General features: G+C 57.0%; 52 protein-coding genes, 2 tRNA genes and 1 CRISPR repeat array. Of the genes, 17 read left to right on the top strand and 37 right to left on the bottom strand.

Annotated features, from left to right (window positions below; all coding sequences use genetic code 11):
* Positions 1-56: 56 nt before the first annotated feature.
* Positions 57-1,876: direct repeats of the CRISPR family, unit length 32 nt; unit sequence GTTTCAATCCACGCGCCCGCGAGGGGCGCGAC.
* A gap of 177 nt (positions 1,877-2,053) precedes the next feature.
* The 18 genes from cas2 to proC all read right to left on the bottom strand — a co-directional run bounded on the left by cas2 (position 2,054) and on the right by proC (position 22,828).
* Positions 2,054-2,347, bottom strand: coding sequence for a CRISPR-associated endonuclease Cas2 (cas2, locus tag AC13D2_RS01420; RefSeq protein WP_482938113.1), 294 nt, complete (start codon positions 2,345-2,347; stop codon positions 2,054-2,056).
* A 10-nt stretch (positions 2,348-2,357) separates the two neighbouring features.
* Entirely contained in the window at positions 2,358-3,377 is a 1,020-nt protein-coding gene (cas1c, locus tag AC13D2_RS01425) for a type I-C CRISPR-associated endonuclease Cas1c (RefSeq protein ID WP_482938114.1), read from the bottom strand.
* Entirely contained in the window at positions 3,374-4,000 is a 627-nt protein-coding gene (cas4, locus tag AC13D2_RS01430; RefSeq protein WP_482938115.1) for a CRISPR-associated protein Cas4, read from the bottom strand. The genes cas1c and cas4 overlap by 4 nt, the downstream gene beginning before the upstream one ends.
* A 42-nt stretch (positions 4,001-4,042) precedes the next feature.
* Positions 4,043-4,240, bottom strand: coding sequence for a type II toxin-antitoxin system MqsA family antitoxin (locus AC13D2_RS01435; protein WP_482938116.1), 198 nt, complete (start codon positions 4,238-4,240; stop codon positions 4,043-4,045).
* Positions 4,241-4,403: 163 nt separating this feature from the next.
* Positions 4,404-5,276 carry a type I-C CRISPR-associated protein Cas7/Csd2 gene (gene cas7c / locus AC13D2_RS01440; RefSeq protein ID WP_482938117.1) on the bottom strand — a complete coding sequence of 291 codons (873 nt, stop codon included), beginning with the start codon at positions 5,274-5,276 and terminating at the stop codon, positions 4,404-4,406.
* The gene (cas8c, locus tag AC13D2_RS01445) at positions 5,273-7,060 is read right to left on the bottom strand and encodes a type I-C CRISPR-associated protein Cas8c/Csd1 (protein WP_482938118.1); all 1,788 of its coding nucleotides are present in this window, start codon (positions 7,058-7,060) and stop codon (positions 5,273-5,275) included. The genes cas7c and cas8c overlap by 4 nt, the downstream gene beginning before the upstream one ends.
* Positions 7,057-7,716, bottom strand: coding sequence for a type I-C CRISPR-associated protein Cas5c (gene cas5c / locus AC13D2_RS01450; RefSeq protein ID WP_482938119.1), 660 nt, complete (start codon positions 7,714-7,716; stop codon positions 7,057-7,059). The genes cas8c and cas5c overlap by 4 nt, the downstream gene beginning before the upstream one ends.
* Positions 7,717-7,724: 8 nt before the next feature.
* Positions 7,725-10,013, bottom strand: a complete 2,289-nt coding sequence (cas3, locus tag AC13D2_RS01455) for a CRISPR-associated helicase Cas3' (RefSeq protein ID WP_482938120.1) — start codon at positions 10,011-10,013, stop codon at positions 7,725-7,727.
* A gap of 75 nt (positions 10,014-10,088) precedes the next feature.
* Positions 10,089-11,048 (bottom strand): helix-turn-helix transcriptional regulator, encoded by a 960-nt coding sequence (locus AC13D2_RS01460; RefSeq protein WP_482938121.1) that lies wholly within the window; start codon positions 11,046-11,048, stop codon positions 10,089-10,091.
* 98 nt (positions 11,049-11,146) lie between these two features.
* Positions 11,147-12,499, bottom strand: a complete 1,353-nt coding sequence (locus AC13D2_RS01465) for a sigma-54-dependent transcriptional regulator (RefSeq protein WP_482938122.1) — start codon at positions 12,497-12,499, stop codon at positions 11,147-11,149.
* A complete protein-coding gene (locus tag AC13D2_RS01470) occupies positions 12,496-14,310 on the bottom strand; it encodes a sensor histidine kinase (protein ID WP_482938123.1) in 1,815 nt (604 codons plus the stop codon). The genes AC13D2_RS01465 and AC13D2_RS01470 overlap by 4 nt, the downstream gene beginning before the upstream one ends.
* A gap of 112 nt (positions 14,311-14,422) precedes the next feature.
* Entirely contained in the window at positions 14,423-16,603 is a 2,181-nt protein-coding gene (locus AC13D2_RS01475) for a TRAP transporter permease (protein WP_300498477.1), read from the bottom strand.
* Between the two features lie 90 nt (positions 16,604-16,693).
* Entirely contained in the window at positions 16,694-17,674 is a 981-nt protein-coding gene (locus AC13D2_RS01480) for a TAXI family TRAP transporter solute-binding subunit (protein WP_292047948.1), read from the bottom strand.
* Positions 17,675-17,915: 241 nt separating this feature from the next.
* Complete coding sequence (gene lhpI, locus AC13D2_RS01485; protein ID WP_300498476.1) at positions 17,916-18,905, bottom strand: bifunctional Delta(1)-pyrroline-2-carboxylate/Delta(1)-piperideine-2-carboxylate reductase; 990 nt, start codon at positions 18,903-18,905, stop codon at positions 17,916-17,918.
* A 52-nt stretch (positions 18,906-18,957) separates the two neighbouring features.
* Complete coding sequence (locus tag AC13D2_RS01490; protein WP_420390666.1) at positions 18,958-20,283, bottom strand: TRAP transporter large permease; 1,326 nt, start codon at positions 20,281-20,283, stop codon at positions 18,958-18,960.
* Positions 20,280-20,804: a TRAP transporter small permease subunit gene (locus AC13D2_RS01495; protein ID WP_292047945.1), complete on the bottom strand. Its 525-nt coding sequence runs from the start codon at positions 20,802-20,804 to the stop codon at positions 20,280-20,282. The genes AC13D2_RS01490 and AC13D2_RS01495 overlap by 4 nt, the downstream gene beginning before the upstream one ends.
* Before the next feature lie 74 nt (positions 20,805-20,878).
* A complete protein-coding gene (gene dctP / locus AC13D2_RS01500) occupies positions 20,879-21,940 on the bottom strand; it encodes a TRAP transporter substrate-binding protein DctP (protein WP_292047944.1) in 1,062 nt (353 codons plus the stop codon).
* Between the two features lie 60 nt (positions 21,941-22,000).
* On the bottom strand, positions 22,001-22,828 hold the full coding sequence (gene proC / locus AC13D2_RS01505; protein ID WP_421910341.1) for a pyrroline-5-carboxylate reductase: 828 nt from the start codon (positions 22,826-22,828) through the stop codon (positions 22,001-22,003).
* Positions 22,829-23,097: 269 nt separating this feature from the next.
* Between proC and AC13D2_RS01510 the strand changes: the two genes are divergently transcribed.
* Complete coding sequence (locus AC13D2_RS01510) at positions 23,098-23,844, top strand: AraC family transcriptional regulator (protein WP_421910340.1); 747 nt, start codon at positions 23,098-23,100, stop codon at positions 23,842-23,844.
* Positions 23,845-23,874: 30 nt separating this feature from the next.
* Here AC13D2_RS01510 and AC13D2_RS01515 read toward each other — a convergent pair whose 3' ends face one another.
* From AC13D2_RS01515 to AC13D2_RS01540, 6 genes are all read right to left on the bottom strand, one after another.
* Positions 23,875-24,300, bottom strand: coding sequence for a secondary thiamine-phosphate synthase enzyme YjbQ (locus AC13D2_RS01515; protein WP_292047941.1), 426 nt, complete (start codon positions 24,298-24,300; stop codon positions 23,875-23,877).
* 14 nt (positions 24,301-24,314) lie between these two features.
* Positions 24,315-25,382, bottom strand: coding sequence for a succinylglutamate desuccinylase/aspartoacylase family protein (locus AC13D2_RS01520; RefSeq protein ID WP_292047940.1), 1,068 nt, complete (start codon positions 25,380-25,382; stop codon positions 24,315-24,317).
* Between the two features lies 1 nt (position 25,383).
* Positions 25,384-26,289, bottom strand: coding sequence for a 30S ribosomal protein S6--L-glutamate ligase (gene rimK, locus AC13D2_RS01525; RefSeq protein WP_292047939.1), 906 nt, complete (start codon positions 26,287-26,289; stop codon positions 25,384-25,386).
* On the bottom strand, positions 26,289-26,771 hold the full coding sequence (locus AC13D2_RS01530) for an ATP-dependent zinc protease family protein (protein ID WP_292048038.1): 483 nt from the start codon (positions 26,769-26,771) through the stop codon (positions 26,289-26,291). Before AC13D2_RS01530 ends, rimK begins: the two co-directional genes overlap by 1 nt.
* Entirely contained in the window at positions 26,764-27,624 is an 861-nt protein-coding gene (locus AC13D2_RS01535; RefSeq protein WP_292048037.1) for a mechanosensitive ion channel family protein, read from the bottom strand. Before AC13D2_RS01535 ends, AC13D2_RS01530 begins: the two co-directional genes overlap by 8 nt.
* A 75-nt stretch (positions 27,625-27,699) precedes the next feature.
* A complete protein-coding gene (locus AC13D2_RS01540; RefSeq protein ID WP_482938124.1) occupies positions 27,700-28,518 on the bottom strand; it encodes a hypothetical protein in 819 nt (272 codons plus the stop codon).
* Positions 28,519-28,624: 106 nt separating this feature from the next.
* On the opposite strand from AC13D2_RS01540, the gene phrB reads away from it, so the two are divergent.
* Complete coding sequence (phrB, locus tag AC13D2_RS01545; protein ID WP_292047938.1) at positions 28,625-30,025, top strand: deoxyribodipyrimidine photo-lyase; 1,401 nt, start codon at positions 28,625-28,627, stop codon at positions 30,023-30,025.
* Between the two features lie 122 nt (positions 30,026-30,147).
* On the opposite strand, the gene AC13D2_RS01550 is transcribed toward phrB, so the two are convergent.
* The 4 genes from AC13D2_RS01550 to hemA are packed head-to-tail and all read right to left on the bottom strand — an operon-like array spanning position 30,148 to position 34,099.
* Complete coding sequence (locus tag AC13D2_RS01550; protein WP_292047937.1) at positions 30,148-30,897, bottom strand: HesA/MoeB/ThiF family protein; 750 nt, start codon at positions 30,895-30,897, stop codon at positions 30,148-30,150.
* A complete protein-coding gene (gene prmC, locus AC13D2_RS01555; protein WP_292047936.1) occupies positions 30,884-31,735 on the bottom strand; it encodes a peptide chain release factor N(5)-glutamine methyltransferase in 852 nt (283 codons plus the stop codon). Before prmC ends, AC13D2_RS01550 begins: the two co-directional genes overlap by 14 nt.
* On the bottom strand, positions 31,728-32,813 hold the full coding sequence (gene prfA, locus AC13D2_RS01560) for a peptide chain release factor 1 (protein WP_292047935.1): 1,086 nt from the start codon (positions 32,811-32,813) through the stop codon (positions 31,728-31,730). Before prfA ends, prmC begins: the two co-directional genes overlap by 8 nt.
* Positions 32,810-34,099 (bottom strand): glutamyl-tRNA reductase, encoded by a 1,290-nt coding sequence (gene hemA, locus AC13D2_RS01565; protein ID WP_292047934.1) that lies wholly within the window; start codon positions 34,097-34,099, stop codon positions 32,810-32,812. Before hemA ends, prfA begins: the two co-directional genes overlap by 4 nt.
* A gap of 225 nt (positions 34,100-34,324) precedes the next feature.
* On the opposite strand from hemA, the gene AC13D2_RS01570 reads away from it, so the two are divergent.
* The 9 genes from AC13D2_RS01570 (at position 34,325) to AC13D2_RS01610 (ending at position 41,955) form a co-directional block, all read left to right on the top strand.
* The gene (locus AC13D2_RS01570; protein WP_292047933.1) at positions 34,325-36,073 is read left to right on the top strand and encodes a tetratricopeptide repeat protein; all 1,749 of its coding nucleotides are present in this window, start codon (positions 34,325-34,327) and stop codon (positions 36,071-36,073) included.
* Positions 36,070-36,708, top strand: coding sequence for a lipoprotein insertase outer membrane protein LolB (lolB, locus tag AC13D2_RS01575; protein ID WP_292047932.1), 639 nt, complete (start codon positions 36,070-36,072; stop codon positions 36,706-36,708). The genes AC13D2_RS01570 and lolB overlap by 4 nt, the downstream gene beginning before the upstream one ends.
* Entirely contained in the window at positions 36,705-37,562 is an 858-nt protein-coding gene (gene ispE / locus AC13D2_RS01580; RefSeq protein ID WP_300498468.1) for a 4-(cytidine 5'-diphospho)-2-C-methyl-D-erythritol kinase, read from the top strand. The genes lolB and ispE overlap by 4 nt, the downstream gene beginning before the upstream one ends.
* A gap of 19 nt (positions 37,563-37,581) precedes the next feature.
* Positions 37,582-37,656 (top strand) — tRNA-Gln (locus AC13D2_RS01585).
* A 52-nt stretch (positions 37,657-37,708) separates the two neighbouring features.
* Complete coding sequence (locus tag AC13D2_RS01590; RefSeq protein WP_292050075.1) at positions 37,709-38,659, top strand: ribose-phosphate diphosphokinase; 951 nt, start codon at positions 37,709-37,711, stop codon at positions 38,657-38,659.
* Positions 38,660-38,815: 156 nt separating this feature from the next.
* Entirely contained in the window at positions 38,816-39,469 is a 654-nt protein-coding gene (locus AC13D2_RS01595) for a 50S ribosomal protein L25/general stress protein Ctc (protein ID WP_292050052.1), read from the top strand.
* Between the two features lie 30 nt (positions 39,470-39,499).
* Positions 39,500-40,087 carry an aminoacyl-tRNA hydrolase gene (pth, locus tag AC13D2_RS01600; RefSeq protein WP_036204012.1) on the top strand — a complete coding sequence of 196 codons (588 nt, stop codon included), beginning with the start codon at positions 39,500-39,502 and terminating at the stop codon, positions 40,085-40,087.
* A gap of 36 nt (positions 40,088-40,123) precedes the next feature.
* Positions 40,124-41,215 carry a redox-regulated ATPase YchF gene (ychF, locus tag AC13D2_RS01605; protein ID WP_007155291.1) on the top strand — a complete coding sequence of 364 codons (1,092 nt, stop codon included), beginning with the start codon at positions 40,124-40,126 and terminating at the stop codon, positions 41,213-41,215.
* A gap of 20 nt (positions 41,216-41,235) precedes the next feature.
* Positions 41,236-41,955 (top strand): 4'-phosphopantetheinyl transferase family protein, encoded by a 720-nt coding sequence (locus AC13D2_RS01610; protein WP_292050053.1) that lies wholly within the window; start codon positions 41,236-41,238, stop codon positions 41,953-41,955.
* A gap of 23 nt (positions 41,956-41,978) precedes the next feature.
* On the opposite strand, the gene fhuF is transcribed toward AC13D2_RS01610, so the two are convergent.
* On the bottom strand, positions 41,979-42,749 hold the full coding sequence (gene fhuF / locus AC13D2_RS01615) for a siderophore-iron reductase FhuF (RefSeq protein WP_292050054.1): 771 nt from the start codon (positions 42,747-42,749) through the stop codon (positions 41,979-41,981).
* Between the two features lie 212 nt (positions 42,750-42,961).
* On the opposite strand from fhuF, the gene AC13D2_RS01620 reads away from it, so the two are divergent.
* Both AC13D2_RS01620 and AC13D2_RS01625 read left to right on the top strand, forming a co-directional pair.
* Positions 42,962-43,038 (top strand) — tRNA-Met (locus AC13D2_RS01620).
* Positions 43,039-43,150: 112 nt separating this feature from the next.
* Positions 43,151-43,576, top strand: coding sequence for a PACE efflux transporter (locus tag AC13D2_RS01625; RefSeq protein WP_292050055.1), 426 nt, complete (start codon positions 43,151-43,153; stop codon positions 43,574-43,576).
* Here the strand turns inward: AC13D2_RS01625 and AC13D2_RS01630 are convergent.
* Genes AC13D2_RS01630 through AC13D2_RS01655 form a run of 6 tightly spaced genes read right to left on the bottom strand, consistent with a single transcriptional unit; the run spans position 43,569 to position 49,920 of the window.
* Positions 43,569-44,273: a type 2 periplasmic-binding domain-containing protein gene (locus AC13D2_RS01630; RefSeq protein WP_292050056.1), complete on the bottom strand. Its 705-nt coding sequence runs from the start codon at positions 44,271-44,273 to the stop codon at positions 43,569-43,571. The genes AC13D2_RS01625 and AC13D2_RS01630 overlap by 8 nt on opposite strands.
* Positions 44,274-44,315: 42 nt before the next feature.
* Positions 44,316-45,326: an oligopeptide/dipeptide ABC transporter ATP-binding protein gene (locus AC13D2_RS01635; RefSeq protein WP_300499389.1), complete on the bottom strand. Its 1,011-nt coding sequence runs from the start codon at positions 45,324-45,326 to the stop codon at positions 44,316-44,318.
* Positions 45,326-46,291 carry an oligopeptide/dipeptide ABC transporter ATP-binding protein gene (locus AC13D2_RS01640; protein ID WP_420390651.1) on the bottom strand — a complete coding sequence of 322 codons (966 nt, stop codon included), beginning with the start codon at positions 46,289-46,291 and terminating at the stop codon, positions 45,326-45,328. Before AC13D2_RS01640 ends, AC13D2_RS01635 begins: the two co-directional genes overlap by 1 nt.
* 19 nt (positions 46,292-46,310) lie before the next feature.
* Complete coding sequence (oppC, locus tag AC13D2_RS01645) at positions 46,311-47,243, bottom strand: oligopeptide ABC transporter permease OppC (protein ID WP_421910332.1); 933 nt, start codon at positions 47,241-47,243, stop codon at positions 46,311-46,313.
* A complete protein-coding gene (oppB, locus tag AC13D2_RS01650) occupies positions 47,243-48,163 on the bottom strand; it encodes an oligopeptide ABC transporter permease OppB (protein ID WP_420390649.1) in 921 nt (306 codons plus the stop codon). The genes oppC and oppB overlap by 1 nt, the downstream gene beginning before the upstream one ends.
* Before the next feature lie 8 nt (positions 48,164-48,171).
* A complete protein-coding gene (locus AC13D2_RS01655; protein WP_482938126.1) occupies positions 48,172-49,920 on the bottom strand; it encodes a peptide ABC transporter substrate-binding protein in 1,749 nt (582 codons plus the stop codon).
* Between the two features lie 145 nt (positions 49,921-50,065).
* On the opposite strand from AC13D2_RS01655, the gene AC13D2_RS01660 reads away from it, so the two are divergent.
* From AC13D2_RS01660 to AC13D2_RS01670, 3 genes are all read left to right on the top strand, one after another.
* Positions 50,066-51,343 (top strand): O-acetylhomoserine aminocarboxypropyltransferase/cysteine synthase family protein, encoded by a 1,278-nt coding sequence (locus AC13D2_RS01660; protein ID WP_292050061.1) that lies wholly within the window; start codon positions 50,066-50,068, stop codon positions 51,341-51,343.
* Between the two features lie 140 nt (positions 51,344-51,483).
* Positions 51,484-52,530 (top strand): lipoyl synthase, encoded by a 1,047-nt coding sequence (lipA, locus tag AC13D2_RS01665; protein WP_292050062.1) that lies wholly within the window; start codon positions 51,484-51,486, stop codon positions 52,528-52,530.
* Positions 52,531-52,634: 104 nt separating this feature from the next.
* Positions 52,635-55,148 (top strand): efflux RND transporter permease subunit, encoded by a 2,514-nt coding sequence (locus AC13D2_RS01670; RefSeq protein ID WP_292050063.1) that lies wholly within the window; start codon positions 52,635-52,637, stop codon positions 55,146-55,148.
* A 133-nt stretch (positions 55,149-55,281) separates the two neighbouring features.
* On the opposite strand, the gene AC13D2_RS01675 is transcribed toward AC13D2_RS01670, so the two are convergent.
* The gene (locus AC13D2_RS01675) at positions 55,282-55,734 is read right to left on the bottom strand and encodes a Spy/CpxP family protein refolding chaperone (RefSeq protein WP_292050064.1); all 453 of its coding nucleotides are present in this window, start codon (positions 55,732-55,734) and stop codon (positions 55,282-55,284) included.
* A gap of 220 nt (positions 55,735-55,954) precedes the next feature.
* Between AC13D2_RS01675 and ylqF the strand changes: the two genes are divergently transcribed.
* Positions 55,955-56,842 carry a ribosome biogenesis GTPase YlqF gene (gene ylqF / locus AC13D2_RS01680; RefSeq protein ID WP_482938127.1) on the top strand — a complete coding sequence of 296 codons (888 nt, stop codon included), beginning with the start codon at positions 55,955-55,957 and terminating at the stop codon, positions 56,840-56,842.
* Here the strand turns inward: ylqF and AC13D2_RS01685 are convergent.
* Positions 56,815-57,624, bottom strand: coding sequence for a helix-turn-helix transcriptional regulator (locus AC13D2_RS01685; protein WP_482938128.1), 810 nt, complete (start codon positions 57,622-57,624; stop codon positions 56,815-56,817). The two genes, ylqF and AC13D2_RS01685, sit on opposite strands and share 28 nt — an antisense overlap.
* Between the last annotated feature and the right edge of the window lie 47 nt (positions 57,625-57,671).

A 57,671-nucleotide genomic window follows, 5' to 3' on the forward strand; every position in this document is an offset into this window, starting at 1 on the left:
ACGCGCCTGCGAGGGGCGCGACGGGTCCGACATGGCTTCGATATGGTCGCTGGCAAGTTTCAATCCACGCGCCCGCGAGGGGCGCGACAGAAAAGCGAGATACCTTCTATTGTACAGGACGGGTTTCAATCCACGCGCCCGCGAGGGGCGCGACGGAGACTTCGCAGGCGTCAATACCCTTACCGGGGTTTCAATCCACGCGCCCGCGAGGGGCGCGACGCAACGACTACGCCTATCAGCGTGTGATGGCGGAGTTTCAATCCACGCGCCCGCGAGGGGCGCGACTGTTCAGAGAGTCTTGGTGAAAGTTGCCATGTTGTTTCAATCCACGCGCCCGCGAGGGGCGCGACGTCAGAGACCATCCGACACCCTTCCCCGCTTAGATGTTTCAATCCACGCGCCCGCGAGGGGCGCGACGTCAATAACCAGTTCGAAAAACATTTCGTTGGCTTCGTTTCAATCCACGCGCCCGCGAGGGGCGCGACCGCTACCAAAGCGCGCATAATGCCCGTTATGTGTGTTTCAATCCACGCGCCCGCGAGGGGCGCGACCCGGGGGACCGACTTATATTCGGCGTATGACACGTTTCAATCCACGCGCCCGCGAGGGGCGCGACGCGGAGCCTCGGACAAGGCGGACAGGTAGTCCATGTTTCAATCCACGCGCCCGCGAGGGGCGCGACGGCAGCGTCTCGGAGAGTAACCCCGATGTCCTTCTTGTTTCAATCCACGCGCCCGCGAGGGGCGCGACGGCAGCGTCTCGGAGAGTAACCCCGATGTCCTTCGGTTTCAATCCACGCGCCCGCGAGGGGCGCGACCACCTGTACGGGTGAACTCGGAGCAACTGAAAAGAATAGTTTCAATCCACGCGCCCGCGAGGGGCGCGACCATGGGATCAGAACTCTTTTCCGCCATGCCCTTTGTTTCAATCCACGCGCCCGCGAGGGGCGCGACGGGTGCAACTGCCATCCTTGTGGCAAGTAATTGGTTTCAATCCACGCGCCCGCGAGGGGCGCGACGGCCTCCCCGCTTATGCTGGATCCGGTGAACGGGTTTCAATCCACGCGCCCGCGAGGGGCGCGACTAGTTGGCAACCCAGCCGAAAACAATGCGGTCTTGTTTCAATCCACGCGCCCGCGAGGGGCGCGACCGTTGACTGAGGTGATTGCAGGGCCAACTTCGTCGGGTTTCAATCCACGCGCCCGCGAGGGGCGCGACTCTGGCGAAGCGGGGTCAAACCCGTTCTTATGCGTTTCAATCCACGCGCCCGCGAGGGGCGCGACGCCGCAGTGGTGGTGCCCGCGCCTGCGGTGTTAGTGTTTCAATCCACGCGCCCGCGAGGGGCGCGACTCAACTGATCCGCGCGACTTTTCCGATAACTCTGAGTTTCAATCCACGCGCCCGCGAGGGGCGCGACATCTCATGGCAGAAATGGAGCGGCTAGGCTTCAAGTTTCAATCCACGCGCCCGCGAGGGGCGCGACCTGAACACGTATAGGGTGTGCCAGAGCCACTAAGGGTTTCAATCCACGCGCCCGCGAGGGGCGCGACTCAATATTACCTGTGAGGACACAGCACTACTCCGTTTCAATCCACGCGCCCGCGAGGGGCGCGACGTAGTCAACATCCCGTTTCCCCTTCAGATCATCGTTTCAATCCACGCGCCCGCGAGGGGCGCGACGGAAGAATGGCAAAAACGCCGGTCATATCCGGGGTTTCAATCCACGCGCCCGCGAGGGGCGCGACGTCAGAGCCGCAACCAAAACCATCAAACTTGTGTGTTTCAATCCACGCGCCCGCGAGGGGCGCGACATGGCTTTGAATGCCATGGCAACACCGATAATAAGTTTCAATCCACGCGCCCGCGAGGGGCGCGACCGCTCAATCCTAACTCATTGACAATAAAGCCGCCAAATAGCTATTTTCGCTATCTACCGATGGCCGATGGCTGCCGTAGCAGTTTCAGATAGCCCAAAACGAATAAAGCCAGAACCCATACAGGCTCTGGCAAATCGCTAACATACCGGGTTTTTAATGAGCACTACCGGTTAGCGTTCAGAGAATCATCGCATCCCGGAATATGTCAGGTGCTGGTTTCGCACCATGATGTTCAATTCGGTTCTTCCAGTTCTTGCCAAGTTTGTAAAACCGTAAGCTATCCGACTCCTCATTGTACAAACCCAGAAGTTTGTCTCTGAAGATCGTCCATTGTGCCGGGTCTACTTCACATTCGAAAACCGAATACTGCACACGAACCCCGTAGTCCAGACAGGCCTTTGCAACCCGCCTGAGCCTGCCTGGTCCTTCCGGGTCTTCCAATGAAATATCATATGTGACCAACACCATCATCGCACTATTCCTATCTCATTACGCAAGGCGGGTAACGCTCCAGATCTTTCCTCAAGTGGCGGGCGAGTAACATAGCCTGGATGTGAGGAATGATGCCTATAGGCACCTTTTCCTTGAGAAATGGATGCATTACTTCCTGCTGCTTTTTCTCCTGATAGGCCACCAACAACTGCTTGCGGGCACCATCAGACATCCTTACCGCACCGGACGACTCAGTAATAAAATCAGACGCTTTTAGTTGCCGCCGGTTAATCAAGCTTAAGACCAGACGGTCAGCCAACCAGGGACGAAATTCCTCCAGCAAATCCTGCGCGAGGCTGTCTCTTCCAGGCCGATCCGCATGTAAAAAACCGACTTGAGGGTCCAACCCTACGCCATTCAGAGCGGCACCAATATCCTGCCCGAGGATGGCGTAGACAAATGATAGCAACGCGTTGACTGGGTCTCTTGGCGGGCGGCGATTGCGGCCAGAGAACGAAAAGTCTTCTCTCCGATTTTCATTAATAAGCACTTCGAAGACGGAAAAGTACGTGGCAGCCGCGTCCCCCTCAATCCCCCGCAACGAATCCAGGTTATCAACGTATTTCGCCAAACGTATCGATGCCGCCAGGTGTTTGGCCGCATGTTCCACTGGCCCGGTGGTGCCATGATTGCGCTGATGCCGTAAAAGGAGGTTTCTGGAACCAACGAGCTTGGCGGCTACCACTGAGCGGGCGATTTCAAGAGAGGTTTTTTCGTCCGCATGGTATTGGGCCCGGCGAAGCAATACATTGCCCGACTTCTTGCCTTGAAGCCGACCGTAAAAACGACCGTACTCAGTGAAAAATGCAAGATTCACACCCTTTTCACCACAAAACCCCATCAACGCTGGCGAAACCAGAACATTCCCAAAGCAAAACAGTCCGGAAACAGAATGTATTGGCACTTGCATCAGTTTCTGGCGCTCGTGCTCGATTACGACAGTCTCACGCTCCTTGTGAACATAAGAGCCCTGCCGGGTGACATATAGACTGTTCTGGAGTTTTTTCACTCGGTGTCTCCCTCGTCGAACAGATCATCGACATAACGGGTACTTCGGTCTTTGCCCAAGAGCTTTGGATTACATAAATCAAACAATGAGCAAGCATCGCACTTCTTCTCATAAGCGGCCTTTGGAGTCTGCCCGCTAACCAGAAGCTGGCGAACATCGGCAATAACCTGCCGGGTTTCCTTGCGTAGATCTTCGGAGAAGGTTACGTCATCCCGGTGGCGGGTTTGCCAGTACCAAAGCGCCCCGCCCCGAACAGGCCGGCCTTGCATCTCTTCAAGACACAATCCCTGAGCGCAGAGCTGAATCCGATCCCAGTTATCCTTTTTCGGCTTGCCCCTCTTGTACTCCACCGGTTTCATGTCACCAGTGGACAGGTCGATTTCGACCAGGTCTAGTTTCCCAGTGATGCCAATAGATTCCGCACTGACCAGAACGCCACGCTCATACCGGATACCTTTGCGGGTTTCCGGCTCACCTCGGTCAACCCGTTGGTGAAGCACTTGCCCCTGGGCTGTCAGCCAGTTTTCCGCCCATACCTGCTCATTGTGTATGAGCGCACACTGCCTCGGACAAAAGGCGAAATGCTGCAGCGCTGAAAGTGGTATGAGCTTTTCGTCCTGCATAGGTTGGTGGCCTCTCAGGCGGCGAACTGAATCACCTCTACCTCATGATTCTGTTTGATAGCCTCCTCCACCATGCTCAGAATCTTTGCCGAGATAGCATCGTCGAGGTAATACTCGCCGCAGATTATCACAAATCTCAGCGGGCACATTTTTGACAACGATGGTTGCCTCTCCTCGTGTCATGGTGACAGTGGTAGTGCCGGGATGGGTTGCCCCGTTCCTACAACTTGCGCATTTCATTCAGTTTCTCCGGTTTGAATAGTGAATGTGACCTCTTCCGAAGACAATGACCTTTCGAGCATGCGCCTAAGCGCATGACCACTGAACCTGACTGCCGAACATTGTTTCATCCCTGGAGTACTCTCCTGACTATCTATACTGAATGGGGCAAGCGGTTCCCCCGCTAGTCCAGATACTTGATTAACTCTACACCATCCGGCAATTCGTCTGCGTTCACGACTAGCTCGTAGTCGCTGAAATCCCTGGCAGGCCCCTCAGACTTCCGTTTAACATCAACCAGTTCAAACAGTTTTCTGGCCGGCGCATTACCGAGCGCCGACTCGTGTTTGAACACCAGCAACGCGCAAGGTGACATTTCTCCCCGACCGGCAGAGCGATCATGGTCCAGCATGTTAACCAGCGCATCCCAGAACAATCTCAAATCCTCTTCACCAAAACCTGTCTGCTTGGCGAGATTTGCCGAGATAAATCCATGGCAGCGGTATAGGCCGTACGGGATTGTGAACTTCCGTCCCATCGTGCGGTTGTCACCACTCTGCGCCTCGGCCTCTTTTTCGGTGGTTACGGCCATCCTTGTAATACTGTGCTCGGCGCTTACAACCGGCTCAACACTTCGGGCGAAATTCATCTGAACAGGGCCGCGAACCTGACCGGTGTTTACATCTGTAGACATGACGGCTCCGAAGGTACGGATATCAAAGAAGTTCTGACACATCCACTGGGTTACTTGTCTGGCATCCTCTTCCTTTTTGGGCAGCTTCTTTGACTCGTGTTTCAATTCCAGTGCTTCGTATGCTCGCAAGTTGTTCTTGTTCAACACCGCCTTTTCTTTGATGTAGATCTCGAACGGAGGAGTTTCCTCTTTCACCATGCCAACGTAGTTACGTACTTTGCGCTTCAGGCACACATCGGTGACCAACCCTTGACCGGTTTCGGCATCCACCCGTGGCAGATTGCCTGCATCCGGGTCGCCGTTGGGGTTTCCATCTTTCACATCAAAGAGGTACACAAATTCGTAACGGTTATTCAGGCTCATGCTTCGACTCCTTCTGATTCATCACGGGCTTGTTCTTTAGACTGTTTAGTAAAAAGTGCTTGTCTCTGGTGGTAGTAACCGATGGCGAATAATCCCTGCTCTTCCAAGCTAAGGTGAGCGGGGAATTCGTTGATGTCTGCCATGATTTCTGCAATGCGCTTTTCCGCGACCACCCGCTGTCCCTGATGCGACAGTTTTTTAAGATGATGGGCGTGCAACCGCATCAAGGTTCCGAAAACAGATTTCGGACTACAACTAGCACTGCTGTAGTATCGATCCCGGATGGTTGCATTCAGCCCCGGATTGGCATCCGATTGCAGCTTTTCCAGCACGGCAAACAGGCTTCCCAGACGATAACCAATCCGCTTCTCTTGGGGGTTATAGGCCATGGTGATTTCCTTATTGGTGAGATTCTGATGACGATAAGAGCGGTTCAGGAAGGCTTTGATCAATCGCGCCCGATAGGGAGTAACCTCGCCCTGCTCAGCTTTGATGCGCTTGATTACACCTTGCATAAGACTTGCCGGTAGTGGTAACCCCATTAGAATGGCACGCACCGTTTCACCGACCAGATGAGGTGTCAGGTTTTCATCTTTTCCCAACAGTGCCGTTGAGCGTAGCAGTGGTTTCAAAGGTGGATAGTCGGCGTTCTTGCTGGCGATTTCGATATCGCGGAACCATTGGGCCAACTGCCCACTGAATTCCGCCACTGTGCCCACCTGCCAAAATCGGACAGCAATCCGGGCTGCGTTGGGGGAAAGGCCAAGAAGATAAAAGCGCGCCTTGCCATCGCCCTCCATGAATGCGCCGGTGTGTAGACTTTCAAAAAGCTGTCTGACCGCCCGGGCGCCACTGTCTGGGTCATCCTTGGGTGAATCGTTGAAGAACGACTGGAAACTGCTCTCGAGGAAGTTCTCGCTTGATGACCACCAGACAACGGATGTCTCATTAAGCTGCAATCGCTGTGCGCTGTTGGTTCGCAATAGCTGGTTCAGAGCCGTGGTGTACTTAAAGGCCGCTTCTTCACCGACTGGCGCATTGTTTCCCTTTTCTTTTCCCCAGGAATTGAAAGAGTCGATATTGAAGGACACGATATTTGCACCGGCCATCTGGGCACCCCAGACACCTTTTACGGCTGGGTGCAAACGCGCAATTTTGGTTCTTTCACCGGTTACCAGGCAGATGCCATCCTGATTCTCGTTGTCCAGCGGCCGCTCGCCGATCCATTGGCGCACACCCGGCGACTGGCAAACGAGGTTATTGTCAGTGCTTAACTGAAAGGTGAGATTGCATCCGGAAATTTTCAGGCATTCCTGAAACTCAGGTGTCCGCCGGATTTTCTCTTTCTCTGCTTCATCGTGCAGAAAGGCATGAACTGCCCGAACACCGCCATCTCCCGGCAAGTCGGCGCAAAGGCGACTCACCAGGTCGATAAAAGCCAGGTGCTGTTTGCCTGCCATTTCTACTTCCTTCGCGCTGGGCTCTGATCCTGGCTTGGCTACCTTCGGCTGATTCAACACATAGCCAAAATGGTCCCAGAGGCAGTAGGCTGTTTCGTAGGACTTGGCACCACTGCGCTTCATCCCCTGTGGCACAGTGAACGTCCTGGCTACGGGTTTGCCTTTTTCCTGAAACTCACGGGTATCCTTTAACTGAACAAACTCCCCTTCAGGACTGAGGACAATGACAAATGGAATCTCCTTCTCTTCAAACCCTACCGGTGGTAACGGGCTGCCCGCAGTCTTTTTTCGGTCGTAGTACTCACACAATGCCTGCAGAATCATCCCCTCACCTCCCCGCTGTCGCGGTCGGGCACATCCACTACACCGTTCTGTATTTTCGCCCTGAAGAACAAGGGGCGCGGCGCGGTCGGCTCGGAATAGTCCAGGTCATATAACATAAACCCGAGGTCCGACGACTCCTGGATTGGTTTAGGACCGCCACTGGCATCCGCCAGAGCAAAATCACAACTGAACTCGCGGCACCCCAGATAGGGCTGATTGAAGCACTGCCCTTTCTCTGCGCGGCGGCGAAACATATCAGCAAATTTGGCTGCTGAGTCCTGCGGACCGGCTTTGTCCGTCATGTGGAACTCACCGTGGAGTCGATATCGAACATCTTTCAGCAGCAGGCTGGCCCGTTGCTGTCTCTGTTCATCCACATAGATTCCAAGATGCCCTTCACCGCTAGTCATTGCTGACTTCGCAGAGCGTGCTGAAACGATGGATTCCACCTCATTGCGCCGCAGGTTCATCCACTTGATCGGATTGAGCACTTCTATTCGCGTGACCTGCCACTGAATCGCCGGCTTCCAAAGGATGGCCTCAAAAATAGCCCTGGCGGCAGACGGGGTAATCACGTCATAACTTACCCGCTCTACCTTCATCTCCGGCCTGGTGAAACAGGCGAACTCTCCACTGACTTCAAGGCAAAAACCCATAAGCCCTCCTATATAACGGTAGACTCGGCAGGAAGCAGGCTGTCCGGTGCCTGAACACCCCAGACCGAGTGGTAATGACTGGATTCAACAACAAATTTACCAGCACATTCGTAGATCGCCCCCACCCCGTACAACTGTTTAGCGAGTGCCTCCGGCAATGTAACGCTGTATCTCTGCAGTTTCCGGTGAACCCACTTCTGGGAGCCGTCCTGATCCAGCATGGCCAACCACTGATCGATAGGCGTTTCTCCACATCCTTTTGGGCAGAACGGGACAATCACACCAATGCCCTTTTCGTCGATCAAACGGAACTTCTCCGACGCTTCCCGAAACTGAATACCCAAAGGCGTATCGGGGGAATTCTCTGCCTTCAGAAGCCAGCAAATACCATGCTTGTCGCGGTCTCCCTGCGCGTTTAGGTCTGTGAAAAATGCTTGTATTGCCCGAGGGCTAAGCGGGTCGCTCAATTGCCCACTCCTGAGCAGCTTGATGGTCACTTGTGCGGCTTGCCTGAGATAACCCGGAGGAGGGAGTTGTTCTGGCTGGAACACTACAACCCGACCCGGCTCTGGCAATCGCCCCTCCCGATTACACCGACCGGCCGCCTGGGCGATGGAATCAAGCCCCGCCATGGCCCGGTAGACCACCGGAAAGTCAACATCCACGCCAGCCTCGATCAGTTGGGTACTGACTACCCGCAAAGGCTTTGCAGATTTGGTTTGCCGTTCGGAAAGCTTGTGGCGAATTTTCCGGAGGACTGCGGAGCGATGTTCGGCACACATATTGGCGGACAGGTGATAGGTATCACCCTCTTCCGGCAATAGCTCATAGAGCGTTCTCGCATCCTGACGCTTGTTAACCACGACCAGCACACATTCCTCTTCCGCCAGTTGACCTGCCAACGACTCCCAGGATGTTTTCTCGTCAGGGTCCAACGGCATCTCAACTTTCACCCGTTTCAGTTGATCAGCGAGCACGGCTGGCTCCGGAATAATTTCACGGATGTTGTCGAGGCCGGTGTGGAGAACACCGCCAAAGGGATCCACCTGTTTTCCGAGGTCCGGCTGAGTGGCTGTACAGAGCACCCAGGTCACACCAAAGTGATCACTCATCTGCTGCATTACACGTGTGATCGGTTCGTGAAAGTCACGGGGGATTTGCTGGGCTTCGTCCAGAATCACAATGCTGTTTACCAGATTGTGCAGTTTCCGACAGCGGCTGGTTCTACTGGCAAACAGGGATTCGAACAACTGAACGTTGGTGGTGACAATCAACGGGGCATCCCAGTTCTCTGCGGCTAGCCTCAATCCGGCGTTTTCGGCGCCCGGATCAACGTCCAGACTGCTGTGATGCTCCAGAACAGCTTCATCGCCCAGAAACTGCCGGAAAACTCCAGCATTCTGCTCAATAATGCTGGTGAACGGGATAGCATAGACAATTCGGGACTTACCGTGCAGCCGGGCATGTTCCAGCGCAAATCCCAGACTGGCAAGCGTCTTTCCGCCACCGGTAGGCACGGTCAGACTGAATAATCCGGGCGCTTCAGCCGCACCCTGCTGGCAGGCGTCGAATATCGCCTTACGAGTCCTGTTTAGTTCGGTATCAGCCGCAACGTGCAGAAGGTTCCGCATTCTCTCGAAATATATTGGGTGCAGGTCAAGCAGTTTCGGCGACCTTCCACGCTGATTAACCCGTTCCGGTGCCATGTAGCTTTCAGTGTCCAGAAAGTCGGCATCCACAAGGCACGAGAACAGTAATCGCATCCACAGACTGACTGAATGGGGATTCTGCGCCGGGCACGGAACACTGGGTTGATCAGCATTAAGCAGGTGTTCAGGAATCTCTGCGGCCATAGATTCCGAATACTCCTGTGCTGCCTCTCGCAAACGAAACTGTAACGAACCGCGGCCTCCAGACCAGTCAGGCAATCCTGCATGATGCCCCGCAATGAGATACGCAATGATGTAACCGGGCACAGATGGCCATTGGTGGGTTGCATGAACCGCGCCCGCCGTGGAATGCGTGACCCTTTGCGGACTCTCCACATGGGCATTCTCACGCTCATAACCTGATGCATCACGAATATACTTCTGAAAGGCCCCACGATACTTCCCAAAATCATGCCAAAGCCCGGCGGCAGTACCCCAACCAGCAGACTGAAATTCCGCTGCATTCGCACCACTGAATTCGGCCACTTTCTGAAGATGCTCCTCCAGACCATGAGGCTCCAGCCATTCTCCGGTGCGATTGTCCAGCTTCACGTGGGCAACATAATCGTGATTACACATACCGCTCATCAAGACCTTTCCTTGTTCATTCGATCCCAGCCTATTCCACCCACTGCCCCAAGCACCGCACCACTGATTAAATTATCAGTACATCCCCGCCATCTTCCGTATCCTCAGAATTACTTCCTCCCTGAGCTCCGGTGGCCCGAGCACTTCCACATCAGCCCCATACCGCAAAACCTCCATCGCAATTTCTCTCTCATCCGAGTACGGCACTTTCAGGTGGTAGCCGTCCTGCCGCCATTCCCCTACCTGCTCGGCGTGCCAGGTTTCATCCGCTACCCATTGGGCTGAATGGTCTGAAAACCTCAGATGCGCAGTGCCTTTGGGGGCACCGCCAAAGATGCCAAAGCTGGAGAATGAAAACGCGTCGAGTTCCTCAACCGCCAGCATCTGCGCATCGACATCGTTTATGTCGGGCTCGGCTATCCGATCCAGCGAGAACAGGCGAAGTTCGTTGGCCTGGCTGCATTGCGCCAGCAGATACCAGTTCGAGCGATAGTGCAGTAATTTCTGCGGATGAACGTTGCGGAGCTTGCTGCCGGTGCCACTACGGGCTGCGTAGCAAAAGGTCAGTTGCTTACCTGATAACGTGGCTTCGGCGACCGGATCAAAAATCTGATGGGCGGCGTGGCGTGCCTGGATCGGTTGGATCTGGATGCGCTCGCTGATTCGCTCCGCCCCATGGCCAGACTCCCCCAACAGGTGTCGGATACGCTCTTTGAGCGGTGCAAGGCGGTTACTGATCAGGCCCGGTTGTACGTTCTCCAGCAATTGCTCGCAGGCCAGTAGCGCATAAAGTTCGCTTGGATTCATCCAGAAACCGGGCAGTTCAAAAACCGGCGCCCGGGGGTCGTAACGGTGCCCGTTATGATCACGGCAATATTCGAGGGGCGCGCCCAGCGCGTCACGGAGGTATTCGAAGTCTCGGGTTATGGTGTTGCGGCTGGCTTCCAGTGCCTCCATGAAGGTTCGCATGGGGACCGGGTGCCGGGCGTTTCGCAATAGTTCGTGAATTCGATAAATACGATCAAAACGTGACACTCAGACTCCCTGTGCTCAAAAGACGGACTACTCAAACATTACAAAAGCCTAGCCGCGAGAAGCCGTAACCGCCACAGGGATTTTATCAGGTCGTCAGCTCAATCCCGGAACTGCGCCTTGTCCAGCCCGTACTTTTTCATCTTGTCGTACAGCGTCTTGCGGGCGATGCCCAACTGGACCATGGTGTCCTTGATGCTGCCATGACAGGTATTGAGCGCGCTGACGACGGCTGAACGTTCAAAGTCGTCCATCATCTCGGACAGCGTCTGGCGCCCGGACACATTGGCGGTGAAGGAGGAGTCGTTTTCGTCCAATGCGACCGGCCCCAGCAAAACGTAGCGTTCGGCCAGGTTTCTCAACTCCCGCACGTTCCCCGGCCAGCTATGTTGCATCAGACGCGCGGCCTGGCTGGCATCCAGGGGTATGCTCTCGCGGTCGTATCGGGCGGCCGCAATCAGCACGAAATGGTGGAACAGCACGGGAATGTCGTCCTTGCGCTCACGCAGTGGCGGAATATCCAGCTTCACCACATTCAGCCGATAGTACAGGTCGGCCCGGAACTCGCCCTCATCACTAAGCTGCTTCAGGTCGGCCTTGGTGGCAGCGATGATGCGTACATCCACATCCTGTACCTGGTTGCTGCCCAAGCGCTCTACACGTTGTTCTTCGAGCACTCTCAGCAACTTGACCTGCAGGGCCATGGGCATGCTTTCCAGTTCGTCCAGGAACAGGGTGCCCTTGTGAGCGTACTCGATTTTACCGATGCGGCGTTTGTCCGCACCGGTAAAGGCACCCGCTTCGTGGCCGAAAAGCTCGCTCTCGATCAGGTTCTCGGGTACCGCGCCGCAGTTAATGGCGACGAAATTGTGAGTGCTTCGGGGGCTGTTCTCATGGATATAGCGGGCCAAGGCATCCTTCCCCGAACCCGTCTCGCCGTGCAACAGAATATTGGCGGAGATATCCAGCACCGGATCGATGGTTGCCATCACTTTCTGCATACCGGCTGAATCCCCCAGAATCCTGGGACCCGGCCGGGCCAGGTGCTTCAGTTGGGCTTTCAGCCGTCGGTTTTCCAGTGCCAGGTGACGTTTTTCCAGGGCGTGGCGAAGCAGCTCCAGGAGTTCGTCGTGATCAAAAGGCTTTTCGATAAAATCGTAGGCGCCTTGCTGCATGGCGGTGACGGCCGTGCTGATATCGCCCTGCCCGGTCAGAATAATCACCGGGATGGTGTCATCCTTGGCGCGAATCCTGTCGAGCATTTCCAGGCCATCCATTCCCGGCATATTGTAGTCACATAGCACCACGCCCTCGTAGTCCTGTGTAATGTTTTCAAGGCCAGATCGTGCATCCTCGAAACAGGCAACGGATAGATCTTCTAACGTAAGGGTCTGCGCGATGGCCTTGCGGATATGCGGGTCATCGTCCACAAAAATTACCGACGCCTCTGTCATTCGGTGGCCTCCCGCTTTCTGAGTGTTAATACGAACTCCGCGCCCGGTCCGTCGCTCCGGTTACGCCCCGTCAGGCTGCCGCCCAGCGCATCCACGATCTGCCGGGATATTGAAAGGCCCAGACCCAGCCCCTGCTTCACCGATTTGGTGGTGAAAAAAGGTTCGAAAATCCGCTCCGTACTGCCCGGCAGGCCCGAACCATTATCCCGCACAAGGCAATACCAATGCCCGTCATCTTCTTCCACATCAATGGTGATCTTCGGCTGCTCTCTGCCTTCGACGGCCTGAATGGCGTTTGCCACCAGGTTTACCATGACCTGTTCGATCCGGATCAGGTCTCCATGGCACTGCACTGGCTGTTCCGGGCGGTGCCATTGAATGGAGATATCGGACCGGCTCTCCTGCGCCGCCATTATCTTCAGGGCGCCGTCAACCGATTGCCGCAAATCAACCAATGCCGGTGGCCCTTCCGATTTGCGGGCAAACACCTTGAACTGACGGGTAAGCTCCGCCATTTTGTCACACAGGGTGATGATCTCCGAAAGATTGGCATCCACCATCTCCGTCGTCCCCTTCTCGAGGAACCGGCGACTGTTGCGGGCATAGGTCTGAATCGCCGTCAGTGGCTGGTTGATTTCATGGTTCAGGCCCGCAGACATCTGGCCAAGCACCGCCAGCTTGGCCGCCTGGATTAACTCGTGCTGGGTTTCACGGAGTTCATCGCGGGTTTTCTCCCGCTCGCGGATTTCATCCAGAAGTTGCTGGTTGGAGCGCTCAAGCTCCGCCGTTCTGCTGGCGACACTGCGCTCGAGCTGCTCTCCCCGGTAGGCCAATTCCGCCTCCCGGCGGTAGCGCTCGCGCAAATACAACGACGCGAGCAAACCCACCACGAAGATCGCCACGCCCACCGCCGCAAACCCGAGCCGACTCCACACAACAGAGCGGGTACTGACCATGACTTGCAGCGTCCAGTCCAGGCGCGGCAGGGGTGTTCGCACTCTGAGATATTCGCGGCTCTCTCCATCGTTGTGAATACGCATGGTCCCTGCCTTGTCGGAAAGCCCCCAGGGTGATCCCAGGCTGTCGAAATCAATCGGCGAAAGCTCACGATCAGGGTAACGCTGGCGAGACAGTTCACTGGGAGCGCCTGCATTCTCACCAGTAAAGTTCCGGTACAGCCACTCGCTCTTGCTGGACAGGAAACTGATACCAGCGTCGTCCAACACCACCATTTCCGAATCCTTCAGTGAGGCGGGGCGCCGCCACTGGGACTCCAGTTCATGCACCAGAACTTTCATGGCGATAACACCCAGGATCTCGCCGCTGTCACCGCGAACAGGATGGGAGAAGTACAGGCCACGGACATCGGAGGTGATGCCCAGGGCAAAATAGATGGCGGAATCCCCGCTTGCCATGGCGTCCTGAAAATAGGGCCTGAAATCAAAGTTGCGGCCCACGAAGCTGTCCCTGCGCAGATAGTTGTTTGCCGCAATAGTCGTTCCGGAGGCATCCATAAGATAGACGTCCGAACTGCCGACGATGGTCGCCATTCGCTGCATCTGGTCGTTAGCTCGCAAGAGTGTCCCTGGGTCACCCGGTGATGCCAGAGCTTCGGCCAACAGCGGATGCTCGGCCATCAACTCGGGGATGGGTACATACCGGTTCAGCTCATTGGCGACGAGCTGGCGATAGCGAAACGACTCTTCCACGCTCTCCTGTTCAACCTGCCGGTAACCATACCAGCCACCCAAGATCCATGAGCAGGCCAGAGTCACCAGAAAAACAAGAAACGCGATAATGCGGTAGGACATACACTCCGGTTCCTGAAAAACCGTTGAAAGCCGCTAGAGTATAGCCCTGTCCAGGCCAGGGCAATCGAGTTTCACTCGGCCACCCTGCCCCGGACACTCCAGCCACTGTTGTTCAGGTACTGGCCGGGCGCAGCTTGCTCTGACGCTGCGCCAGGAACGCAACGACCGCCAGGGCAATACCACTCAAGTCCGTCCATAAACCGCCTTCGATCATCAGCAGCGCCGCACCAATCAGCAGAAGACGGGTGATCACACCAGCAGAGGCCCGGGCAAACCAGCCCAGCACACCACCGGACAGCATATACACCCCGAACAGGGCGGTGATCAGTGCACGGGCGATATCAAACCAGCCGGCATCCATCAGTAGCGCGCCATTGTAGAAAAACATGAAGGGCACGATGAACGCCGCAATACCAATGCGAAACGAGGCCACGGAGGTTTCCATCGCATTGGCGCCCGAGATTCCGGCAGCCGCGTAGGAGGCCAGGGCAACCGGCGGGGTAATGGCCGACACCACCGCAAAATAGAACACGAAGAAATGCGCCGTCAGCGGTTCAATGCCCAACTGTACCAGCCCCGGAGCGACCACCGACGCGGCAACCGCGTAGGCGGCGGTGGTGGGCATGCCCATACCCAACAGGATGGAAATGAACATGGCGAAGATCAGCGCCAGTAACTGACTGGCCTCGGCCACGTCCAGCAGCAACACGGAGAACCGCGCCCCGACACCGGTCAGGGAAATGACGCCCACGATCACACCGGCCGCCGCACACACCACGATAATCTGGATAGCCATGTAGGATGCGACTTCCAGCGCTTCAAGAATCTTCCGTATGCCCATCTTGTTGGGTGAGAACCAGCTGACAACAGCGGCAGATACCGTTGCGAGCGTACCGGCCCGGATCACCGAATAGCCCATAAACAGGGCCACAATCAGAATGATGATGGGCACAAACAGGTAGCACTGTTTCACCATGGTCTTGAGCTTGGGCAGCTCATCCTCGCGCATGCCACGCATGCCGGTCTTCGCCGCCTCAAAGTCCACCATGAAATAAACCGAAGCGAAATAAAGGATGGCCGGGATGATCGCCGCAATGGCAATTTCTGTGTAGGGAATACCGGTGATCTCAGCCATGATGAAGGCGCCCGCCCCCATAATCGGTGGCATGATCTGCCCACCGGTCGAGGCCGCCGCTTCCACGGCCCCTGCCGACCGTTTGCTGTAACCTACCTTTTTCATCAGCGGAATGGTCAGGGAACCGGTGGAGACCACGTTGCCGGCGCTGGTTCCGTTGATCATACCCATCAGACCGGAGGCAAAAATCGACACCTTGGCTGGGCCACCCCGGGTGCGGCCCGCCGCGGCAAAGGCGAAATTCACAAAATAATCGCCCACTTTTGACGCCTGCAGGAAGGCAGCAAAGATGATAAACAGGATGATATAGGTCGATGACACGGCGGTGGTTGGGCCGAGGATACCAGCGTCGGTATACACCTGACTGAAAAAGCGCTGGACCGACAGGCCCGGATACCCCAGGAAGCCAGGCAGATAGGGCCCAAGGAAGACATACACCAGGAAGACCAGCCCGATAACGACCAGAGCCAGACCTGCCACCCGCCGAGTCAACTCCATGATCAGGGCCGTGCCGGCAATGGCGGCGAATGAAATGCCGACCGGCGCAAACGAGGTGCCCGTGGACATGCGCATGGAGGTGTTATAAACCACCAGGAAATAGGCGGCGACCGCCACCGAACACACAATCAGCACCAGATCCGGCACACTGAAGCGGGAACGCTCACGCTGGTGAAACCAGCTCATCACGATACCAGTCGCACTGGCGACCAACAGCGGCCAGCCGAAGTGCCAGGTTTCGAGGTCAACAGGAATTCTTAGCGCGCCACCCAGAATCATCTGGTGGAACGAAAATGTCTGGTACAGCGCGTATACAGCCGGCACCATGGCCAAGGCGCCGATCCAGGTCGTCCAGCGATGGCGTGCGGGACCTTCTTCGGCGGAGACAAAACGGGCACCGGCAAACAGGATGAAGCCCAACACCAGCGCGCCCGCAATGTGCACAATCCGGAACGACCAGGTTTCCAGCGGTGCGATGTTCAAGCTGTAAAGATGAAACGACGAGTAGGCGATAGCCAGCAACGTCACAAATTTCAGCATGCCGCCTTTAAACAGCCGGCGATTGGCCTCGACCGGTTCTTCATCGACATCGTGGGCCAGGACGTGGTCATCGCCAATGTCATTCACCGGGTGTTCTTCGGGGTGTTGTTTGTCAGTCATGATAGACCCTGCTCACGGGAAAACGGGGCCGGCTGTTCGCCGGCTTTGCTCAGGAGAGCCACCGCAGTGGCTCTCCTGCACACACGATGGTTACTGATTGATCTTGCTGTCTTCGATCGTGTAGCCGTTTTCGTTGAACCAACGAGCTGCGCCGGGATGCCATTGCAGGACGTTGTTCTTCGTGTAGTTTTCCGGAACGGAGTTTTTGGCGGCCTTGTGGATGGACACCATCTTGTCGTTGTTCTCCATGGTCAGCTTGGTAATTTCATACACAAAGCTCTCCGGCATGTCGCAGTTGACCATGGCGAAGTTCCACATGGACACCACGCGGGACGGCTCATTCAGGGACTGGTAGGTGCTGGCTGGAATGGTGAATTCCGATACGGGGAAATTATCCGTCACCTTCTTCGCCTCTTCATCCGTCATGCCGATGATGGTCACATCGGTCTGTACTTCCAACTGGCTGACCGCCGGAATCGGAATGCCGGCTGCAAAGGCCACCACGTCAATCAGGCCATCCTGCAACTGCCCACCCAGATCGGACCAGCTACCGTTACGGCGCTCAAAATTGACGCCCAGGGTTTCCATGATGCGGGGGAAATAGGTATCGGATGTGGAGCCGGCCGGCCCGAATCCAATGGTGGCACCGTCGGGAATATCAGAGATGGACGTGATGCCGGAACTGGAAAGTGCGGTTACGGAAAACGGCGTTTCATACATGGGAAACATCGCGCACACATTGTCCATTTTCATGCCCGGTGCCAGTGGGCTGTTACCGTCGATGGACTCTTGCGCCGGCCCCATGGTGGTCAGGCCGAACTTCAGATCGCCAGTATGAACCAGCGCCATATTCTGCATCGGGCCACCGGTGATTTCGGCACCGCCGGACACGCCCAGATTCTCGGCCACAAAGTTTGCCCATCCGGACCCATACGCGAAGTAGGTCCCCCCCTGACTTGCGGTACCGACCGTGAAGTTATCCGGCCAATCAGACCGGTCCTGTGCAATGGCGGGACTGGTGACCGCCAACGTTGAGACAAATGCCATGGCAATGACGGATTGGGTTTTCATAGAGAATGCTCCCATTTCGTTGTGTTTGTTGGGTGCTAGAACGGAGCCCAGCAGGTTCCGGTTGGACACTTACAGCAACGAACAGGAGCAACTAGCAGGCCAAATAGGATAAATAATTGATTTTAATGGAATTTACAAAACAAGGACGGGGCAGACTGAGCGCTAGCGGGTAATATTCCACCCATTTCCAGGAGGGTAATGGGTGGACATCCACCCATTTTGCATGACACAAACCGTGTAATCAGGCTTTACCCTGCTTACTGGAACTCGAATAGTTCTCCCAAACCAGAATCGCCGCAGCCAGATCTTCAAGCGAAACACCCACGGATTTAAACAGAGTAATGGCATCATTACCGGCGCGCCCAGTACGGGCACCACTTGCCAGTTCAGACAGCTCCGCCTGAATCTGTTCCATGTCAAAAACGCCGTCGTTCACAGCAAAGTGCAGATCTCCTGCTTCGCCTTTAGCGCCTGCATAGGAGTCAACAAAGACATCAGAACGAGCAACGCATTCGCTGTCGGTCTCCCTCATATCCTTACGAAATGCCCCCACCAGATCCAGATGCGTTCCGGGTTTCAGCCATTCACCCTGAATCATGGGTTTGGTTGAGAGCGTCGCCGCACTGACGATATCTGCCTCTGGAACCACCGAGGCCAGGTTGTCAGTGGCGGTGACGGACTCAAACGCCGCCTGCCCTTTGTTGTAACCCGAGTACAACCGCGCCAGGTCCTCCGCTTTACTCAGATTGCGGCCGTACACCACAACCCGGCGAATCGGCCGTACCGACGCATGGGCTTCAATCAACATTGGCGCCAGCTTGCCAGTGCCCACGACGACCAATGTCTCAGCATCTTCACGGGCCAGATAGCGGGCTGCCAGAGCGGAGGCCGCGGCAGTGCGGCGGCGGGTCAGCTCACTGCCATCGATACAGGCCAGGGGCTGGCCCGTGGCGCCGTCGCTCAGGAGGTAGACGCCGCTGATCGCGGGCATGCCATGATTCGCATTCTGGGGGAAAACGTTCACCATCTTCACACCAAGATAGCCCGGCTGTTTGCCCTGATCCTCCCAGGCCGGCATCAGCAGCATCGTGGCCTCCCCGTCCTGACGTTCAACCGCATGATGGTGGCGAGGTGGTGTTACGATACCGCCAGCGAAAGCACGTTCCAACTGGTCGACAAGCGCATTCCAGGGCAGGTTTTCGGCGACGACTTCAGAGTCGAGTATTTGCATACGTTGAGTTCCCGTTCAGGGTGCCTGCAAGCAGACACCCGCAATGAATGGTTTACCAGGACGGCCCACCAGTTATGCCCGGCAACCACATGACAGCCGGCTCATAGAAAAGCACCACTGCCAGCACGATCAACTGGATCACAATGAAGGGAATGACCCCGAGGTACATGTGTTTCAGAGTGATCTCCGGCGGTGTTATGGCCCTCAAGTAGAATATCGACGGTGCCAAAGGTGGTGTCAGATAGCTTGTCTGCAGTACCACGAGGAAGGCCACGCAGAACCAGATGTCGTCGAAGCCCAGGGCGCGGACGACCGGCATGGCAACCGGAATCACGATCAGCACGACAGACATCATGTCTAGCACGAAGCCCGCAAGGAAGGCAATCAACAGAATCAAGCCAATGATGGCCCAGGGCTCCAGGCCAGTAGCCATCAGCATCGACTGCACCGTCGCCATACCGCCGGCAGCGAAGAACACCCCGGCAAACATGTGGCCACCTAACAGGATCAGCAGGATCATCGCGGTAATGTTGACCGTGCGGCCGCAGGAATCCCAGAACACCTTCAGGTTCAGATTTCGGTAGAACGCAGACAATGCCAGCGCGCCGGCAGCGCCACACGCGGCGGCTTCAGTCGGCGTGGCCAGCCCCATCAGAATGGTGCCCAGAACCGTGAATATCAGGGCGGCGGTGGGAAGCAAGGCGTAGACGGTAACCTTCATCTTCTGGCCCAGGGTGTAATGTACAGCCTCGTCATCAACCCGTGGCGCCATGGAGGGCTTGATATAGGCGATAGCAATGATATAGATGATAAATAACACAGCCATCAACAGGCCCGGGATCAACAGGCCACTGAACAGCGAACCAACGGACACGCTGGCCACTGGACCCAGTACAACGACGGTAATGGACGGGGGAATCGCAGTTCCCAGGGAACCCGATGAACAAATGACGCCAGACATCAGGCTCTTGTTGTAGTGATGTTTCATCATCACAGGGATGGCCAGCATCCCGATAACCGCCTCAGTGGCACCCACGACGCCAGACGAGGCAGCAAAGATGGTGCCCAATACGATGGCGCCTACACCCAGACCACCGGGCAAGCGCACGGTCCACATATGGACTGCCTTGAACAGACGCTCTGCAATGCCGGACTTTTCCAACATGGCGCCCATAAATATGAACAGTGGGACTGCGGCCAGAATCGCGTTGGAAGCGGTATCCTCGATCTTGGTCAAAAGCTGGTACGGGGCAGTCTGACCGAACAGCATCAAGCCGAACACAGCCGCTACCAGAATCATGGAGAAGGCAATCTGGAAGCCCGCGAAGATCAACAACATCAACAGCGGGAACATCAACAACGACAGATAATCACTCATACCAACTCCTCCCGGTGCTGAGCTTCGCTGTCACCCTTGATCAGGGTGCGAACGGATTTCATAAGCTCAGCCAGCAGTTGCAGGCACATCAGAGAAAAACCAACACACCAGATCAGATAAACCGGCCATACAACCGGGTTCCAGGCTGAACGTCCGGAACGCTCGCCACTTTCCCAGGCATCGTAGAAGTACTTGAAGACTTCCCAGGTCAACCAGATCATCAAAGGCAGGAAGAGCAGGTAGCAGAGAATACGGATGGCGGCGTTCACGCGCGGCGCCAGCTTGAGGGTAATCACGTCCACGCTGACGTGCTGACCAATGCGAAGAGCGTTGGCCATGCCCAGCATGAAGATGGCACCCATCATCATATAACTTGTTTCAAAGGCCCATAGTGTTGGAGCGTCCAGTACGTAACGGCTGAAAACCTCATAGGCCAAGGCGGCGACCAACGGCAGGATGAGGACGGCCGCCAAATGCCCGGCGTACCTCGTGAGCCTCTCTATTAATACAATCAGTGTCATGAGCATGATCCGGCGAATAAAAAAGCCGGAGCAAGGACCTTTCAGCCCCTGCTCCGGTAACTGGAAACAGAAAATTAAAGTTCAGATTTGCCGACGTTCAGACGGTACTGAGGCCAGCTATCCATATCCTTTTTGAACTGACGCTGAGACTCAAGAACCTTGGCGAACCATTCGTTGTCCTTGGCTTTCTCGTCTTCCCACGCAGCGGTTTCTTCATAAATCTTCTGAATGAATGACGGTTCCAGGCGAACGATTTCGTTCGGCCCTTCTTCCAGCTCACGGTAAGCCTCCAGATCCGAGTAGGACGCGGCCAGCCAGGAGTCGAATACGGTCAGCTTTGCGGCCTCACGCATGACATTCTTTTGCTGATCGTTCAGTTCTGCCCATGCATCCTTGTTGACCTGGCACTCCAGTACACCACCAGACTGGTGAACGCCGGGCACGATGACGTACTGAGCCACGTCCTGGAAGCCTGTTGGCTTGTTCATTTCAGGGCTGCCCCACTCGGCGGCATCAATTACGCCACGCTCCAGTGCCGTGTAGATATCGGAACCGGCCATAACCACGGTAGATGCGCCCAGACGCGAGGCAATTTCAGCCCAGGCACCCGAAGTACGAAGACGCAGTCCTTTAAAGTCTTCCAGAGTTTGCACTTTCTTGTTGGAGTGCAGGAAGATCTCGGTACCAAGAATGGTGCATGGGAACGCCACCACACCAAACTCTTCCATGCGGAACTCTTCGTACAGCTTGGCGCCACCGCCCTGGTACATCCACAGCATGAATTCTTCCGGCGTCAGGCCGCTTGAGTGGCCGGCCAGCAAAGCTGCGGTGGGGTCTTTGCCGTAGTCGTAGGCCAGATAGTTGTGACTGACCTGAGCCACGCCACTTTCAACCGTCTCCGTTACCTTCAGAGCGCTACCCAGCGTGCCGCCAGGGAACACCTGTAGTTCGATTTCCCCATCGCTTAGCGACGTAACATGATTAGCGAAATCCTGAGCATCACGTTCCAGCCAGGGCCCACCACTCCAGGGAGTGGCCATGCGCCAGGACTTGTCTTCGGCTTGAGCCGGAGTAACGCTGGCTGCAACGGCAGCGGCCAACAGCGCTGCGGACGCGAACTTATGCATCTGTTTCATAGTTGTGCCTTTCTTTGTTTTACGGTGGGTAGATCCTGCGAGTCGCACGTTGCGCGCTCGTCAGGAAGAGAACTCTGTCTGCATCTCATGCGCCCGATTGGCACAGGCGATCATTGCCCTTTCAAATATTTCAGCCAGGCCCGCTGCCTCAAAACTCATAACAGCCTGTTCGGTCGATCCATTTGGAGACATCACGTTTTTCTTCAGCTGCGCCGGTGATTCATCGCTCGCCAACGCCATGCTGGCAGCACCAAAGCCGGTTTGCAGGGCAAGACGGCGAGCCGTGTCGCGGGGTAGCCCCAGATTGACACCGGCTTCTTCCATGGCTTCAAAGATCTGGAAAAAGTAGGCCGGGCCACTGCCGGAAACGGCGGTGACCGCATCCATCAGCGATTCTCTCTCAATCCATTCCACGCGACCGACAGCGCCCAACAACTCGCCGGCGCTGGTGCGCTGATCATCAGACACACGGTCGTTGGCCCAAAGGACAGAAGCACCAGCACGAACCAGGGCGGGCGTATTGGGCATGCAACGAACGATGGGCAGGCCCCCGCCAAGCCACGTATCGATGTTTTCACCCAGGATCCCTGCAGCTACAGATATAATGAGCGGCGCTGATTCGCGCGCCTGGATGGCACCTTTGAGCGGCTCGCACACGGCCTTCAGGATCTGCGGTTTAACCGCCAGAACCAGAATGTCTGCGCTCTCGGCGGCCTTTTGATTGTCTGCATGAGAATGGATGCCATATTTCTCGCGAATCGCATCCTGCGCGGCGCTATCCGGAGACGTGGCCGTAATGTTGTCGGCAGCCATACCGCTTTCAATCAATCCACCAATGATAGCGCCGGCCATGTTGCCGGCGCCCAAGAAGGCGACTGTCTGGTTCATGGTGTTGCTCTCTTGTTGCATGCCGGGCCGCCATGGAAAGGCTAGGTGACCCTGTGAGTGATCGTTCAGATAACATGACTTGATTGTCGTAAGTAGAACCCGCAACGGTCTTGTTCAGATCTGCGGTTTTTTTGATCGAAACTAAGAAACTTGCAATAATCACTATTGAAGCGATAGACGCATATGAATTGCAGGGATTGTGGTTTGCTGTTTGCATAGGAACTTATTACCTATAAGCTACCGTCATCATCAGCGAATGATTTTCGAATATGAATAGCCGCATCCGAACGCTACCGCTGGCCAACAGCTGCCTTCATCACGACCACGCATACCACCAGTTTGTAATCGCAATGACAGGGCGGGCAGAGTTTGAGATTGCCGGCAAGGGTGGACAGATAGATGCTTCCCATGGCTGCCTGGTGCCAGGCGGGGAAGTACACTTCTATGAAGGGATCGGCGAGAACAACCACGTTGTGGTCGACCTGCCCGCGGAACACGTTGACCCGAAATTGGTGCGATTATTCGATGACCCGCGCTATTTCGAGGCGGATTCCAACCTGCGTTTGCTTTTATCGTATATTCAACGGGAAGCGCCCATCTGGCAGATATACCCGGAAGCGACCGAAGGTATGGCACAAAGCCTGTTGGCCGCCCTGCACCACCGTACGTTCTCCACTGGCCCTACGCCCAACCAACTGAGCAAGCTTGATCTGGCGGCGCTGGATACGTTCATCCAAAAACACCTTCACGAGCCGCTTCCGGTCTCCAGGCTGGCTGGTGCTGTGCACCGGAGTGTGGGTCACTTTCACGTACTGTTTCGCGATGCGACGGGTGTAACTCCGTACCGATACGTATGCGCCATGCGCCTGAGTCGCGCTCGCGAGTTGTTACTGGAAACATCCTTGCCACTGACAGAGGTTGCCAGTCAGGTGGGATTTTCCAGTCAAAGCGCACTTACTCACGCCTTTCGGCGGCAGTATGGAGAGCCTCCGGGGCGCCTCCGCCGTCTACACTGAGCAAGCTGTCCCGACACCCGCTCTCAACGTTTACCACCGCCCCTGTAGCGTAGCGACAATGCGGCGACTGTCGGCATTGTCCCGGTGTTCGCACAGATAGATGTCCTGCCAGGTGCCAAGCGCAAGGCGTCCATCGTTCACTGGAATGGTCAGTGACGGGCCGACCAGAACGCTTTTGATATGAGCCGGCATATCATCCGGGCCTTCCATGGTGTGCTCATAGTGGGGCGCGTTCTCGGGCACCATCACATTGAAATGGCGCTCCAGATCGCCGCGCACATCCGGGTCGGCGTTCTCGTTAATGGCCAGGGAGGCCGAGGTGTGTTGGATAAACAGATGCAAAAGCCCCACCTGGCAGTTTTGCAGGGCCGGCGCCTGGGCCAGGATTTCATTGGTCACCAGATGAAAGCCCCTGGACTGGGGCGTTAGGTCTATAAAAGTCTGATCCCAGATCATGTCCAACCTCGTTTCTATTTCTGCCGGTCGTCCCAGGGATGAACGGGCACTACATCGTCGCCCACATCTCCTTCATAGCTGCTGCGGAAATAGTCCATCGCCTTCTCCGCCTCGCTAAGCTCGTCGAATCGGGCAATGTGGTAAATAGCCTCGCCCTCGTTTACCAGCGGCAGGTTGTTTACACAGATGACGATACCGGAACAGGGTGATGTCACGGCGGTTTCAGACTCGCCGAATGGGTCGGCCACCATGGCCAGCTTCTGACCTTTACGAACTTTCTGGCCAAGACTGGCAACCGGGCGCATGATGCCATCAATATCGGTACGCACCCATTGCGAGTTCGCAGCCGTTTCCGAACGCTTCCTGGGGGCCTTGGGGCCTTTCTTCGCGGGAATCATCTCCAGTTCCCGCATCACCCGGATGACCCCTTTGACGCCGCTGGAAATCACCACATCGTCAAATCGGAGGGCTTCGCCGCCCTCGAATGTCACTACCGGAATATCCTGAGAGTCAGCATAGGCCCGAAGGCTGCCCTCCCTCAAGCTGGCGTTGATGATGATGGGCGCACCAAAGGCCTCAGCCATACGAATGGTTTCCGGGTTTTTGAGTTCCGCGCGAATCTGCGGCAAATTGAATCGGTGTATAGCGCCCGTGTGCAGGTCGATAATGTGGGAGACATTTTCCATGATCTGTGTGCGCAGCAGGTAGGCGATACGGCCGCCGAGGGAGCCGGTTTCACTACCCGGGAAACAGCGGTTCAGATCGCGGCGATCCGGGAGATAGCGGGTACGCTGAACAAACCCGAAAATGTTCACGATGGGAACTGCCACCAGCGTGCCCCGCAAATGCCGCAGAGCCGAGTTGGTCAGCACGCGGCGCACAATCTCGACGCCGTTGATTTCGTCCCCGTGTATCGCTCCGCAGACCATCAGTACAGGCCCACTCCGGCGGCCATGAACCACTTCAACGGGTATATGCAGAGGCGTGTGGGTGTATAGTTTGGCAACCGGAACTTCCACTGTTTGTCGCGTTCCCGCCTTGATTTCATGGCCGGCGATCACAAACGGCGCCCGAGAGGCCATATTAGCCTCTCCCCTTGGTGCGGGTTTTCCAGGGCTTCTGGTTTTTCTCGGTCCAGTTGATGATCATGCCAGCGACGTTTTTGTTGGTGGCATTTTCGATACCCTCCAGGCCCGGTGACGAGTTCACCTCCATGACCAGAGGCCCACGGCTGGAGCGCAGCAGATCCACACCGGCCACGTTCAGGCCCATGGATTTTGCCGCCGTGATCGCCGTTTTGCGTTCTTCGGGGGTTATCCTCACGAGCGAGGCTGTACCGCCCCGGTGCAGGTTGGAACGGAACTCGCCTTCCCCACCCTGGCGCTTCATCGCCGCGATCACCTTGTCACCAATCACGAAACAGCGGATATCGGCGCCACCGGCTTCCTTGATGAACTCCTGCACCAGGATGTCCGCTTTCAGGCCCATGAAGGCCTCAATGACGCTTTCCGCAGCTTTGCGGGTTTCGGCCAGCACCACGCCAATGCCCTGAGTACCCTGCAGCAATTTAATAACGACGGGAGCACCGCCCACCATCTGCAGCAGTTCCGGTACGTTGTCCGGCTTGTTGGCGAAGCCTGTCACCGGCATGCCAACGCCCTTACGGGCCAGCAACTGCAATGAACGCAGTTTGTCCCGTGAGCGGGTAATGGCTACGGACTCATTGACGGGGAAAACACCCATCATCTCGAACTGCCGCAACACGGCCGTCCCGTAGAAGGTCACAGACGCGCCAATACGGGGGACCACCACATCGAAATCTTCCAGCACCTCTTCATGATAATGAATCTTTGGATCGGCGGAGTTTATATTCATGGAGCAGTGAAGACAGTCGATCACCTTCACTTCATGGCCCCGGTTGATACCTTCCTCTACTAGCCGACGTGTTGAGTATAAATGACGGTTACGCGACAGAATCGCAATCTTCATTATTTTGTCCTTAGGGCCGGCTCACCGGCAAGGTAGGAACATTCAGGGAGAACAATGGCACGCCCGGCCATTGCGGTTCGACCAAGCAGCATACGGAAACGCATGGAGTCACGATTGGTCAATGTCATTTCGATGGGCCACTCGATGTCGCCAAGTACCAGCCGAGTCTCGATCACCAGGCGCAGTTCTTTATGGCCACCGGAGTCCGAGACATTGCGTTCATCCAACACCGCCGCGTCGCACTCGACCACATGATGTAAGTCATTCTGAACGGGGTGGACCCAGAAGCGGACCCGACGCTGGCCACTCTCTGTGTATGGTTCCGTTCGAAACGTGTGCAGGCATGAGGTGCGGGCACCAGTGTCCACTTTTGCCTTGATCCGGGAAATGTCGAACTCCGGCAAGGCAATCCACTCGCGCCAGCCCAATGCCAGCTTTCCGTCTGTGTCCGACACCGCGCCGGATTTTGAGGCATCATCCATTCTGGTCGGCATCCGGGCCTCCCTTGTTGGTTGTGGTTTCCGGCCGAAGCAGCTCCACCCGGAAGGGCTCGGAATGGCTTCCGGCATAAATACTCGTATGGGGAAAAGGTATTTCGACACCCTCCTCATCAAGCGTTTTCTTGATGGCCACCATCATCTGGCTGCGGCCCTCAAGCACTTTGTTGCTGGGTACCCAGAAAGAGAACTGCAGGTCCACTGAGGATGGACCAAATCCGGTGACCAGCACAAACGCCTTCGGCTCCTCCAGACTCACACTGTTCTGTCTCGCAAGTTCAAGAAGCAGCTTTTCAACCCGTTCCACATCCTCTGCATAGGCAATGCCCACCGTCAGGTCCATACGGCGGATGGGAAAGCGCGAGCGATTGACTACTCGGGTCTTAATCAGGGTTTCGTTCGGGATACGGACATACAGGTTGTCCGGTGTGCGCAACTTCACGCTCAGCATATCAATGGAAACCACCTCACCAATGGTATTTTCCACTTCAATAAAGTTACCGATTTCAAAGGGTTTTTCCACCAGCAGGAACAGCCCGCTGATCATGTTGGAGGCGGACGTCTGGGATGCGAAACCGATGGCAACCGTCAGTATACCGGCGGCGCCCAGCACCACATCGAGAGAGAAGCCAGCTTCGCGCAACGCGGCAACGAAGAATATGGCCAGTACAATGTAGAAAACCAGCCGTCTAAACATCACCGTGTGGTGCCGCGACGCACGGTCCTGCATGAAGCGGGTGACACCACGGGCCGCAAATGTGGCCAGCACAATACCGAGAATAATCAGGAACAGCGTGCTGATCCACTTGCCCCAGGCAATGGCCCCAAAAAACTGCATCAGGCTGTTTTCAAACTGCTCAATCAAGGAGGTAACTCCGTTTACGGGTTCAAAATCGGCAATTGGCCGATGACATCAGCCAAATATACGGTCGTAGGCTCGTACCAACCCACCACGGGCGGTTTGCTCCCGCGCCGGAGAAATAAGCTCGCACTGGCCAGCAGCGGCAATCAGCGACTGATCAATCTTAAGGCGTGCTGAATTCATATCGGTCTCGCAGGTCACCGTCACGCGCGGAGTCCAGAGCTGCCCCTTGTCATTGCGATGCAGAGACAGCAACGGAGTTGGCAGATTGAACCGCTCCAGCAGCAGCGGTTCCTGTCGTTCGTTGACAATTCGCACCGGTGTAATCGCCCGCCAGGGCCGTTTGGGCACGGCCTCGAGCACCAGGCGAGCAAACGTGGCGGCGGAATAGCACAGTTCACCTTCCATGGTGGTCCTGCCCACCCAGGTCAGCGACGGGTCCGCCAGCGGCAGTTCCATCAGGTGAGTGCCTTTGGTTCCAACCTGGATTCGCATCCACAGCAGGGTGCCAACATAAATGGTGCACTCACTCTCCGCGGGGATGGTGAGCGGCTGGTAGGGACGTATCACCGTGGCAAGGCTGGACATCGCCGGCAGGTAACAAACCTGGCAGCCATCGTCCGGCCGAACGAACCGCTGAACCTCCAGATCTGCATCGGGTAGCGTGTGGGTTACCCTTTGCTGCCAACGTTCCTGATTGTCGTCTTCGGGCATACGCTGGTAGCGAATCAGCCATTCCTGATCCAGCAGGGTTATCCAGATTCGGGTGTGGCTGAGCTCGAGGTATTGCGTCTGCCCGGGCTCCAATGTGTAGGGCGTTGCCCAGTGGCCATCCTGCATCGTTCGTTGCGTGTCCAGACTCGTCGTCATTCCGGCCCTTTATCCATGAATTCTTCCATTAACTATAATCCAATCAGCACGTTCCAGCGAATATCCATCCGTAACGGTCGATCCGCCATCAATCTCAGGAAGCTCAATGACTCAGCTCGTCTGGTTCCGAAATGACCTGCGCGTTGCCGACAACGCTGCCCTTACTGCAGCCTGCAAGCAACAACAACCGGTACAGGCCTGCTTTATCGTAACCCCGGCTCAGTGGCAGGAGCATGATTGGTCTCCTGCACGGGTTCGATTCGTGCTGGACCATGCCAATGCGCTGTCGAAAGAACTGGCGAAATTGGGTATTTCTCTCTCTTTCATGACCTCAGCCACCTTTGCCGACAGCATTGAAAAACTGGAGGAATTCTGCCGGCGCGAGAGTATCCGGCATGTTCATTTCAATGAGGAATACGGAGTTAACGAAAGGCGACGTGATAAAGCCGTAAAACACGCCCTTGATGATATCGGCGTGGCGGTGAATAAATACCGGGACCAGACAGTAGCGCCTGTGGGCACCATCCTCACTCAACAGGGTGAGCCCTATTCAGTGTTCACCCCGTTTTCCCGTCGGTGGCGAAGCTGGATTGATGAGGCGCAACCAGGCCTCTTTCCCATCCCCGAGCCTGTCGATGAAGCTGTTGATCCTCCTCATTATGATGGCCTGCCAAACAGCTTCGACAATCCGCCACCCCGGCTTGTTGAAACCGGCGAGGATGCCGCCCATCGGCAACTGGAACAATTCCTCGACGACCACGCCGGGGACTATAAGAATCTGCGCGACCTGCCTTCCGTAGACGGCACCAGCCTGCTCTCTCCTTACCTGGCCAACGGGGTGCTTTCCGGCAAACAGTGCCTGATTGCCGTCCGCCAGCACCAGGGTATGGGAGGTAATCAGGAAGGCCTGGCCACCTGGGCCAATGAAATCGCCTGGCGGGATTTCTACATCAATATCCTTTACCACTACCCAAGAGTGAGTATGCACCGGGCGTTCAAACCGGAGACCGAGGCCCTGCAATGGAATACACCCGGCGAAAAGTTTGAAGCCTGGAAGGGTGGCAGCACGGGCATCCCCATTGTCGACGCTGCAATGCGTCAGTTAAACCAGACCGGCTGGATGCACAATCGGCTGCGCATGATCACGGCCATGTTTTTGACCAAGAACCTGTTTATCGACTGGCGGCTGGGTGAGGCTTACTTCATGTCGAAACTGGTGGACGGCTTTCTGGCCTCCAATAATGGCGGCTGGCAGTGGAGCGCCTCCACCGGCACCGATGCTGCGCCCTATTTTCGGGTATTCAACCCTGCCACGCAGAGTGAACGTTTCGATCCCGACGGCGATTTCATTCGCCAGTATGTTCCGGAGATTGCAAAACTGGACAACAAGCGGATTCACCAACCCTGGCTCGGCGGTGTCATCCCCGGCGGGTATCCGCGACCTATTGTTGACCTGAAAGAAAGCAGAAAAGAGGCTATTTCAAGGTTTCAGGCCTTGAAGAACTAGGTGGAACCGGAGGGGAGGCTCTGCCAAAACCGTGCGGGGCCATGGATGGCGGAGCCGGGCGTACAGGGACGTATTTACAGCGTGTTTTGGCAGAGCCTGCCCCCCGGTTCCGACTCCCAGGCCTACCGACCTGAGCAGACAGGACAATCTGGATCTCTAGCGAGTTTCATTTCTCGCCATTCCATTTGCCAGGCATCCAGAATGAGCAGACGGCCTATCAACGGTTTGCCCACGCCGGTAATGACTTTTATGGCCTCCATCGCCTGGGAGGCGCCGATCATGCCAACGAGAGGGCCGATAACGCCGGCTTCGGAACAGGTAAGGTCTTCGTTGCCCTGCTCCGGGTAAAGACAGTGATAGCAGGGGCTGCTGTCATCACGGACATCATAAACCGACAACTGCCCCTCCCCACGAATGGCTGCGCCCGACACCAACGGAACGCGGGCAGACACGCAGGCACGGTTGAGGGCAAAACGGGTATTGAAGTTGTCGGTGCAGTCAACGACCAGGCTGGCGGACTCAACCTGGTGAGCGAGTTCGTCCCCTTCCAGTCGCTCGGTCAATGCCGTTACTGACACTTCCGGGTTGATACGCCGCACACGATCAGCCAATTGCTCAGCCTTGGACTCTCCGAGATCGGACTGCTCGAACGCGATCTGACGCTGCAGGTTGGCAACTTCTACACGGTCGTCGTCGACCAGAGTGAGGTGCCCAGTACCAGCGGCCCCGAGGTAGAGCGCAACTGGGCAACCCAAGCCGCCAGCACCGACCACCAGCACTCTTGCGGACTTGAGTTTGGCCTGGCCTGAGATATCAAACCGGGGCATCAGGATCTGGCGACTGTAGCGCAGCAGTTCCTCATCGTTCAGCATCTTGTTTTCTCCCAAGGGTGAAGCGGTCGCGCCGGCCATAGTCCTGGCGGGTTTCCACACAGGTCAATCCCGCATCGGTAAAAAGCTGCCGCACAGCCGCTCCCTGTTCATAACCGTGTTCCAGTATTAACCAGCCCCCCGGCGAGAGCCAAGCCGGGGCTTCGGCGGTTATCCGCCGGATATCGTCGAGCCCGTCATCGCCGGCCACCAGGGCCGACGCCGGTTCGAAACGCACGTCCCCCTCGCCCAGGTGAACATCGTTCCCTGCAACGTACGGTGGATTGGAAACAATGAGATCAAAAGCACCTGATGGTAAATCCTCAAACCAGTTGCTCTGTCGTACCGTCACCGGCAGCTCCAACCGAGCAGCGTTGTTGGTGGCGAGGTCCACAGCTTCCCGGACAGCGTCACAGGCGGAAACCCGCCAACCGGGTTGCTCGCTGGCCAGGGCCAGGGCGATGGCACCCGTCCCGGTACCAAGATCCAGCACATTGGCATTTTCCGGCAAATCCAGTGCCAGCGCTGCTTCCACCAGACATTCAGTATCCGGGCGGGGAATCAGTGTGGATGGGTTGACCTTCAGCGGGAGTGACCAGAATTCCTGTTCGCCCAGCAGGTGTGCGACCGGGTGGCCTTCACAGCGCCGTTCCACAAGGGTATTGAACCGGGCGACCAGGGTTACGTCCACCTCACGCTCAGGCCAGGCCCGGAAAGTGGTTCGGGACCACCCCGTCACATAACCCAGTAGTAGCTCGGCATCGAGGCGCGGAGAATCACCACCAATAAGCCCGGCAGCTTCTCTTAACAACGCCTCACAGGTAAGGGATTTGTCACTCATCAGCCAGAGAGGCCAACAGATCGGCCTGGTGCTCCTGCTGCAAAGGCATGATGACCGAATCGAGATCGCCGGAAATGACTTCGTCCAGCTTGTACAGTGTCAGGTTGATGCGGTGATCGGTCACCCGCCCCTGGGGGAAATTGTAGGTGCGGATTCGTTCTGAGCGGTCGCCGCTACCTACAAGGCTCTTACGGGTTGCCGCCATGGTTTTCTGCTGGCGTTCAATTTCCTCATTCTGGAGGCGCGATGCCAGGAAGCTCATCGCTTTGGCCCGATTCTTGTGCTGCGAGCGCTCTTCCTGACACTCCACCACAATGCCCGTGGGAATATGGGTAATACGAATCGCGGAATCGGTTTTGTTGACGTGCTGGCCGCCGGCGCCAGAGGCTCGGAAAGTGTCCACCCGCAGGTCGGACTTGTTGATTTCAACGGCCTCGGTTTCATCCGCTTCCGGCATCACCGCCACCGTGCAGGCGGAGGTGTGAATTCGGCCCTGGGATTCGGTCTCCGGCACCCGCTGCACCCGGTGGGCACCGGATTCAAACTTCAGTGCTCCATAGACCGCACTACCAGCAATGCGGGCAATGATTTCCTTGTAGCCGCCATGCTCACCATCATTGGCGCTAATGACCTCAACCTGCCAGCGCTGGCGTTCGGCATAACGCATGTACATCTTGAACAGGTCACCGGCGAAAATCGCAGCCTCATCGCCCCCGGTGCCGGCACGCACCTCAAGGAATACGTTCTTGCCATCGTTGGGATCCTTGGGCAGCATCAGGCGCTGGAGCTCTTCATCCAGCTCTTCACTCTTCTGTTCTGCCAGGCCCAACTCCTCTTCCGCCATGGCTCGCATGTCGGCATCACCGTCGCGTGCCAGTTCAGAGGCTTCCTTAACATCGTCACGGGATTTCTGCCAGGCCTGGAAGCAGTGAACGATGGGTTCAATCTCGGCAAATTCCCGGGACAGGTCGCGGAATTTATCCTGGTTGGCAATAGTACCCTGATCGCTCAGCAACGCGCTGACTTCCTCGAAGCGGTCAACAAGCTGTTCGAGGCGGGACTGGATCGATGACTTCATAGTTTTTCCGGAGTGATGGGCGCGTCGGCATCCACTACATCAAGCTGATGCAGTTCTCTGAGCCATTGGGTGACTTCGGTTCTGCCTTCCGTGGTGGCCTTACGGACCTGGATGGACGGCTCGTGCAGTAGTTTGTTGGTCAACCCTCGGGCCATGCTTCGCATCACGGTTTCGGGGTCTGCGCCATTACGCAGGGCGCGGATGGCCTTTTCAGTTTCCGCATCCCTAAGGCTTTCCGCCCGCTGGCGAAACTGTTTGAGAGTGGAGACCGCATCCAGGGCCCGAAGCTGGCTCAGGAACTGCTGAACTCCGTCGGTTACCAGGTTTTCGGCCTCCCGGGCAGCGCCCTCCCGGGAACGGACATTCTCTTCAATAACATGCCTCAAATCGTCGACCGTATAAAGGTAAACGTCTGCCAGGGAGCCGACTTCGGGTTCAATATCCCTGGGAACGGCTATATCCACCATGAAATACGGGCGGTGCTTGCGCTTCTTCAGGGCCCGCTCTACGGCGCCCTTGCCAAGGATGGGCAAAGGGCTGGCCGTGGAAGAGATGATAATGTCCACGTCCGCCAGATGATCGGGAATATCAGACAGCAGGATACCCTGACCGCCACGGGATTCCGCCAACGACTGGGCACGCTCCAGAGTCCGGTTGGCGACCAGAAAATTTTTCACACCGGCGTCGGCCAGATGCCTTGCGACCAGTTCAATGGTTTTGCCTGCGCCGACCAACAAGGCCCGATTGCGGGACATATCTGCAAAAATGTGATGCGCCATGCTGACCGCGGCGTACGCCACCGACACCGGATTTTCACCAATAGCAGTCTGTGTACGCACGCGCTTGGCGACGGAGAACGTATGCTCGAACAGGCGGGACAGGAACCCGCCGCTCGCTTCGTGCTCTCGGGCCAGGGCGTAGGCGTCCTTGAGCTGGCCGAGGATTTGCGGCTCACCGAGTACCATGGAGTCCAGCCCCGCCGCGACCCGCATGATGTGGCGCACGGCGTCTGAGTCCCGGTGTACGTAGAGCACGTCTTCCAGGTCTGCCGCCTCCATGTCATGAAACCCCGCCAACCACCGCAATACCGCCGGGGCACAGTCGTCATCACCAGCCAGGTAAAGTTCGGTTCGGTTGCAGGTGGACAGGATAGCCGCCTCGCTGGCGCCGGAAGTGGCGCGCAACTCGGAAAACGCCTCGGCCATGCGCTCGGGCGTGAACGCAACGCGCTCGCGCAACTCGATCGGTGCGGTACGATGATTGATTCCGAGGGTGACCAGTGCCATATCTGGGTAAGACTGCCTTATGTCTGACGACGGGACGGTTTGTTACCGCCATTTTAACGAGCGGGAGCGAGTGTCGCCACCCATAACCACCACGATAGCGGCAACTGCTGACAGGTTGGGCAATATCAGGCGCTTGTGCCATCATAGAGCCTTGTCGCATTACGCCACACCTGAGGATCCACTCCGGCCGCTCAGGTGCATCGTACACAGATCATGGGATGTTGCATGCATAAGTCTGCATTACTGTTTGGTACCTGCCTACTCGGGCTTTCCCTGTCCGGCTGCGCTTTTCTTCAGGACAACCAGGAATCGCAATCCACTTCGTCGCCTGATGACGTCACTGCATCATCCGCGGAACCGTCACCGGACATCCGTTATGCCGATTTTGAACCGGAAGAACTGTACCTGCTGCTCTCCGGCGAGATAGCCGCCCAGCGGGGTCGATTTGACGTCACGCTTGTCAATTACATGAAGGCGGCACAGCAATCCCGCGACCTGGGCGTGATTGAGCGGACCATGCGCATTGCCCAGTCGCTGAACGCCGATAACGCACAGCAAAAGCTTGCAGAGCTGTGGCTGGATGTGGACCCCGACAATATACAGGCTCACCGTATCTCCGCCATCCAGGCGGTAAAGAAGAACGAACTGGAAACCGCTCTGGGTCACATGGAGCAAATCATGGACCAGGGCGGCGATGCGGATTTCGACAGCCTTGCCGCCATGGCCGGCAACCTGCCGCTGGAACAGCAGCAGGAACTATTAGACCTTTACCAGCAACTGGAGCAGCGCCATCCTCAAAATCCGGAGCTGCAGTACAGCATTGCCTTGCTGATGAAGGTGACGGGCGCCCCTCTGCAGGCCCTCGCGGAACTGGAGCCACTGCTGGACCGCAAACCGGACTTCCAGCCGGCACTGATACTTAAAGGCGATCTGCTCTACCAGACCGACCAGAAACAACAGGCCCTTGATCACCTGAGGGCAAATACACGGCAATTCCCTGGCAATCGCCAGATGGGAACACTCTATGGCCGCATGCTGATTGGCGAAGGCGAGCTGCAAGCCGCCCAGAACGAATTCCGACGGCTGGTCAAACGCTTCCCCGACGTTCCAGGATTGCGACTCTCCCACGCCCTGGTCGCACTTGAAAACGATCAGATCGCACTGGCCGAGGAAGAACTGACACGCCTGATCGAGCAAGGCCACCATAGTGATGAGGCCCATTACTACCTGGGACGGATTGCTGACGAGGAAAACGAAAACGAGCAGGCCATCGGCTACTACAGGAATGTCGAGAAAGGTAACTATTATTTCCCGGCCCTGGCCCGTGCCAGTGAACTCATGGCAGAACAGGGAAAGCTGGACGAGGCCCTGGCCGACATTCGCAACATCCGCAGGAACAACCCCGACCAGGACGAGAACTTCCGCCTGTTGGAAATCAACCTTCTGCTGGATCGGGACCATGACGAGCAAGCGCTGCAGGCAGCCAACGAAGCACTGGAGTCTTTCCCTGGCAATGTCCGCATTCGCTACGCCCGTGCCATGCTGCTGGATTCGATGGAAAAACCAGAGCAGGCCGAGGCTGACCTGAGAAGGATCATCGAGGAGCAACCCGACAACGCCGTGGCGCTCAACGCGTTGGGTTATATCCTCACTACCCGAACGGATCGACTGGACGAAGCCAGAGACTATATTGAGAGAGCTCTGGCCATCGACCCGGAAAACCCGGCCATACTCGACAGCATGGGCTGGGTACTGTACCTGCAGGGCAACACCAACGAAGCGCTGGACTACCTCTCACGGGCATGGGAAGCCTACGCCGACCCGGAGGTAGCCGCTCACTACGGCGAGGCGCTCTGGCAAACCGGCAAGCGGGAACAGGCCCGAACGATCTGGAAAGAAGGGCTCGAGCAGGACCCGGACCACCCGATACTGACCGAAACCGTTGAGAGGCTGACCGGGGAGCCGTCCCTGTGAAATTATCAGTTATCGCGCTGACGTTCGCCGCCCTGACCCTGAGCGGCTGTAGCTCACTGACGGTTGATCCACTCCCCGAAGGCCTGACCGAACAGCCACCGGTCAACTGGAGCAAGACCAGCGCCCGGCGTGACCAGCTTCAACACTGGGAACTGACCGGCAAGCTAGCCGTTCGCCAGCCCTCAGACAGCGGCACCGCCGTCATCAACTACTGGAAACAAGACCGGGAAACCTACGAACTGGCGCTGTCATCATCGTTCCTCGGTATGGGCCGCACCACCCTTGAAGGCGTTCCCGGCTTCATCGAACTCACACTGCCCAACGGCGAGCGCTACCAGTCCGGCGACCCGGAATCTCTCGTCAACGCCGCCACCGGCTGGCTGCTTCCCGTTGACAGCCTGGCCTGGTGGATACGGGGCCTGCCCGGCCCTGACGGGGATTACCGGTTGTTCTTCGATGACAAAGGCCAGCTCGCCGTCATACGCCAACTAGGCTGGGAGATCCGCTACGACCGCTGGCAGGCGTTCATCGAGGGCTACCCCCCACTACCCTCCCGCATCACGGCGGTCAAGGGCGAGAAGCGCGTGAGAGTCGTGGTAACCAGCTGGAACGAAACCGACGGAGACAGCCGGTGAACAGCCTGGTGCTGCCCTCTCCGGCAAAGCTGAACCTCTTCCTGCATATTCTCGGGCGCCGACCGGATGGATACCATGAACTGCAGACCCTGTTTCAGTTCCTGGATTATGGTGACACCCTGACCCTGACGCCACGCACCGACGGCAGAATCGTCCTTGAACACTCCCTGCCCGGGGTGCCCGACGAGGATAACCTGATTGTCCATGCCGCGCGGCAACTGGCTGCGACCGCAGGCCATGCAACTCCCGGTGTCAGCATTGCGGTCGACAAACAGTTGCCCATGGGCGGTGGCCTGGGGGGCGGCAGTTCCAACGCCGCAACGACGCTGATGGGGCTGAATCAGCTGTGGGGCCTAAACCAATCCCCGGATGAACTGGCTGAACTGGGCCTGTCCCTGGGCGCCGATGTGCCCGTATTTGTGCGCGGACACGCGGCCTGGGGCGAAGGAGTGGGCGAACGACTCACCAACGCCAATCCACCAGAAGACTGGTTTCTGGTTATAAAACCACCATGTGATATAAGCACCAAAGAGATTTTTTCCGAGCAAGGGTTGACAAGGGATACCCCCGGAATCAAAATAGCGCCCGCTTTTGAGGGAGACGCCTCGAGGTACCGAAACGACTGTGAGGATGTAGTTCGAAGACTGTATCCTGAGGTTCATCAAAGCCTGGAGTGGCTTGCACAATTCGGACCTGCAAGATTAACCGGAACCGGGGCTTGCATATTTGGACGTTTCCCGACAGAATCCGCAGCCCGGATCATCTGGGAAAGCAAACCCTCCGGCATCACGGGGTTCGTAGCTCAAGGGGTGAACATTTCACCACTTCACAAAAAGCTGACAGAGCTGAAATGATGCCAAAAAAGCACGATACTGGGGTGTCGCCAAGTGGTAAGGCAACGGGTTTTGATCCCGTCATGCGCAGGTTCGAATCCTGCCACCCCAGCCACCTTTCTCCCGCTTCTTCTGAATCAAACGCCGATACCGAGAAGGATGCCGTCGTGTCCAAACTGATGATTTTTACTGGCAACGCCAACCCGGAGCTTGCCAAGGCCATCGCCCAGAAACTCCACATCCCCATGGGCCAGGCCACCGTTGGAACCTTCAGCGATGGTGAAACCACCGTTGAAATCAACGAAAATGTTCGCGGGCATGATGTCTTCATCATCCAGCCCACCTGCAACCCCACCAACGATAACCTGATGGAACTGATCGTGATGGCCGACGCACTGCGCCGTGCATCCGCCACCCGGGTTACCGCGGTTATCCCCTACTATGGCTACGCCCGCCAGGATCGCCGTGTTCGCTCCACCCGCGTTGCCATCAGTGCCAAAGTGGTTGCAGACATGATTTCCAGCATTGGCGTTGACCGGGTCCTGACTGTTGACCTGCACGCCGACCAGATTCAGGGCTTTTTTGACGTCCCGGTGGACAACATCTACGCCACCCCTGTCATGCTCGAAGACATTGAAAAGCAGCGTTTTGAAAATTTCATCGTCGTCTCCCCGGACGTCGGCGGCGTTGTTCGCGCTCGCGCTGTGGCAAAACGCCTTGATGACGCCGACCTGGCCATCATCGACAAACGCCGCCCCAAGGCCAATGTGTCGCAGGTTATGCACATCATCGGCGATGTAAAAGACAAGACCTGCATCCTGGTGGACGACATCATCGACACCGCCGGTACTCTCTGCAAGGCTGCCAACGCGCTCAAGGAGCATGGCGCCTCCCGGGTTGTTGCCTACATCACACACCCTGTCCTGTCCGGGCCGGCGGTCGACAATTTGAATGCGTCTGAACTGGACGAGCTGATTGTCTGCGACACCATCCCACTGGGTGACAAAGCGCGTAATTGTGATAAGATCCGCATCCTCACTATGGCTGGGCTGCTTGCGGAATCCATTCGTCGCGTCAGTAACGAAGAGTCCATCAGCGCGATGTTTGAGAACGCCTGATCAGCTAACCGCCTGATTTAGTGAAAAGAATCCAGACCGGGAGCCCAGTGGGCTCCCGGTCTGTTTAGTCCGCCGGAAAAACATCCGGCATATCGAAAATGTCACCGGTTCAGGACCTGGTCGCGGGCCGCTCTGGTGAAAATTGAGGTTATAACCATGTCTCAGGAATTTCTTATCGAAGCATTTCCTCGTGGCGATCAGGGGAGAGGTGCGAGCCGCCGCCTGCGTCGTGAGGAGCGTAAAATTCCGGCCATCATTTATGGCGGGAAGAAAGAAGCCACTGCGATTTCCATCTGGCACAACGAGCTGAAAAAAGCTCTGGAAAACGAAGCCTTCTTCTCACACATTCTGACCATCGAACTGGAAGGCAAGAAAGAAAGCGTGATCCTGAAGGATCTGCAGCGTCACCCTTACAAGCCGCTGCTGACCCACGCTGACTTCCTGCGCGTTGACAAGGATCACGAGATCCACGTTAACGTACCGCTGCACTTCCTGAATGAAGAATCTGCACCGGCCATCAAGCTCCAGGGCGGCGTTGCCAACCACCAGATCAACGAAGTGGAAGTGATCTGTCTGCCGCAAAATCTGCCTGAGTTCCTCGAAGTCGACATGACTGCCGTGGAGATGGACCAGGTTGTTCACCTGAGCGACCTCAAACTGCCGAAAGGCGTTCGTATTGCGGCTCTGCTGCAGGGTGAAGACCATGACCTGCCAGTCGTTGCAATCCACAAGCCGCGCGCTGCCAAGACAGAAGATACTGACGAAGGCGAAGACGGCGAAGCGGGTGAAGAAGGCGAAGACAAGGAGTAATCGCTCCTGTACGAATGAGGGCAATGGCAGATGGCACAGGATATCCTCATGGTGGTGGGACTGGGTAACCCCGGCCCCGACTATGCGAATACCCGCCACAATGCCGGCGCCCTGTTCGTCGAAGCACTGGCCCGTGAAACGGGCCAGTCGCTCCGCCCCGAAAAGAAATACCATGGGCTCTACGCCCGAATTCAGCTTCAGGGTCTCGACCTGCATCTGCTGAACCCTTCCACGTATATGAACCGCAGCGGCCTCTCCATCAAGGCACTGGCGGACTTCTTCAAGATTCAGCCCCAACAGATTCTGGTTGCACACGACGAGCTGGACATTCCCCCCGGTACCGCCAGGTTCAAGAAAAGCGGCGGACACGGCGGACACAACGGCCTGCGGGACACCATTGCCCACCTGGGCACCAACGAGTTCCAGAGACTTCGTATCGGCATAGGTCACCCCGGCGACAGCCGCAGGGTTACCGGTTACGTCCTCGGACGCCTGGGCAAGCAGGAAACCGAAGAGCTGAATGCGGTGATCGACGAGATCATTCGGGTGCTTCCTGACGCCGCCAGCGGCAAACTTCCCGCGGCAATGAATCGCTTGCACAGCTTCAAACCGGTATAATCCGGCCAAATTTTTCATACCCAGCAGAGGCATTCCATGGGATTTAACTGCGGCATCGTAGGCCTGCCCAACGTGGGCAAATCCACCCTGTTCAACGCGCTGACCAAATCCGGCATCGGTGCGGAAAACTTCCCCTTCTGCACCATTGAGCCTAACGCCGGCGTCGTGGCCATGCCCGACCCCCGCCTGAACAAGCTCGCCGAAATCGTGAAGCCGGAAAAGGTGGTGGCAACCACGATGGAATTCGTGGATATCGCCGGCCTGGTAGAAGGCGCGTCGAAGGGTGAAGGCCTGGGCAACCAGTTCCTGGCCAACATCCGCCAGACCGACGCCATTGCCCATGTGGTACGCTGCTTTGAGGACGACAACGTCATTCACGTTGCCAACAAGATCGACCCGGCCTCGGATATCGAAATCATCAACACAGAACTGGCCCTGGCTGATCTGGAAACCGTGGAGAAAGCCATCAAACGGGTCCAGCGCGTCGCAAAAAGTGGCGACAAAGAAGCCAAAGCCCAGCTTGAAGTCTTCGACACCCTGCTTCCTGTGCTGAACGAAGGCAAACCGGTTCGCAGCATGAATCTCGACAAAGAGAAGATGGCACTGATCCGCGAACTCTGCCTGCTCACGGTAAAGCCAACCATGTACATTGCCAACGTCAGCGAAGACGGGTTCGAGAACAACCCTCACTTGGACACCGTGAAAAAGATTGCGGAATCCGAGAACGCGGTTGTGGTGCCTATCTGCAACAAGATAGAAGCCGAAATCTCGGAGCTGGAAGACGACGAAAAATCCATGTTTCTGGAAGAAATGGGCATGGACGAACCCGGCCTGGACCGGGTGATCCGTGGCGGCTACAGCCTGCTCGACCTGCAAACCTACTTCACCGCAGGGGTAAAGGAAGTGCGCGCCTGGACCGTGCGCGTCGGCGCCACCGCACCACAGGCGGCTGGCGTAATCCATACCGATTTCGAACGCGGCTTCATCCGCGCCGAAGTGGTGAGCTACGATGACTTTGTCCAGTACAACGGCGAAGCCGGAGCCAAAGACGCCGGCAAGTGGCGCCTTGAGGGCAAGGAATACATCGTCCAGGACGGCGACGTTATCCACTTCCGGTTCAATGTCTGATCACCTCGGAGCGTCCAGCAGTGAGCCTCCTGCCAGCATGCTGCAGTACCCCGGATGACCGGTGGCCCTGGCCCCAGTCGTTTCCGGGGCTTCAGCTGATCAGTCTGGACTTTGATCCCGGCAATCTAAAACCGGACGATTTCACGATCAGCGATATTGCACCGCCACCGTCTGTGGCAAGAGCCGTTGCCAAACGCCAGGCGGAATACCTCGCTGGCCGGGTCTGCGCCCGTGAAGGGTTGATGCGCGCAACAGGTCAACCGGTGGTTCCGGTGCTCGGTGATGATCGGGCGCCGGTATGGCCCACAGGCTGCGTAGGCTCAATCACCCACACCCAGGGTTGGGCTGCTGCGGTTATTGGCCAGCAACAGGACTACGCCGGGCTTGGCCTTGATGCAGAAACCATCATGCCCGATGAACGTGCCCTGCCACTTTGCCGGCAAATTCTGACATCTTCAGAGCAGGAGCGATTCAGTGCCGAGCTGGCCAGTCAGGCGGGGTTTTTTATTACCCTGGCATTCTGCCTCAAGGAAACGCTCTTCAAAGCACTTTACCCCCTGGTTCAGAGGCGATTTTACTTTGAACACGCAGAACTGCTGTCCTGGCAACCCGACGGCCGCGCCCGATTGCGCTTGCTCGAAACCCTGTCACCTGAATGGGTATCGCACACTGAACTGGATGCATGGTTTATTCGGGAAGACCATCGGCTTGTCAGCCTGATAGTGGTTCCAACCTGCTGATATCCTGCTTTTCAAGCGTAACGTCAGACGTTAACGGCAAGACTTTCAGGTAGCTTTGCCCCTTTGGGCGGGCGATCAATATGGGGGCAGTTCTCACACAACTCCAACCCTGGCAAGCGGTAGCGTATGCAGCACTGTCGACGCTGCCGCAACGGAGAAGGGCCCACGTTACGCGGAATATATCGCACGGGACGGTACATTGGATTTCGCTGTCCGTCTGGCCGGTACTCGGCTTCTATCAGCCGCCGCCCATCTTCCAGTCGATTCGACGGCACGCCCATTTGCGCCAGGGCACCCACCAACCACTCAATGTAATTCGCAGCATTGTTCCAGAGCACCTTGCGAGACAATTTAACCTGGCGACTCCACCCCACGACTAACGGCTCGAAATTACTCTCCAGAAGCTCCCTAAAGCGCTCAAACGGACTCGCTGGCACTCCCTCAAAGGGGCGGCCTTCATCGGGAATACGAAAAGCTTCGGGAAGACCATCACAGCCCATAATAATCTCAAGTGTGTCGAGACCGACCGGCAATTCCCGATCTAACACGAGGTTGGCCGTTATCGTCGGAATAACGAGCTTTGCAAAATAGGTACGTGACCATTGGGAGAGCAATGCCCGATCATCGTCACCGGGTTGAGAAAGACGATAACGCTCCAACAACCGCGACAAGCCATCCTCCGTAGCCAAATCCCGCGCCGGAGTAGCCGGGCGCGTATCATCGGGCAACACCAGGATCGACCGGTAGTACTCAAAGTCGCCAACAAACAGCGGCGCAAGCGCAGGAATGGTCATCGATGAAACTACACCATTGTTAAGTGGCCGAAAAGTTAATGCGAGCATATCATTAATGATAATAATTATCATTAATGAATTATCAAGGCCCGAAGAAGGGCCGACTTTCGTTATCTGTAAAATCCGGAAACACAAATCCGAAAAGAGGGTTGACAGTACCGGGTAAAATCCAGAAAATACGCGCCTCGTTTGGAGCTCATCCAGACGAATTCGGCAAGGTAGCTCAGTTGGTTAGAGCACGGCACTCATAATGCCGGGGTCGGCGGTTCGACTCCGCCCCTTGCTACCAGAATTTAAAAGGTTGCGACTTGGGTCGTGACCTTTTTTTCGTTTCGGGGACGCCCCCGCCCTTCCCGGGAATTGAACGCGGGACGACCCGCCTCCATTGTTCCTGAATAGCCATGAGAACCACCAAAGACAGAATCCGTCAGGCCGTCTCGTTCGAGGTCATTGGCCTGCTTATCGCCATCCCATTAGCCGCACTTGTATTTGGCTTCGAGCTCGACAAAACCAGTGTCCTGGCTGCCATCGGTGCAACCATGGCAACCGGCTGGAATTACCTCTTCAACCTCATGTTCGATCATGGGCTGAAACGGCTTACCGGCTCTACTCGTAAGTCCTTGAAGATGCGTTTATTTCATGCCCTCAGCTTTGAACTGGGGCTGATGATAACCTTCCTTCCAGTCATCGCCTGGTGGATGGGTATTGGTCTGGTTGAGGCGCTGGTCGTCGACATCGCCTTCGTGGTCTTTTATCTGGTCTATGCGTTCGTTTTCACCTGGTGCTACGACACTGTGTTCCCTGACAACGACGCCAGACTCAGTTGAGATCGTTTCGATACCGGCACCATCGAATGGCCTGCCGCAGCTTTTCCGTCAGCAGGCCATTCCCATGCTCATGGGAAACGTAAAGGGACAGGTCTACCCAAGCCGCCCTGCGCACAAAGTAATCGCCCTCAAAACCGGCCATAAACTTGTCAACGAGTACCCAGGGAATAACCACAACATCTGCCCGCCCCAACTTGAGCAAGTAGACTGCCTGGCGCCATTCGGATACGTGTAGAATCTTTGCGTTTTCGCCTTGAACCAACTGATCCCCAACGAACTTCCTGACGAACGCGTAGGTGAGGCCAGCCGTCTGGTTGAGGGGAGGCATCTCTTTCAAAAACAGGTACACGTACTCTGTCTGGAAGAGTCGCCCACCGAAATCAGCGTAGCGGTCCCGTTCAGAGGTCTGAACCAGTGGAAAACCCACTGCAACACCGCCCTTTCGCAGTTGGTACAGCAGTTGCGCCAAAGGCATTTCAACAAACTGAAAATTCCCGGGGACCCGCTCGAACACGCATCGATAGAACGCGGAATAGCGCCCCTCCAACGCTCCCTCCGAGACCGTTATTTCCCGCTCTATTCCAGCAACAATCCCGACGCGAACCGGTGGTTCCTGGGCGCGTAAAAGATTCAAGGACATCATGATCGCGAGAAGGGCGATAAGTAGGGGCTGATAGCGCGCAGACTTCCTGTCCATAAGAGTGACCCGCCAACACGGAGATCCATTCACACTACAAGCTTAGTTCAGTTTTTCCTCTCGCTCCACGTAGTGACACGCCACCCAATGCCCTGCCCCGGTCTTGTCTTCCAGCACTGGTATCTCTTTACCACAATATTCAGTGGCCAGCGGGCATCGCGTGCGGAACACGCAGCCGCTTGGGGGATTCATGGGTGAAGGCAGGTCGCCCTCCAGTTCCACCGGGGGCTTGGCCCGCTCCCTCTCCGGATCGGGAATCGGCACCGCGGCCATCAGGGCCTGAGTGTAGGGATGCCGGGGGTTGGCGAACAGTTCAGCTCGAGTGGCGTTCTCGGCCACATTGCCAAGGTACAGCACCATCACACGGTCGCTGATGTGCTTGACCACGCTCAGGTCGTGAGCAATGAAGATCAATGACAGCCCCATGTCTCGCTGCAGATTTTTGAGCAGATTGATCACCTGAGCCTGTACCGACACATCCAGGGCGGAGACAGGCTCGTCGCAGATGATCAGTTTCGGCTCCAGGATCAACGCCCGGGCAATGCCCACCCGCTGGCACTGGCCGCCTGAGAATTCGTGGGGGTAGCGGTTTTTCTGGTGCGGGTGCAGGCCGACGCGGTCCATGATAGCGTCAACTTTTTCCCGCAGTTCGGCACCCTTGATGTCCGGGTAGTGGGTACGCAAAGGTTCAGCGATGATATCGCCGACCGTCATGCGGGGCGACAGGGAGGCAAGTGGGTCCTGGAAAACCATCTGCAGGCGCTGGCGACGTTTACGCAGTTGTTTCAGGCTGAGCCCCCGCAGGTTCTCTCCCAACCACACCACCTTTCCCGCCTGGCTGGGCACCATACCCATGATGGCCCTTGCCAGGGTGGACTTGCCGCAGCCGGATTCCCCCACAATGCCAAGGGTTTCGCCCTCGTTGAGGGTGAAGCTGACGTTGTTCACCGCTTTTAGTGGCTGCGGCCGGGTCCAGGGCCAGGCATTGCGAGGCATGATGTCGAAAGTGACCTGCAGGTTTTCCACCGCCAGCAGGCGTTGCTGTTCACTCATCAAATTGCCTCCCTTGGCAGATTGCATACACGAATGTGCTCTGCCCCGAATCGCTCAGGCGGGTCGAGTTCGTGATAGCAGCGCGGCTCCGCCACGGGGCAACGGTCGCAGAACGGACATCCCGGCGGCAGGTTCATCAGGTTGGGCGGATTGCCGGGGATGGTAACCAGTTCCTCCATCTGCTCATCAATACGCGGAATGGCGCCCATCAGGCCTTTGGTATAGGGATGGGCGGGCTCACGAAACAGGTCCCGGGTGGAGGCAAACTCCATCATCTGGCCGCCGTACATCACTAACGTCTGGTCGCAGCTTCCAGCCACTACGCCCAGGTCGTGGGTGATCAGGATAATCGCGGTGTTGAATTCCTGTTGCAGCTCCCGCAGCAGGTCCATCACCTGAGCCTGTACCGTGACATCCAGGGCGGTGGTGGGTTCGTCCGCAATCAACAGGCGCGGCCGGCACAGCAGGGACATGGCGATCATTACCCGTTGACGCATGCCCCCGGAGAATTCGTGGGGGTAACAATGAATACGGTTGCGGGCCTCGGGGATACGCACCGCGTCCAACATCTGCAGGGATTCCTGCAGGGCCTGCTTGCGGCTGATGCCTTTGTGTTGCACCAGCACTTCGATGAGCTGGTCGCTGACTTTCATGAACGGGTTAAGGGACGTCATCGGGTCCTGGAAAATCATGCCGATGCGGGCCGCACGAATCTGATTCATGCGCTTTTCCGGCAAGTTGAGCAGTGACTCGCCTTCAAACATCACCTCGCCACTGACCCGGGCGTTGTCGGGCAGCAAGCCCATGAGGGCAAACACTCCCTGGCTTTTACCGGCACCTGATTCCCCCACGATGCCCAGAGTCCGCCCGGCCTCCAACTGGTAGCTGAGGCCCCTCACGGCCTGTAAGGCGCCATCCGGTGTATCGAAGGCCACTTCAAGATTGCTGACTTCCAACATTGCCATAGATCGGGTTCCTGCCGGCTCAGCGGTCTTTGGGGTCGAGAGCATCCCGCAGCCCGTCGCCAAGAAAATTGAAACAGAACAGAGTGAGCACCAGCATCAGCATGGGAAAAATCAGGGTCCAGGGGGCGGTCCACATGGCGTCAGCCCCTTCGGAAATCAATGCACCCCATGACGTGTAAGGTTCCGACACCCCCAGCCCGAGAAACGAAATGAACGATTCGAACAGGATCATTTCCGGCACCAGCAGGGTTGCATAAACAATCACCACACCCAGCACATTGGGTACGATGTGGCGAAGAACAATCAGCAAGGGATGCACACCGACGGACATGGCGGCCTCAATGTACTCCTTGCGTTTCAGGCTCAGGGTCTGACCCCGCACAATCCGGGCCATATTCAGCCAGCTCACCGCGCCGATGGCCACGAAAATGAGCAGCACATTGCGCCCGAACACCGCCATCAGCACGATCACCAGGAACATAAAGGGAAAGGCGCTGAGCACTTCGAGCGTTCGCATCATGATGGCGTCGGTTCGGCCGCCCACATAGCCGGATATGGCACCGTAGAGGGTACCGATAACCACGGCCGTCAGGGCTCCGAGAACGCCCACCATGAGGGAAATGCGGCTGCCCTGCACGGTGCGTTGATAGAGGTCCCGACCGATGGGGTCAAGGCCAAAATAGTGCTGACTGGCCAGGCTGGGCACGCCGTCTTCGTCGAGGTTCGGCAGACTTGCCCAGTCAATGGACTCGTTGTCCCAGGGGGACAGGAACTGGCCGAAAGCGGAAAACAACAGCAACAGGACCAGCACCACAAGGCTCGCCACCGCGGCCCGGTGACCCATGAAGCGCCGTCGCGCGTCTCGCCACAGGCTACGGCCTTCGGTGTAGGCGTCTTCCGCAAGGGTATCCGCCAGTTCGCCCATGCCCGCATGTTTGTCGGAGAAAAACATCAGTAACGCACCCTCGGGTCCAGCCAGGTATAGAGAATATCCACCGCGGCGTTAAAGACGATGGTCAGCACGCCCACCAGAATGGTAACCCCGAGAATCAGCGAGTAATCCCGGTTGATGGCACCATTGACGAAGTGCTGGCCAATGCCGCCCGTGGAAAATACCTGATCAATAATCACCGAACCGGTGATGATGCCCACGAAAGCCGGCCCAAGGTACGACACCACCGGAATCAACGCGGGCTTGAGGGCATGGCGCAATACGATCTTGTGGCGGGGAATGCCCTTGGCCCGTGCTGTGCGGATGAACGGACTACGCAGGGTCTCGATCATGCTGCTACGGGTAATCCGCGCCACCTGCGCAATATAGGATGTCGCCATGGCGATGATGGGCAGCACGATGTATTCCACCTGCCCGCCTTCCCAACCGCCGGCAGGCAACCAGCGCAACGTGACGGCAAACAGCAGCACCAGCAACGGCGCCATCACGAAATTGGGGAACACCACCCCGGTCATGGCGGCGGTCATCACCGTGTAGTCCGGCCAACGGTTCTGTTTCAGGGCCGCAATCACCCCCAGCCCTACCCCGAACACCACCACGAACAGGAAGGACCAGGCGCCGATGTAGGCGGACCGGGGAAAGCTGGACTCGATCAGCTCATTGACCGTGAAGTCCTTATAACGGAACGAGGGACCCAGGTCGCCCTGGGCGACGTTGCCCACGTAGATGAGGTACTGCTGCCACAGGGGTTTGTCCAGGTTGTATTTGGCCTCGATGTTTTCCATCACCGCTTCGGGCACATTACGCTCGTTGGTGAACGGGCCGCCAGGGGCCGCGTGCATCAGCACGAACGAGACAGTGATCAACGCCAGTATGGTTGGTACCGCTACAGCCAGACGCCTGATGATAAAACTGAACATGGCTTCCCTCAGTCTGCCGTGATGTACATATCCTTGCTGTAAACAATGTTACGGGGGTTCTTCTCCGGATAACCCTTCAGGGATGGGCTCACCAGCGCCACCGTGGTGTTGAAGTACACCGGCACCACCGGAAACTCTTGCCACAGAATCTCCTCGGCCCTGACATAATAGGGATTGGGATCGTCGCTGGAACGGGCATCCAGCAGCAACTGGTCGTATGTTTCATTGCTCCAGCCGCCGTCGTTATTACCACTGTCGCGGGTTAGCAGGGTCAGAAAGGTGGAGGCTTCGTTGTAATCCCCTTTCCAGCCAAACCGGGCGATACCATAGTTGCCAGCCTGCTTCTCGGAGAGGAAGGTCTTCCACTCCAGATTGCTGATGGTGACCTTCGCCCCCAGTTTCTCTTTCCACATCTGACTGACCACGATCGCCAGCGCTTTGTGGCTTTCATCAGTGTTGTAGAGCAGCTCAAATTCCAGTGGGTTATCTTCATTGTAGCCGGCTTCCTCAAGGGCTTCGCGCGCCTCTTCATCGCGGCGGGTCTGTGGCCAGGTAGCGTACTCCGGCTGCCGGAAGTCGAAACCGCTGACGTAGGGAGGTGTCAGCGTGAATGCCGGCATCTGGTTGCCCCGGGTGATGTAGCTGACGATGATATTGCGGTCAATGGCGTAGGTCAGCGCCCGCCGCACTCTCACGTCGTCAAAGGGCGGCCTGTTGACGTTGAAGGCATACATGTACGTGGCCATGCTGGGCACCATCACCAACTCTTTGGGCCGCACTTTTTTCAACCGGGCCATCTGGGACACCGGCACCGTGGAGGTCATGTGCAACTCGCCACTGGCGTAGCGCTGAAGCTCGGCGGACGAAGACTCGATCGGCAGGTAGACCACCCGGTCGATGATGGTTCTGCCATCCCCCCAGTAATGGGGATTGCGAGCCGCCACCAGCTTCTCTCCGATATGCCAGGCCCGCAGCGTATAAGCGCCATTAGAGACCATCTTGCCAGGCCTGGTCCAGTCCTCACCGTGGGCCTTGATGGCCTGGCTAGGGGCGGGAAACATGGTGTAGTGAACGGTCATGTCCGGCAGGTAGGTGATCGGCTCGTCCAGGGTTACCTCGAAGGTGAAATCGTCGACGGCACGCACACCCAGCGTATCCGGTGCCTTGTCCCCAGCGATGATCTCGCCGGCATTGGCCACCCCGGCGGACTCGATGTAATACGCATAGTTTGAGCCTACCTCCGGGTCCACCGCCCTGCGCCAGCCGTACACGAAATCCTGGGCGGTAACGGTGCTGCCATCGCTCCAGCGGCCGTCTTCACGGAGCTGGAATGTCCAGGTCAGGTTGTTGTTCGAGGAGGCCCAGGACGTCGCCATCGCAGGCTCGGTATCCCCTCTGGGGCCGCTGCGGGTCAACCCTTCGAACAGGTCAACCACGATGGCGCCACCCACGCTGTCCTGCACCAGCTGGGGGTCCAGCGAAGCCGGTTCGCTCGCGTTGCCCCGAACAAGTATCTGTCTTCGTGCCAGCTTCTCTCCAGTAGTCGGGTTTTCCTTCAGGCGGGTCTCCGGTGCATCAATACCCGCAGCATCCAGCGCCCGCTCACCACCTTTTGCGTGATTATCGTCGCTATCGCTACAGGCAACGAACATCAATGGGGTCAGGCAGACCAATAGTGCACGGGACAGCCAGCGCCCGCTGCCTTCCTCCATCCGGTTTGCTTTACTCGCTATTGTTTGCAGGTTGTAGACAGTCATATCTGTTCGAACCTAGCGCGGAAACACGGAAGTCACAAGCTGATGCGAGCCTACATGAAACAATGCTCACATTCTCATGCCTGTGGCATACTCACTCGGGATGTTCGAACTCGACAAAAACGCATGACAAAAGGGATGCTCAACCATGAAACCGGAAACCCTCGCCCTTCACGCTGGCTTCGACGGCGACCCAACGACCAACGCCGCAACCACGCCCATCTATCAGACTACGTCCTACACGTTCGACGACACTCAGCACGGTGCGGACCTGTTTGACCTGAAGGTACAGGGCAACATCTATACGCGCATCATGAACCCCACCAATGCCGTATTGGAGGAGCGTATGGCGCAGCTTGAAGGTGGTGTGGGTGCCCTCGCGGTGGCCTCGGGTATGGCGGCCATCCTTTACTCCCTGCAAACCATCTGCAAAGTGGGCAACAACATTGTCAGTACCGGCCAGCTCTATGGCGGCACCTACAACCTGTTTGCCCACTCGTTGCCAAACCAGGGCATCGACTGCCGTATGGTGCGTCACGACGACTTTGAGGCAGTGGAGAAAGCGATTGATGACAACACCCGCGCCCTGTTCTGCGAATCCATTGGCAACCCGGCCGGTAACGTGGTGGATATCCAGCGCTGGGCCGATATCGCCCACAAACATGGCATCCCGCTGATTGTCGACAACACCGTGGCAACGCCTTTCCTGTGCCGGCCTTTCGAACACGGTGCAGACATCGTGGTGCACTCGCTGACCAAATACATCGGCGGCCACGGCACCACTGTAGCGGGTGTGGTGGTCGACTCCGGGAAGTTCGACTGGGCCGCCAACAAGGCGAAGTTCCCCATGCTCAACGAGCCGGACCCCTCCTACCACGGTGTGGTCTATACCGAAGCCCTTGGCGCCGCTGCTTTCATCGGGCGCTGCCGGGTGGTTCCCCTGCGCAATACCGGCGCAGCGTTGGCTCCATTTAACGCATTCCTGATCATGCAGGGGCTTGAAACACTTGGCCTGCGCATGGAAAGACACTGCGAAAACGCCGAAAAAGTGGCCAATTTCCTGCAGAATCACCCATCAGTGGAGTGGGTGAACTACGCCACCCTGGCCGACAGCCCCTACAAAGCCACCTGTGACAAAATCTGCGGTGGCCGTGCGTCGGGCATTCTCAGTTTCGGCATTACCGGCGGACTCGAGAACGGTGCAAAGTTCATTGACGCCCTGCAACTGATCTACCGCCTGGTCAACATTGGTGACGCCAAATCCCTAGCCTGCCACCCTGCCACAACAACACACAGACAGCTCAATCCCGAAGAGCTGGCGAGTGCGGGGGTCAGTGAAGACCTGGTGCGCCTGTCGATTGGCATTGAGCATGTGGATGACATCATTGCTGATATCAGTCAGGCACTGGACCAAGCCATCGCCTGACATAGCCACCGGGTACGACGAAAGTCGTACCCGGAACCCCCGTGATTATCCGTACCCGTCTTGTATCCTCTGTTGGCGCAGATTACCCTTTAGGGTCAGCCAAGCTTTTTATCCGCCCCCGAGAAGAGAGTCCCCCAGTAATGAGCGACAGCGCCAAATCACGCGTCACCAGTGGTTCCAAGTTCCGCAACGAACATGGATTCTCAGCGATCAAGGATGGCATCAAGCGCTCGGGCTCGGGCATCATCGACACCAAAACCCAACGCAAACCTTCCTGGCTGCGTGCACGCATGCCCGGTGGCGAGCGCTACGAAGCGGTTCGGAAGAACGTCAGTGAACACCGTCTGAGTACGGTATGCCAGGAGTCCCATTGCCCGAATATCGGCGAATGCTGGGCCAATGGTACCGCGACCATCATGGTGATGGGCTCCGTGTGCACCCGCGCCTGCCGCTTCTGCGCCGTTGATACCGGCAACCCCAAAGGCTGGCTGGACCATGAGGAGCCGGAAAACACCGCGAAATCCGTTGAACTCATGGGCCTGCGCTATATCGTACTAACCTCTGTGGATCGAGACGATCTGGACGACGGCGGTGCCGCTCACTATGCGGCCTGCGTATCCGCCATCAAGGAACGCACGCCTCAAGTGGCAGTGGAAGCCCTGACGCCAGACTTTGACGCCGTCATGGCGCACGTTGAAAAGGTCGTGGACTCCGGCCTGGACGTTTTTGCGCAAAATGTGGAAACCGTGAAACGCCTGACCACCCGTGTGCGGGACCCCCGCGCCGGATACGAGAAAACCCTCAGCGTACTGGCCCACGCCAAGCAGTACCGTCCGGACGTGCTCACCAAGACCAGCCTGATGCTGGGCCTCGGTGAAACGGAAGAGGAAATCCTCGAAACCATGGATGACCTGCGGGCTATCGGCGTCGACATTCTGACCCTGGGCCAGTATCTGCGCCCCACTCAGAACCACCTGCCGGTGGAACAGTATGTGACCCCGGAAGACTTTAACCGTTACCGTGAGATTGGCCTGGAGAAAGGCTTTATGGAAGTGCCATCGGGCCCCATGGTGCGCTCCAGCTACCGTGCCGATCGTGTCTTCGAAAAGAACAACCTGGGCCTTGCAGTGCCAGAAGTACCTGCTTCCTCCAACGCACAGCAGATTCCGGTCAAAGCGGTAGACTGAACCACTGATCAATTCCCTGGAATAGGCCTCAAACAAGGGCGCCGTCGACTGGCTGTTTGTGGCACACTCTGCACTCGCTTTCACTGTGTAGGGTAATTCTTGCGATGTCCTGGCTTCGATCTTTCTATGACCGGCTGATTTTTCCCCGTCCTGTTCTGGTACTCCTGCTGTTCGGTGCCCTGCTGTTGATAGCCAGCCTGCGGCTGGACCAGTTCCGCCTGGATGCCTCGGCCGAGTCGCTTGTTCTTGAAGATGATCGCTCCCTGGAGCAATACCGGGAGGTGAATCGCCGCTTCACCACCTCCGACGATTTCCTCGTTGTCACCTACACACCCGACCAGGAATTGTTCAGCAATGAGGGCCTGGCGTTGCTGGCGTCATTGCGGGACGAACTGGCCGCCCTGGAGAACGTCAACTCCACCAACAGCATCCTCAACGTCCCCCTGCTCCACAGCCCGGACCTGACCCTGGATACCGTTGACTCCGAGATCAAGACCATCGATGAGGATGGCGTAGCTCCGGAGACCGCCAGGAAAGCATTGCTCAACAACCCGTTGTATCCAAACCTGCTAATCAGCGAAGACGCACGAACCACCGCGATACAGGTGAATCTGCCTACTCCCGAGCGCTATTTCGAACTGCTTCGGGAGCGCAACGAGCTGCGGGACAAAGCGCAGAACGGCCAAGCCTCGGCAGAAGAACAGCAAAGACTGGAAACCGTCAGCCAGGCATTCATCGAGTTTACCGAAGCCCAGGGCGAGGAGCGGGACCGCACCATCAAACGGGTCAGGGACATCCTCGACAGCTACCGTGACCGCGCCGAGATCTACCTGGGCGGCGTGCCCATGATCGTTGCTGACATGATCCGTTTCATCCAGAACGACCTGTCCACCTTCGGTATTGGCGTGCTGATATTCCTGCTGTTGACCCTGGCGATCATTTTCCGCCAGTGGCGCTGGGTGCTGGTGCCGCTGTTGTGCTGCAGCTTTACAGTGTGGCTGGTGATCGGTTACCTGAGCTGGGCGCAATGGCCAGTCACGGTGATTTCATCCAATTTCGTGTCGTTGTTGCTGATCATGACTCTTTCGCTGACCATCCACCTGATCGTTCGCTATCGGGAGTTCCAGCACGACGACCCTGAAGCCGAATCACGGGATACGCTGCGGCGCACTCTGCTGGCCATGATCAAACCCTGTTTCTACATGGCCATCACCACCATCGTTGCTTTCGGCTCGCTTACCTTCAGCGGTATCCGCCCGGTGATCGATTTTGGCTGGATGATGACCATCGGCCTGACCGTGGCGTTCCTTATCACATTTATCATCTTCCCAACCCTGCTGGCGCTGCTGCCACCGCCGGTGGACGACCGGGTGCGTTCCAACCGGATTCCCTTTACCGATTGGTTTGCGCGGTTTACCGAGCACTACGGCAAAACCGTACTGGTCGGCTCCGCCATCCTCGCGGTGCTCTGTGTCATCGGCCTGAACCGCCTGACGGTGGAAAACAGCTTCATCGACTACTTCAAGTCCAGCACTGAAATCCACCAGGGCATGATCACCATCGATAATCGCCTGGGAGGCACAACCCCGCTGGATGTGGTGATTACGGACGACAAGCCTCCTGAAAGCGAAGCCAGCGGCGATCCCTTTGCCAGTGGTGGTGATCCCTTTGCCAGTGACTGCGACCCGTTTGTAGAGGACTGCGAGGGTGCGGAGGAATACCGGGACACCTGGTTTACCTATCAGAAGATGGATCGGCTGGGCAAGGTTCACGATTATCTGGACAGCCTGCCAGAGACCGGCAAGGTCATGTCCATCAGCACCACACTGGGCATCCTTGCCCAGGTTAACGGTGGCGAGCCCCTGAATGCCCTGGAACTGGCGTTCGTGCCCTCAGCGGTGCCGGATGACTTGAAGGACATTCTTCTGACGCCCTACATCAGCGAAGAGCACGACCAGGCCCGCTTCAGCATCCGCATCCTGGAGACCTCCCCGGACCTGCGGCGGCAGGCATTGCTGGACCGCATTCGCACTCACCTCACCGAAGAGATGGGTTTTGAGGACGATCAGGTGAAGCTCACGGGCATGACGGTGATGTACAACAACATGCTGCAAAGCCTGTTCGATTCCCAGATCAAGACCATCGGCATTGTCTTCCTGGCCATCATGGTGATGTTCTTGATCCTGTTCCGGTCGATAAAGCTGGCGCTGATCGGCATGGCCCCCAACCTGATCGCGGCGGGGTCGGTGCTGGGCCTGATGGGCTGGCTGGGCATTCCGCTGGATATGATGACGATCACGGTGGCGGCGATTACGGTGGGCATTGCGGTGGACGACACTATTCACTATATCCACCGTTTCAAGACGGAATTCGAGAAAGATGGCGACTACCTCGCCACCATGCACCGCTGCCACCGCAGCATCGGGCAGGCGATGTTCTTTACCTCGCTGACGATTATTACCGGGTTTTCGATCCTGGTGCTGTCGAATTTCATCCCGACCATCTACTTCGGGTTGTTCACGGGATTTGCCATGTTCATGGCTTTGGTGGGGGCGCTTACGTTGTTGCCTCGGCTCATCTTGCTGGTTAAGCCGTTTGGCGCACGGGCGAGTTTCTGAAAGCCCCCCTCTCCGCAATGCTTAAGCACGAAATCACAGGCTATAAATGAGAAAACCGCCAAGGCCATAAGCCAAGGCGGTTTTCCAAGCTCCAGACACGAACCCAGAAGGCAGCAGTTGGAGCTACCGGCGCTTACTGCATACCTTTCTGCTGCTGCCGCTGCATCTGACGCTGCTGTTGCATCTGCTGCTGCATTTGCTGCATACGCTTGTTCAGCTCATCGCGCTGCTCTTCGGTAAATACTGCATCAACCTTCGCCTGCATCAGGGTGGACATGGCTGTCATCTCGCCAGTGACGTCACCAAGCTCTTCCGCTTTTTCACGAATCGCATCTTCGTCGAAATCCGGCTTGATTTGGGCCTGGATCTGCTGCTGCAGTTGCTGGGCTTCGCCCTGAAGCTCCTGAATCTCAGCCTGCATCTCTTCAATGATGCCGCGAATTTCTTTCTGCTGGTCTTCACTCAGGCCAACCATCTGAGCCAGCTGATCAACCTGGTCCGGCTGCCCACCAGATTGCTGCGCCATCGCCGGAGAGGACAGCCCGATAGCAATCAGGGCAATTCCGAACAGTTTCACGAGCTTCATAGAAATCTCCACTAATCGATTATTTAAGTCGCTTTCGGTTTTCGAGCCCTACACCCTAAATCAAAACAACCGGGTATTTCACCCCGAACCCCCTTCTTTTTGTACATACTTCACACCCTCACATGCCTCAGCTCCCACCATGGGCGGGTTGAGAGAAATGTGAAAATTTAGTCATTACCGTCCATAATGGCGCCGTTCAGCCACTTCAGGAGTATCAACCATGGCCATTAACTGGTTTCCAGGGCACATGCACAAGGCCCGCAAGGAAATCAAAAAGGTAATGCCCCAGATGGATCTCATTATCGAGGTCGTGGATGCGCGCCTGCCGTTCAGCAGCGAAAACCCGCTGGTCCCTGCCCTGCGCGGTGATACACCCGTCATTAAAGTACTCAACAAACGGGACCTGGCTGACCCGACCATTACCGAACAATGGCTCAGCTGGCTCGAAAAGGAACGTGGCGTGCGGGCCATCACCATGACCCACAACCAGCGTGCGGAAGCCCTCGATATACTGCGGCTGGCTGGTGAAATGACGCCGGATCAAGATCGCCAGAAGCGGGCGTTGCGGGTGATGATCCTGGGCATCCCCAATGTCGGCAAGTCCACGCTGATCAACACCATGGCGGGCCGGCCGGCAGCCAAGACCGGGAATGAGCCCGCAGTAACCCGGGCGCAGCAGGCCATCAAGCTGCCCGACAACGTCCTGCTCTATGACACACCGGGGTTTCTCTGGCCCAAGCTGTCCCCAGAGGCCTGCGGATACCGTCTGGCCATTAGTGGCGCCATTCGCAGTGCGGTGATTGAGTTTGAGGACGTGGCGTTATTCGAAGCGGATTATCTGCTGGACGCGTATCCCGAACTGGCAATGGCGCGCTACGGGTTCGAAGAAAAGCCTCGAGACGGCCTGGCCCTGATGGACGGAATCGCGGCAAAACGGCGATTCCTGGGGAGAGGCGGCGTTCCGGACCTGCACAAGGTTTCGGAAATACTGCTCAACGAATTCCGCTCCGGAAAGCTCGGGCGAATTTCATTGGAGACACCCGCCATGGTGGAGCAAGAAGCCCGGGAAGAGGCTGAACGTCAACGCGAGAAATCAGACAAAGCCTGATCATCGAGACCACAACGGCATACGTTGAACCATCCCGCCGCCACATAGGCGGACGGCAGTGCGTCGAACATATCACGTGCCGTGCGAACCAGATGGGGCTGATCATAGAATCCAGCCTCAGTCGCCAACCGGGAGACGGATATACCCGGCTCCCAGAACGCCAATGCGCGGTTGATCTTCAGGTGCAGAAGAAAGCGGCGCAGCGGCACGCCCGTTTCCTGACGAAACAGATGAGTCAGCCGTGACGAGGACAGCCCGACACTTTGAGCCAGAGAGTTCAGCTCCAGGCGATCCGGCAGCTCCGCCCTCAGTTTCCCGCAAATAGCCGCTATACGGTCGTCCAGTGCAACGGGCGCGTGCCCGCTCTGAGAAGCTACCCTTGCCAACGCGCCGGCCATGGCCTCGCAGTCTGTCTCTTCGGGATCAGGCAGATCCACACCGGTCAAGGAAAGATCCGTGGAGGCCATGCCTGCCGTAACGTATTTCAGGGACCGCCAGTAAACGCTGTCGGGATCGAGCTGGGCGATCCAGATTCTGGCCTCCCCGGGCTCCAGTGCCTGGGGAACATCAGGGGCTACGATGGCGGCGCGGGTTTCCCGCCATTCACCGTCCACAGCCAGCCGAAAGGGACGGTCGAGCCCCACCAGCAAGGAAGCGCTAATGTGGCGATGGGAGCGGTTGGGCATTAATTGCCCGAGTACCTGCCAGTGATCCTGCCACAAAAATACGGTGCCCTTGTGGTCCTGATCGCTGGTTGGCCTTTTAAGGGGCGGAGCCTGCATGGCGCTACACTCAACTCTGCATTTCCCTGCAAGCATACCTCAAGCCG

It is taken from the genome of Marinobacter sp. B-12 (assembly GCF_056857915.1).

Bases quoted from the DNA above. Each gene is read 5' to 3' on its own strand.
- fhuF (WP_292050054.1), bottom strand. From the start codon at position 42,749: ATGACCATTCCTGCGCTTGCGCCGCTGTTTGTTGGCGACTTTGAGTAC.
- AC13D2_RS01435 (WP_482938116.1), bottom strand. From the start codon at position 4,240: ATGAAATGCGCAAGTTGTAGGAACGGGGCAACCCATCCCGGCACTACC.
- cas3 (WP_482938120.1), bottom strand. From the start codon at position 10,013: ATGAGCGGTATGTGTAATCACGATTATGTTGCCCACGTGAAGCTGGAC.
- AC13D2_RS01535 (WP_292048037.1), bottom strand. From the start codon at position 27,624: ATGCAGTTTTTTGGGGCCATTGCCTGGGGCAAGTGGATCAGCACGCTG.
- ychF (WP_007155291.1), top strand. From the start codon at position 40,124: ATGGGATTTAACTGCGGCATCGTAGGCCTGCCCAACGTGGGCAAATCC.
- cas4 (WP_482938115.1), bottom strand. From the start codon at position 4,000: ATGCAGGACGAAAAGCTCATACCACTTTCAGCGCTGCAGCATTTCGCC.
- AC13D2_RS01480 (WP_292047948.1), bottom strand. From the start codon at position 17,674: ATGAAAACCCAATCCGTCATTGCCATGGCATTTGTCTCAACGTTGGCG.
- lhpI (WP_300498476.1), bottom strand. From the start codon at position 18,905: ATGCAAATACTCGACTCTGAAGTCGTCGCCGAAAACCTGCCCTGGAAT.
- cas8c (WP_482938118.1), bottom strand. From the start codon at position 7,060: ATGATTCTGCAGGCATTGTGTGAGTACTACGACCGAAAAAAGACTGCG.
- cas2 (WP_482938113.1), bottom strand. From the start codon at position 2,347: ATGATGGTGTTGGTCACATATGATATTTCATTGGAAGACCCGGAAGGA.
- proC (WP_421910341.1), bottom strand. From the start codon at position 22,828: ATGAACCAGACAGTCGCCTTCTTGGGCGCCGGCAACATGGCCGGCGCT.
- AC13D2_RS01470 (WP_482938123.1), bottom strand. From the start codon at position 14,310: ATGTCCTACCGCATTATCGCGTTTCTTGTTTTTCTGGTGACTCTGGCC.
- AC13D2_RS01625 (WP_292050055.1), top strand. From the start codon at position 43,151: ATGAGAACCACCAAAGACAGAATCCGTCAGGCCGTCTCGTTCGAGGTC.
- AC13D2_RS01465 (WP_482938122.1), bottom strand. From the start codon at position 12,499: ATGACAGAGGCGTCGGTAATTTTTGTGGACGATGACCCGCATATCCGC.
- AC13D2_RS01475 (WP_300498477.1), bottom strand. From the start codon at position 16,603: ATGACTGACAAACAACACCCCGAAGAACACCCGGTGAATGACATTGGC.
- AC13D2_RS01570 (WP_292047933.1), top strand. From the start codon at position 34,325: ATGCATAAGTCTGCATTACTGTTTGGTACCTGCCTACTCGGGCTTTCC.
- pth (WP_036204012.1), top strand. From the start codon at position 39,500: ATGGCACAGGATATCCTCATGGTGGTGGGACTGGGTAACCCCGGCCCC.
- AC13D2_RS01685 (WP_482938128.1), bottom strand. From the start codon at position 57,624: ATGCAGGCTCCGCCCCTTAAAAGGCCAACCAGCGATCAGGACCACAAG.
- hemA (WP_292047934.1), bottom strand. From the start codon at position 34,099: ATGGCACTGGTCACCCTCGGAATCAATCATCGTACCGCACCGATCGAG.
- rimK (WP_292047939.1), bottom strand. From the start codon at position 26,289: ATGAAGATTGCGATTCTGTCGCGTAACCGTCATTTATACTCAACACGT.
- AC13D2_RS01595 (WP_292050052.1), top strand. From the start codon at position 38,816: ATGTCTCAGGAATTTCTTATCGAAGCATTTCCTCGTGGCGATCAGGGG.
- ylqF (WP_482938127.1), top strand. From the start codon at position 55,955: ATGGCCATTAACTGGTTTCCAGGGCACATGCACAAGGCCCGCAAGGAA.
- AC13D2_RS01670 (WP_292050063.1), top strand. From the start codon at position 52,635: ATGTCCTGGCTTCGATCTTTCTATGACCGGCTGATTTTTCCCCGTCCT.
- AC13D2_RS01675 (WP_292050064.1), bottom strand. From the start codon at position 55,734: ATGAAGCTCGTGAAACTGTTCGGAATTGCCCTGATTGCTATCGGGCTG.
- AC13D2_RS01515 (WP_292047941.1), bottom strand. From the start codon at position 24,300: ATGATCTGGGATCAGACTTTTATAGACCTAACGCCCCAGTCCAGGGGC.
- dctP (WP_292047944.1), bottom strand. From the start codon at position 21,940: ATGAAACAGATGCATAAGTTCGCGTCCGCAGCGCTGTTGGCCGCTGCC.
- AC13D2_RS01540 (WP_482938124.1), bottom strand. From the start codon at position 28,518: ATGACGACGAGTCTGGACACGCAACGAACGATGCAGGATGGCCACTGG.
- AC13D2_RS01530 (WP_292048038.1), bottom strand. From the start codon at position 26,771: ATGGATGATGCCTCAAAATCCGGCGCGGTGTCGGACACAGACGGAAAG.
- cas5c (WP_482938119.1), bottom strand. From the start codon at position 7,716: ATGGGTTTTTGCCTTGAAGTCAGTGGAGAGTTCGCCTGTTTCACCAGG.
- lipA (WP_292050062.1), top strand. From the start codon at position 51,484: ATGAGCGACAGCGCCAAATCACGCGTCACCAGTGGTTCCAAGTTCCGC.
- AC13D2_RS01655 (WP_482938126.1), bottom strand. From the start codon at position 49,920: ATGACTGTCTACAACCTGCAAACAATAGCGAGTAAAGCAAACCGGATG.
- oppB (WP_420390649.1), bottom strand. From the start codon at position 48,163: ATGTTCAGTTTTATCATCAGGCGTCTGGCTGTAGCGGTACCAACCATA.
- AC13D2_RS01520 (WP_292047940.1), bottom strand. From the start codon at position 25,382: ATGGCCTCTCGGGCGCCGTTTGTGATCGCCGGCCATGAAATCAAGGCG.
- cas7c (WP_482938117.1), bottom strand. From the start codon at position 5,276: ATGAGCCTGAATAACCGTTACGAATTTGTGTACCTCTTTGATGTGAAA.
- AC13D2_RS01550 (WP_292047937.1), bottom strand. From the start codon at position 30,897: ATGCTGAACGATGAGGAACTGCTGCGCTACAGTCGCCAGATCCTGATG.
- AC13D2_RS01635 (WP_300499389.1), bottom strand. From the start codon at position 45,326: ATGAGTGAACAGCAACGCCTGCTGGCGGTGGAAAACCTGCAGGTCACT.
- phrB (WP_292047938.1), top strand. From the start codon at position 28,625: ATGACTCAGCTCGTCTGGTTCCGAAATGACCTGCGCGTTGCCGACAAC.
- AC13D2_RS01640 (WP_420390651.1), bottom strand. From the start codon at position 46,291: ATGGCAATGTTGGAAGTCAGCAATCTTGAAGTGGCCTTCGATACACCG.
- AC13D2_RS01630 (WP_292050056.1), bottom strand. From the start codon at position 44,273: ATGGACAGGAAGTCTGCGCGCTATCAGCCCCTACTTATCGCCCTTCTC.
- prmC (WP_292047936.1), bottom strand. From the start codon at position 31,735: ATGAGTGACAAATCCCTTACCTGTGAGGCGTTGTTAAGAGAAGCTGCC.
- prfA (WP_292047935.1), bottom strand. From the start codon at position 32,813: ATGAAGTCATCGATCCAGTCCCGCCTCGAACAGCTTGTTGACCGCTTC.
- AC13D2_RS01495 (WP_292047945.1), bottom strand. From the start codon at position 20,804: ATGACACTGATTGTATTAATAGAGAGGCTCACGAGGTACGCCGGGCAT.
- oppC (WP_421910332.1), bottom strand. From the start codon at position 47,243: ATGTTTTTCTCCGACAAACATGCGGGCATGGGCGAACTGGCGGATACC.
- AC13D2_RS01510 (WP_421910340.1), top strand. From the start codon at position 23,098: ATGAATAGCCGCATCCGAACGCTACCGCTGGCCAACAGCTGCCTTCAT.
- AC13D2_RS01660 (WP_292050061.1), top strand. From the start codon at position 50,066: ATGAAACCGGAAACCCTCGCCCTTCACGCTGGCTTCGACGGCGACCCA.
- AC13D2_RS01490 (WP_420390666.1), bottom strand. From the start codon at position 20,283: ATGAGTGATTATCTGTCGTTGTTGATGTTCCCGCTGTTGATGTTGTTG.